Source organism: Sphingobacterium multivorum, assembly GCF_039511225.1.
GTDB lineage: Bacteria > Bacteroidota > Bacteroidia > Sphingobacteriales > Sphingobacteriaceae > Sphingobacterium.
Genome location: NZ_CP154261.1, coordinates 5245666 through 5303336, shown reverse-complemented (window position 1 = coordinate 5303336; position 57671 = coordinate 5245666). Strand labels below are relative to the sequence as shown.

At 39.8% G+C, this 57671-nt stretch carries 47 protein-coding genes (2 of these 47 only partly in view); 22 read left to right on the top strand and 25 right to left on the bottom strand.

All coding sequences use genetic code 11. The annotated features are described in order from the left end of the window. From AAH582_RS22215 to AAH582_RS22205, 3 genes are all read right to left on the bottom strand, one after another. Window positions 1-2399: the 5' portion of a glycoside hydrolase family 2 TIM barrel-domain containing protein gene (locus AAH582_RS22215; protein WP_343320655.1), read on the bottom strand. Its footprint begins 799 nt before the window's first position; only the first 2399 of its 3198 coding nucleotides appear in the window; it begins with the start codon at window positions 2397-2399; its stop codon lies beyond the left edge, outside the window. A gap of 90 nt (window positions 2400-2489) precedes the next feature. After that, entirely contained in the window at window positions 2490-4112 is a 1623-nt protein-coding gene (locus AAH582_RS22210; RefSeq protein WP_343320654.1) for a RagB/SusD family nutrient uptake outer membrane protein, read from the bottom strand. Between the two features lie 13 nt (window positions 4113-4125). Next, window positions 4126-7155, bottom strand: coding sequence for a SusC/RagA family TonB-linked outer membrane protein (locus AAH582_RS22205; protein ID WP_343320653.1), 3030 nt, complete (start codon window positions 7153-7155; stop codon window positions 4126-4128). A gap of 523 nt (window positions 7156-7678) precedes the next feature. On the opposite strand from AAH582_RS22205, the gene AAH582_RS22200 reads away from it, so the two are divergent. Both AAH582_RS22200 and AAH582_RS22195 read left to right on the top strand, forming a co-directional pair. Continuing rightward, window positions 7679-8158 (top strand): cation:proton antiporter regulatory subunit, encoded by a 480-nt coding sequence (locus tag AAH582_RS22200; RefSeq protein WP_046672804.1) that lies wholly within the window; start codon window positions 7679-7681, stop codon window positions 8156-8158. A gap of 3 nt (window positions 8159-8161) precedes the next feature. Continuing rightward, a complete protein-coding gene (locus tag AAH582_RS22195; protein WP_343320652.1) occupies window positions 8162-9427 on the top strand; it encodes a cation:proton antiporter in 1266 nt (421 codons plus the stop codon). 10 nt (window positions 9428-9437) lie between these two features. Here the strand turns inward: AAH582_RS22195 and AAH582_RS22190 are convergent, their stop codons facing one another. The 3 genes from AAH582_RS22190 to AAH582_RS22180 all read right to left on the bottom strand — a co-directional run bounded on the left by AAH582_RS22190 (window position 9438) and on the right by AAH582_RS22180 (window position 12627). Then, complete coding sequence (locus tag AAH582_RS22190) at window positions 9438-10934, bottom strand: TlpA family protein disulfide reductase (protein WP_343320651.1); 1497 nt, start codon at window positions 10932-10934, stop codon at window positions 9438-9440. A gap of 197 nt (window positions 10935-11131) precedes the next feature. Beyond that, a complete protein-coding gene (locus AAH582_RS22185; RefSeq protein WP_046672802.1) occupies window positions 11132-11461 on the bottom strand; it encodes a metal-sulfur cluster assembly factor in 330 nt (109 codons plus the stop codon). Further along, entirely contained in the window at window positions 11458-12627 is a 1170-nt protein-coding gene (locus tag AAH582_RS22180) for a glycosyltransferase family 4 protein (RefSeq protein ID WP_343320650.1), read from the bottom strand. Before AAH582_RS22180 ends, AAH582_RS22185 begins: the two co-directional genes overlap by 4 nt. Before the next feature lie 111 nt (window positions 12628-12738). Here AAH582_RS22180 and AAH582_RS22175 point away from each other — a divergent pair, with 111 nt between their 5' ends. The 3 genes from AAH582_RS22175 (at window position 12739) to AAH582_RS22165 (ending at window position 15278) form a co-directional block, all read left to right on the top strand. After that, entirely contained in the window at window positions 12739-13707 is a 969-nt protein-coding gene (locus tag AAH582_RS22175; RefSeq protein ID WP_343320649.1) for a polyprenyl synthetase family protein, read from the top strand. An 84-nt stretch (window positions 13708-13791) separates the two neighbouring features. After that, complete coding sequence (locus AAH582_RS22170) at window positions 13792-14568, top strand: amidohydrolase (RefSeq protein ID WP_046672799.1); 777 nt, start codon at window positions 13792-13794, stop codon at window positions 14566-14568. 266 nt (window positions 14569-14834) lie between these two features. Next, window positions 14835-15278, top strand: a complete 444-nt coding sequence (locus AAH582_RS22165; protein ID WP_046672798.1) for a MarR family winged helix-turn-helix transcriptional regulator — start codon at window positions 14835-14837, stop codon at window positions 15276-15278. Window positions 15279-15379: 101 nt separating this feature from the next. On the opposite strand, the gene AAH582_RS22160 is transcribed toward AAH582_RS22165, so the two are convergent. The 4 genes from AAH582_RS22160 to AAH582_RS22145 all read right to left on the bottom strand — a co-directional run bounded on the left by AAH582_RS22160 (window position 15380) and on the right by AAH582_RS22145 (window position 20770). Then, window positions 15380-16936, bottom strand: coding sequence for an FMN-binding glutamate synthase family protein (locus AAH582_RS22160; RefSeq protein WP_046672797.1), 1557 nt, complete (start codon window positions 16934-16936; stop codon window positions 15380-15382). Window positions 16937-17122: 186 nt separating this feature from the next. Further along, window positions 17123-17884 carry a Rossmann-like and DUF2520 domain-containing protein gene (locus AAH582_RS22155; protein WP_343320648.1) on the bottom strand — a complete coding sequence of 254 codons (762 nt, stop codon included), beginning with the start codon at window positions 17882-17884 and terminating at the stop codon, window positions 17123-17125. Then, window positions 17884-20343 (bottom strand): heme lyase CcmF/NrfE family subunit, encoded by a 2460-nt coding sequence (locus AAH582_RS22150; protein ID WP_343320647.1) that lies wholly within the window; start codon window positions 20341-20343, stop codon window positions 17884-17886. Before AAH582_RS22150 ends, AAH582_RS22155 begins: the two co-directional genes overlap by 1 nt. A gap of 19 nt (window positions 20344-20362) precedes the next feature. Further along, the gene (locus AAH582_RS22145) at window positions 20363-20770 is read right to left on the bottom strand and encodes a cytochrome c maturation protein CcmE (RefSeq protein ID WP_046672794.1); all 408 of its coding nucleotides are present in this window, start codon (window positions 20768-20770) and stop codon (window positions 20363-20365) included. Between the two features lie 381 nt (window positions 20771-21151). On the opposite strand from AAH582_RS22145, the gene AAH582_RS22140 reads away from it, so the two are divergent. Then, the gene (locus tag AAH582_RS22140) at window positions 21152-22111 is read left to right on the top strand and encodes a lipid A deacylase LpxR family protein (protein ID WP_343320646.1); all 960 of its coding nucleotides are present in this window, start codon (window positions 21152-21154) and stop codon (window positions 22109-22111) included. Window positions 22112-22208: 97 nt separating this feature from the next. On the opposite strand, the gene AAH582_RS22135 is transcribed toward AAH582_RS22140, so the two are convergent. Then, window positions 22209-23459, bottom strand: a complete 1251-nt coding sequence (locus AAH582_RS22135) for a dicarboxylate/amino acid:cation symporter (RefSeq protein ID WP_343320645.1) — start codon at window positions 23457-23459, stop codon at window positions 22209-22211. A gap of 10 nt (window positions 23460-23469) precedes the next feature. After that, a complete protein-coding gene (locus AAH582_RS22130; RefSeq protein WP_343320644.1) occupies window positions 23470-23592 on the bottom strand; it encodes a hypothetical protein in 123 nt (40 codons plus the stop codon). 439 nt (window positions 23593-24031) lie between these two features. Here AAH582_RS22130 and mnmD point away from each other — a divergent pair, with 439 nt between their 5' ends. Continuing rightward, window positions 24032-24697 carry a tRNA (5-methylaminomethyl-2-thiouridine)(34)-methyltransferase MnmD gene (gene mnmD, locus AAH582_RS22125; RefSeq protein ID WP_046672790.1) on the top strand — a complete coding sequence of 222 codons (666 nt, stop codon included), beginning with the start codon at window positions 24032-24034 and terminating at the stop codon, window positions 24695-24697. A gap of 71 nt (window positions 24698-24768) precedes the next feature. Here the strand turns inward: mnmD and AAH582_RS22120 are convergent, their stop codons facing one another. The 5 genes from AAH582_RS22120 to AAH582_RS22100 form a co-directional block, all read right to left on the bottom strand. Then, window positions 24769-25458 (bottom strand): SMUG2 DNA glycosylase family protein, encoded by a 690-nt coding sequence (locus AAH582_RS22120; RefSeq protein WP_343320643.1) that lies wholly within the window; start codon window positions 25456-25458, stop codon window positions 24769-24771. Between the two features lie 101 nt (window positions 25459-25559). Then, the gene (locus AAH582_RS22115) at window positions 25560-26057 is read right to left on the bottom strand and encodes an FKBP-type peptidyl-prolyl cis-trans isomerase (protein WP_046672788.1); all 498 of its coding nucleotides are present in this window, start codon (window positions 26055-26057) and stop codon (window positions 25560-25562) included. A gap of 37 nt (window positions 26058-26094) precedes the next feature. Beyond that, window positions 26095-28095, bottom strand: a complete 2001-nt coding sequence (locus AAH582_RS22110; protein ID WP_343320642.1) for a thioredoxin domain-containing protein — start codon at window positions 28093-28095, stop codon at window positions 26095-26097. 77 nt (window positions 28096-28172) lie between these two features. Beyond that, window positions 28173-28895 (bottom strand): hypothetical protein, encoded by a 723-nt coding sequence (locus AAH582_RS22105; RefSeq protein WP_343320641.1) that lies wholly within the window; start codon window positions 28893-28895, stop codon window positions 28173-28175. Window positions 28896-28994: 99 nt separating this feature from the next. Continuing rightward, window positions 28995-29825, bottom strand: a complete 831-nt coding sequence (locus AAH582_RS22100) for a hypothetical protein (RefSeq protein ID WP_343320640.1) — start codon at window positions 29823-29825, stop codon at window positions 28995-28997. 185 nt (window positions 29826-30010) lie between these two features. Here AAH582_RS22100 and AAH582_RS22095 point away from each other — a divergent pair, with 185 nt between their 5' ends. From AAH582_RS22095 to AAH582_RS22065, 7 genes are all read left to right on the top strand, one after another. Continuing rightward, window positions 30011-30625, top strand: a complete 615-nt coding sequence (locus AAH582_RS22095) for an RNA polymerase sigma-70 factor (protein WP_343320639.1) — start codon at window positions 30011-30013, stop codon at window positions 30623-30625. A gap of 2 nt (window positions 30626-30627) precedes the next feature. Beyond that, a complete protein-coding gene (locus tag AAH582_RS22090) occupies window positions 30628-31638 on the top strand; it encodes a FecR family protein (RefSeq protein ID WP_343320638.1) in 1011 nt (336 codons plus the stop codon). Between the two features lie 18 nt (window positions 31639-31656). Then, the gene (locus tag AAH582_RS22085; protein WP_343320637.1) at window positions 31657-34227 is read left to right on the top strand and encodes a TonB-dependent receptor; all 2571 of its coding nucleotides are present in this window, start codon (window positions 31657-31659) and stop codon (window positions 34225-34227) included. Between the two features lie 5 nt (window positions 34228-34232). After that, on the top strand, window positions 34233-35051 hold the full coding sequence (locus AAH582_RS22080; RefSeq protein ID WP_343320636.1) for a DUF4249 family protein: 819 nt from the start codon (window positions 34233-34235) through the stop codon (window positions 35049-35051). A 103-nt stretch (window positions 35052-35154) separates the two neighbouring features. Then, window positions 35155-35853 carry an AcvB/VirJ family lysyl-phosphatidylglycerol hydrolase gene (locus tag AAH582_RS22075; protein WP_343320635.1) on the top strand — a complete coding sequence of 233 codons (699 nt, stop codon included), beginning with the start codon at window positions 35155-35157 and terminating at the stop codon, window positions 35851-35853. A gap of 51 nt (window positions 35854-35904) precedes the next feature. Next, a complete protein-coding gene (locus AAH582_RS22070) occupies window positions 35905-38424 on the top strand; it encodes a DUF5686 and carboxypeptidase-like regulatory domain-containing protein (protein ID WP_343320634.1) in 2520 nt (839 codons plus the stop codon). A gap of 115 nt (window positions 38425-38539) precedes the next feature. Continuing rightward, window positions 38540-41110 (top strand): flippase-like domain-containing protein, encoded by a 2571-nt coding sequence (locus tag AAH582_RS22065; RefSeq protein ID WP_343320633.1) that lies wholly within the window; start codon window positions 38540-38542, stop codon window positions 41108-41110. Window positions 41111-41155: 45 nt separating this feature from the next. Here AAH582_RS22065 and AAH582_RS22060 read toward each other — a convergent pair whose 3' ends face one another. After that, on the bottom strand, window positions 41156-41647 hold the full coding sequence (locus AAH582_RS22060) for a SixA phosphatase family protein (RefSeq protein WP_046672779.1): 492 nt from the start codon (window positions 41645-41647) through the stop codon (window positions 41156-41158). A 446-nt stretch (window positions 41648-42093) separates the two neighbouring features. On the opposite strand from AAH582_RS22060, the gene AAH582_RS22055 reads away from it, so the two are divergent. From AAH582_RS22055 to AAH582_RS22020, 8 genes are all read left to right on the top strand, one after another. Further along, window positions 42094-43323, top strand: coding sequence for a hypothetical protein (locus tag AAH582_RS22055; RefSeq protein WP_046672778.1), 1230 nt, complete (start codon window positions 42094-42096; stop codon window positions 43321-43323). A gap of 73 nt (window positions 43324-43396) precedes the next feature. Continuing rightward, window positions 43397-44434, top strand: coding sequence for a glycosyltransferase family 2 protein (locus AAH582_RS22050; RefSeq protein ID WP_343320632.1), 1038 nt, complete (start codon window positions 43397-43399; stop codon window positions 44432-44434). Then, window positions 44431-45693, top strand: coding sequence for a glycosyltransferase (locus AAH582_RS22045; protein ID WP_343320630.1), 1263 nt, complete (start codon window positions 44431-44433; stop codon window positions 45691-45693). Before AAH582_RS22050 ends, AAH582_RS22045 begins: the two co-directional genes overlap by 4 nt. A gap of 120 nt (window positions 45694-45813) precedes the next feature. Beyond that, window positions 45814-46980, top strand: coding sequence for a glycosyltransferase family 4 protein (locus AAH582_RS22040; RefSeq protein WP_343320628.1), 1167 nt, complete (start codon window positions 45814-45816; stop codon window positions 46978-46980). A gap of 4 nt (window positions 46981-46984) precedes the next feature. Beyond that, the gene (locus tag AAH582_RS22035; RefSeq protein ID WP_046672776.1) at window positions 46985-47794 is read left to right on the top strand and encodes a glycosyltransferase family 2 protein; all 810 of its coding nucleotides are present in this window, start codon (window positions 46985-46987) and stop codon (window positions 47792-47794) included. A gap of 24 nt (window positions 47795-47818) precedes the next feature. Next, on the top strand, window positions 47819-48628 hold the full coding sequence (locus AAH582_RS22030; RefSeq protein WP_046672775.1) for a glycosyltransferase family 2 protein: 810 nt from the start codon (window positions 47819-47821) through the stop codon (window positions 48626-48628). Window positions 48629-48640: 12 nt separating this feature from the next. Then, window positions 48641-49309 carry a glycosyltransferase family 32 protein gene (locus AAH582_RS22025; RefSeq protein ID WP_046672774.1) on the top strand — a complete coding sequence of 223 codons (669 nt, stop codon included), beginning with the start codon at window positions 48641-48643 and terminating at the stop codon, window positions 49307-49309. Between the two features lie 61 nt (window positions 49310-49370). Then, window positions 49371-50327, top strand: coding sequence for a glycosyl transferase family 90 (locus AAH582_RS22020; protein WP_343320624.1), 957 nt, complete (start codon window positions 49371-49373; stop codon window positions 50325-50327). Here AAH582_RS22020 and AAH582_RS22015 read toward each other — a convergent pair. From AAH582_RS22015 to AAH582_RS21985, 7 genes are all read right to left on the bottom strand, one after another. After that, entirely contained in the window at window positions 50319-51437 is a 1119-nt protein-coding gene (locus AAH582_RS22015; protein ID WP_231585217.1) for a glycosyltransferase family 4 protein, read from the bottom strand. The two genes, AAH582_RS22020 and AAH582_RS22015, sit on opposite strands and share 9 nt — an antisense overlap. Window positions 51438-51449: 12 nt before the next feature. Beyond that, entirely contained in the window at window positions 51450-52664 is a 1215-nt protein-coding gene (locus tag AAH582_RS22010; RefSeq protein ID WP_084823096.1) for a glycosyltransferase family 4 protein, read from the bottom strand. Then, window positions 52661-53686: a glycosyltransferase family 9 protein gene (locus AAH582_RS22005; RefSeq protein ID WP_343320620.1), complete on the bottom strand. Its 1026-nt coding sequence runs from the start codon at window positions 53684-53686 to the stop codon at window positions 52661-52663. The genes AAH582_RS22010 and AAH582_RS22005 overlap by 4 nt, the downstream gene beginning before the upstream one ends. Window positions 53687-53689: 3 nt before the next feature. After that, window positions 53690-54295, bottom strand: coding sequence for a DUF4254 domain-containing protein (locus tag AAH582_RS22000; protein WP_046672771.1), 606 nt, complete (start codon window positions 54293-54295; stop codon window positions 53690-53692). Window positions 54296-54403: 108 nt separating this feature from the next. Beyond that, window positions 54404-55882 carry an NADH-quinone oxidoreductase subunit N gene (locus tag AAH582_RS21995; RefSeq protein ID WP_343320617.1) on the bottom strand — a complete coding sequence of 493 codons (1479 nt, stop codon included), beginning with the start codon at window positions 55880-55882 and terminating at the stop codon, window positions 54404-54406. Window positions 55883-55888: 6 nt separating this feature from the next. Next, entirely contained in the window at window positions 55889-57490 is a 1602-nt protein-coding gene (locus AAH582_RS21990) for a complex I subunit 4 family protein (RefSeq protein ID WP_046672769.1), read from the bottom strand. A 3-nt stretch (window positions 57491-57493) separates the two neighbouring features. Next, a protein-coding gene (locus AAH582_RS21985) for an NADH-quinone oxidoreductase subunit 5 family protein (protein ID WP_343320606.1) crosses the window boundary here: on the bottom strand, window positions 57494-57671 show its end. It continues 1877 nt past the right edge of the window; 178 of the gene's 2055 nt are visible here — the last part of the coding sequence; the start codon falls outside the window, past its right edge; it ends in the stop codon at window positions 57494-57496.

The following is a 57671-nucleotide window of genomic DNA, read 5'->3' as shown; positions in this document are numbered from 1 at the left end:
GGGTGATCGGCAATTAACAATACTTTTTCAGCATTTTTCAGGTGAGTCAAAGCTTCCGCAGCATCACGAGTGACGATGATGGAAGAAGTTGGAGTAACTTCACTTGGGTAGACCCATATTTCCCAGGTGTTTTTGAAGTTGTGGTCCAAGGTTTCGCCACAGAACGTATATTTTCCCGCCTCCCAGTCGGAACCGATCTGGATTTGTCCTTGGCCAATGTCAACCGGTGTAGCGAGTTGAAGTTTTTGGGTGGCAAGTTTACCTTGTGCTTTCATGGTATTATTTGGTCCGATAAGTTGCCAGTGGATTCCTTCCTTGGTAATTTCTGGAACGCTGTTGTTGATTTTAAAGGTAAACTTTAGGGGATCTCCGGGTTTATAAATCCTTTTGTTCAATTCGGCCAGTACGACAAGTTTATTACTATGCTGTCTGAAGGCTGAAGGTGTTGTAATGCCTTTACTATCATAAAAAGCATCTAGCCATCCAACAAGAGCTTCACCTTGGCCGGTGTAGTCATTCATCTGAAGGAGGTTGAACCCGGCGCTATATTTTGAACGAAATTGTCGTTCTATTTCAGACTTATACAAAAGTTGTTGGAAGGCTCCTGAGGCTTTGTGAAATAAGCTGTCTTGTTGAACAGTATGATTTTTTATCGCCAGCTGACGCGCTTTTTCCAGATTGACAAAGCGAAATGGTGTGTTGGCATATTTGTCGATTTCAGACCATAGCGGATAAACCGGGTATTGTCCAAGCTCATGGGCAATGATCGGCACTTTCGTATACACATAGGCGCTGTCATAATTTGTTATGAGCGAAAAGTCGTCGTTGTTCACCACCTGACCATGCCCGGGTACAATATGACTATCTTGAAAATCGTCGTTCGGTAATACCGCTCTGGCCGTTGTAGCAGCGTATAGGCGTCTGGGGTCATCGTTTTTGAATGTATGGATCCACTGATTAACTTTTTCTTTATTGATGTTGTCCATTTCATTGCCAAATGCAAAGAAAGCAAATGAAGGGTGGTTGCCAAATTGGGCAAGCAGTCGTTTTGTTTCCTGGTAGACGAAGGTATCGAGTGATCTGTCTGAATTTCCTAAACCCTGGGGAATACCGGTCGTTGCACTGATGGGACGTAGATCTTTTTTCGCATTGACTGAGGTCATCCAGATAAGTTCCGTCATAATGTATATACCAAGTTCATCGGCTGCTTGAAATGCCGCCTCTGGAGGAGTACTCGAATGAAAGCGCACCTGATTGAGGCCATAGTCCTTATATTTTTGAAATATTTTACGCCATGTTTCCACATCCATTGGCGGATGTCCTGTGACTGGATATCCTAATGCTTCTTGGTTTCCTCGGATAAATTCAGGAAGACCATTGATAAGAATTTTGTACGGAGTGGTACCTATTTCTCGGTTACCATAACCTATCCGACCTGAGTATTGCTCTTGTCCATCAACAAACATGTTGAGCTCCGCATAATATAAGTTGGGATGTTGTGAGCTCCACAATTCAAATTCCTTTGGAATAACAGTAAATGCTGTTGACGTGGAATCTTTTCCCAATTGTCGATCGAAATGAAATGTATTCACAAGCTTATTGTCTTGATTCCATATACGGATTTCAAAAGCTGCTTTTTGGGTTTTTGCTGTAGGGTTGGCGATTTCACATTGAAGTGTTAACGACTTTTTCTTCAGATCGGAGAACAGCCGAACGCGGTCAAAGTAGACCTTGGGTTTTCGAACCAGTTTGATTTCACCGATAATTCCATTCCAGATACTTTCTGTTTGTTCGGTATAGTTATGCCCTTTGTCACCAATAGGGTGGATCATACGGTTGTCGACACAGATACTGATGAGGTGTTTTCCAGGACTAAGTTGACCAAGATTATGACGATGCGCAGTGACCAATCCATCCGCTGGGGCAGTGGCTTCTACGCCGTCAACCCATACGCGACTTTGCCATTTAACGCGCTCAAGATAGAGTTCACTCGTGTAGTGCTCGAAACTTTTGGGGATGTCGACCAATTTTTGAAACCAGATCTTGCCAATATACTTATGTTTTCGCTGTAGATAATTGATCCAGGGGGATTGATCCGCTATGCCTATACCAATTAGATCGCTTGTATTGGGCAATGTGGTCTCGTTGTCCATAGCAGGCTCAAAATGGTATTGAACTCCGGGCTCTTTAACAAAGTTAATATTCCCGAGATACTGATCTTGGAGGTTCCCCAGGTACCACTTTTTTAATAGACCTTCATCGGCAATATCGGTTGCGTAGTACCATTTTCCAGCCAATGAAAGTTCCTGCGATTTGATGTTTTGAGCTGATAAAAAAAATGGAGCAAATAATAATGGTATTGCCGCCAGCAGTGTAAGAGAAAATGATCTGGAATTCATCTGGTGATATGCGTGATTTTTAATGGAATTTGTGCTAAAATAAAGAAAAAACCTCCATGGCCTTTGGGCTCATGAAGGTTTTTGGAAGGTTTAGTATCCCGGATTTTGTGGGAAGGCTGCACCAGTGTTACTGTCGATAACTTCTTGTGGAATAGGCCAAAGAATAAATTCTTTTTTCACCACATTTTTCGATTGTGTGTTTAACGTTTGCACGCGGCGTAAAAAGACATCCTCACCGAAACGGGCAAGAGTCATGCGACGCATTTCCTCACCAATAAGCTCGCGGGCACGTTCGTCTAGAATCAAATCCGCATTGATCGCTGCGGCATCGATTAATGACGCTTTTGCACGGGCACGCACAGCATTGATGGCGTCTTTCGCTTGTGCCGGTTTATTCGCACGCCAGTATGCTTCAGCCAATAGCAAATAAGTTTCGGCCAAACGTACTTTCACACGGTCCTTCATATTTCCTTCAAATGCAGGGTCAACAGCTGTCTTTCCGTAGAAAAATTTGGTTGTTGTCGGGAATACGTTGCCTGATTCTTTGATCGCGTCGGTAAGTACGATCTTCTTACCATAAAGTTCAGGTACGGAAGGATCGTTATAATACCAATCGCGTTTGATATTGAAAGAAGAATTTCTGACATCCTGTTTTTCATAACTATCCAGCCACCATTGATAAGGGCGTACGTGCCCAAGACCTCTTCCTCCAAGTGAGTCGGCCAAGGCAAATCCTTTTTGTTGCGAATAGAAAGGTACCCAGGCACGTTTACTCCAATCGGTGTAACGGTCACCACCGCCTTGCGTATTGTATTCTAGTTGGATGGCCCAAATTGTTTCTTGGTTACCAGAACCACGATTTTGATTGTTTTCGATAAACATATCGTGGAAATAATCGCCGGCTTTATCTTTCTCGGCACCAAAACGCTGGTCATTTAATTTAAAGAAACCACTTTGGATCACTTTGTTGGCAGCTTCAGCTGCTAAATCTGGCTGTCCAGCTTCGATATATGCCTCTGCAAGGTAGTGTAAGGCAGCCCATTTTGTCAATTTCCCCTCCTGAATGGTTCCTGGATTGTCAGGTAGATTTTCGCTCGCGTATTTAAGGTCTTCAATCATGTGCGTCAAGATTTCAGCTTTCGGTGTACGGGTGAAATCACGACGGGGTGTTTCGGATACCTTGTCCACCCAAGGCACATCGCCGTATAAGTTGACTAAGTAGCGATAGCTATAGGCGCGGAAGAAACGGGCCGTTGCTTCTACACGTTTTGGATCGTTATCCTTGTCTGTCCAGCTGATGCCATCCTTTTTTAAAGCCTCGAGGATGGTATTGGTATTACCGATAAATCCGTAGGCATATTTCCAGTAATTGCGTACATAAGACGAAGCCGGATTTAGCGTATAGTTGCTAAAGGGAGCCAATGTAGCGTCTGTACCTGTAGTTTTGATGGCAACGATATCCGTTCCGACCTGTAGCGCTTCCTGCGGGGTTGCTCCTTGGGAAAAGATACTACCGTTCCAGGTCAGGAATTCCATGCGGGCATAAGAGTATAAACCATTTAGTCCAGTTTCGAAGCCTTTCGTGTTAATATAGGTATTATCAGGTGATTGAAAGCTACTGGTGTCTTCATTTAAGAAGCTCTTGCTGCAGCCTGTGAAAAGTAAGCTTAGGCCAGCGAGCATTGTATATAAAGTTGTATTTCTTTTCTTCATGATCTTGATGTGTTTAGAATTGGACATTTACTCCCAATGAGAATGTTCTTGCAACAGGATAAGGACTAGCAATATTTGTCGTTGTTGGATTACCTGTGGTCGAACTCACGCTCAATGCCTCTACGTTGTAACCTTTGATTTTGGAGAATGTATAGAGGTTACGTGCGTTGATAAAAGCTTTAATGGAAGAGAGATTCAATCTTTTTAGAAAATCGCCGTCAAAGGTATAGCCCAAGCTAAAGTCTCTAATTCGCCAATAGGATGAATTGATATAATAAGTATGGTTATTTACTGGCGTATATCCAGGCGATGGAATATCTGTATTGGTGCGCTCTGGCGTCCAGTAAGGCATGTCGGCAAGGTAATTGGCACCGTTGTTAGGTAAGAAACGTTCGATGTTTTTGAAATCATCTATTTTCGTTCCGCCAAAGGCTCCATTCAAAAAGAGCGACAGGGAGACATTCTTGTAGGTGAAATCATTGCCAATACCAAGTGTATAAGGCGATATCTTGTTCCCCATCATCGTACGGTCACTGGCGTCGATTTTACCGTCATTGTTGAGATCTGCTAACTTGGCATCGCCAGGTTTCGCTTTAGGTTGGTATGAATTTGCGATGTCTTCGCCCTCTTGCCAAACACCAATAACTTTATAGTCGTAGAAAATACGGATAGGCTTTCCAATTAACCAGGCATTGGTCAAATCATCTTTTCCATCAGCGCGCAGTTTGGTGATTTTATTGTTGTTATAGGCAAAGGTCGTATTGACGTTCCATTGGAAATTGTCGTTTTTGACCGGTATGGCATTCAAGGTAACTTCGATCCCTTTGTTTGAGGTTTCACCGATATTGGTCAAAATAGTGTTATAACCGTTCATGACAGGAACCTGTTCACTTAATAAAAGATCCGATGTCTTAGAGGAGTAGTAGTCGACCGTTCCTGAAATTCTATTTTTGAGAATACCAAAATCCAAACCAAGGTTTAATGAAGCTGTCGTTTCCCACGTTAGATTGCTTCCACGGCCATTGAAATTCATCACAAGTCCTTTGACTGGGTCAAGGCCATAGATGTAATCGACGTTGGTCAGGCGGTCATAAGTTTGATAAGGCGATACGGCCTGATTTCCGTTTTTACCATAAGAAACACGAAGTTTTAGCAAGTCGAAATAGTCCTGCACATTTCCTTCTTTAGAAACAACCCAAGCTCCTGCAACGGATGGGAAGAAGGCATATCGGTTATTGATCGAGAATGCGCTATAACCGTCAGAACGGCCTGTTAAGGTCAATAGGTAGCGATCCTTAAAAGCGTAGTTGATTCTTCCCATGTAGGAAATCATCGCAGTATTTTGCAGGTTGGATTCGATTTTTAGATTTTTGGACGCAGAAGCCATGTTGTTATATCCGGCATCTGATACAAAATCGTCTCCATTCATTCTTGAAGTTTTTAAATTTGTTTTCTGCGAAGAATAAAGACCCACGACATTGATCTTGTGGTCGCCAAAGGTACGGTCATAGGTCAAGAGATTTTCCCAGGTCCAATCCCAGAAATGCTCATTGTAAATTGATCCGGTACCATTCACGCCACGTCCTGTAACCGTATTTGAACCGTAATAGGAGTTTTCATTAATATTTCGGTAGTTGGTTCCGAATGTGGTTTTGAAACTTAATCCTTCAATAGGGAGTTTCACATCAAGCCAAGTATTCGCATAGACTGTTCTTCTGGTCTGATCCCATTGGCCTTTTTCGTCTGCAAAAGGATGTGCCCATAGTGTTTGTGCATACATCGGGTACGTTACAGCAGTACCATCGGCATCGCGGTTTTTACTGTAAGGGGAAAGTTTTACAACACTCTCGAGGTTGGGCTGTACGCCGTCGCGGTTCCCTTGAGAAGCCTGCATGGTCATTCCTAGCTTTAACCAGGAGCTTAAACTTTGATTGAGGTTCAGATTGACATTGTATCTTTCGTATGGCGTATTTTTTACAACGCCATCTTGATTTAGGTAGCTCACAGATGCATAATAATCGGATTTATCCGTTCCGCCCGAAAAACTGAGTTGATGTTCCTGAACAGGAGCGCCGCTATTGAATACTTCATCCTGCCAATTGACTTCTTCCCCTTTTTTGTATTGTTCCAATACGTTGGCAAAAAGATAATTCTCTGGGTTAAGCTGATCGCCGGTTTTTCCTTTCGAAGCCTGGTAATCACGCATAAATTGGATGTATTGTGGGCCGTTCATCAATTTAAGACGACGTTCTACACTTTGTACCCCAAAATAACCGTTATAATTGATGCGTGCTTTTCCTGCCGCACCCTTTTTTGAGGTGATGAGGATAACGCCATTTGCGGCTCTTGAACCATAGATTGCAGTGGATGAGGCATCTTTCAATACCGAGATACTGGCAATTGTATTGGAAGAGATATCACCCAAGGAACCACTAAAAGGAATTCCATCCAAGATAATGAGGGGAGCATTTGATGCGGATATCGAGTTCTCACCGCGGATATTGATCGAAGCTGTTTCACCAGGTTTGGCTGAACCGGAATTGATCGCCAGACCAGAAATCTTACCTTGAAGTTTATCGACAACATTCGGTGAATTTATTCGTTCTAGGGATTTTGCTTCCACTGTAGCGATACTTCCTGTCAAATCGCTCTTTTTCTGTTTACCATACCCTACGACCACAACTTCATCCAAAACATCCTCGGATTTTGTCAAGGTTATTTGTGCTGCTTGTGCTGCGGGAACTTCTTTCGCCGTAAATCCGATCGAGTTAAATGTTAGGATGGCAATTTTTGAACTGACGTTCAGTGAGAAGATACCGTCTTGATTGGTTGTCGTTGCTGCCGCTTTACCTTTTTCAGAAACGGTAACACCGCTTATTGGTTTCCCCGTTTCATCGACGACCTTTCCGGAGATGACCTGCTGAAAGGGTGAAAGACTGGTTATTGCAACTAAATTACGTGGGTTCGCTACCCCGTAAATAGGTGCTGCTAATGACAAGATTGATAATGGTGTCAGAAGGATGAGATGACTCTTTTTGACCATAGGTGTGTAATTTAGATTCAGTAAGTGTTTAATGCGGCAATTATAAAGAAATAAAACTTTGGCAATTCTATGGCTTCTTGGAACAAACGATTGCATGAACTACGAAAACGTTATAGAAATGGGGCTTTGTAATGAAAATTGGAGCTAATTAAAGCTAATTTGTGCTGCTAAGAATTCCCATCGTTAATAACATGTGTACTTCGGGCGCTTCTATTGTTGTTCAGCTGTGTCATCACGAAGCCATACGTCGAAAAAAGGGATGAAATCGGTTAAAAGAGTCGTTTTTCTGCTCTTTTTTTAGTATTTTGGGGTAATTTGCTCTTTGTGGCCCATCCCGTTAGCTACCTGCGGATTCGTTTAAGATTGATTTTTTGGGTAAATTTGTGTTTTAGTAGCTAAGGGTTGATGCTGTTTTTTCTGAAAGTCTTTGTTTTTGTAGTAAGAACCTTCAGCTTTGCTTTCGTAATTGTTGGATACAACGTTATGAAGCTTATATTATTAGTATTTATTTAAATAGAAGATTATGTCTATTGTAAGAGAGTCCGATCTGATTGGAATTGGAAAAAAATTTCAAATTGAAACCGATGCGGGAGACAATATGGTTGTTGTTATCCATGACGATGGCAGACGGGAACTTTATCGCTATGATGACGAGGAACATGAGTCACGCTGTGTCATGACACTCAATGACGATGAATCTCGGCAGATTGCAGGTATCATCGGTGGCTTGTCCTACAAGCCTAAAGCGTTGGAGACAATTGAAGTTGCTTTGGACGATTTACGCATTGAATGGTACAAAGTGGAAGGCAAAAATGAGGGTGCTGGTAAGACAATTGGAGAGCTGGAAGTTCGTCAACGTACAGGTGCATCGATTATTGCTGGGATACGGGATGATGATACGGTTATCAATCCGGGACCGTCTTATTTGATTAGCCCAGGTACCACACTTGTCATTGCTGGAAAGAAGAATAATATTAAACTTTTGAAGGAAATTTTACTGTAATTTATGCTATCACATACCTTAATTCTGGAAATTGGAATCGCTGTAGGACTTGTTGCCATTGTTGGCCTCATCGCCAATAAGCTTAAGTTTTCTGTTATTCCATTTTTCATTATTATAGGAATGGTTTTGGGACAGCACGCTCCGCAGGTTGGTCTGGTGGATTTAACATTTACAGAGAGTAAACCTTTTATCGATTTCATGGGACGGTTGGGCGTATTGTTCCTGTTGTTCTACCTTGGTCTTGAGTTTTCGGTCAATCGACTGATTAAATCCGGTAAAGCAATTGTCACAGGCGGAACAATTTACGTCTTATTGAACTTTACCTCAGGGTTGTTGATTGGTTGGTTGATGGATATGCCATTTAAGGAGATGATGGTGTTATGTGGTATCATGACGAGTTCATCCACGGCGATTGTTGCAAAGGTTCTTACAGATCTTAAACGCACGGCCAACCCGGAGACGGAGGTCATTATGGGGATGATTATGTTCGATGACCTGTTTATAGCGATGCATATTTCTTTCCTTTCGGGCCTGATACTGACAGGAAGTAGCTCATTTTGGACGGTAGCTGGAACTTCCTTACTGGCTTTGGGATTTATATTGGCCTTTTTGGTTTTAGGCAGAAAATTGGTGCCCGCGATCGATCGCTTATTGAAGGAGAAAACTTCTGAATTATTTATATTGATCATCTTTGCCTTACTTTTTATTGTGGCAGGTTTCTCCGAGACCATCCATGTTGCGGAGGCTATCGGGGCATTGATGGCCGGCTTGGTGTTGGCGGATTCGCAATACATCAAAAAGATTGAATCGATGGTACTGCCCTATAAGGACTTTTTTGGGGCCATGTTTTTCTTTAGTTTCGGATTGTCTATTGACATTATGTCCCTTGGAGGAGCTGTCTTTTGGGCTTCGATTGCAGCGCTGGTGACGGTGATGGGGAATCTTGCTTCGGGCTATTTTGCTGCTAAATTTTCGGGTATGAAACCTAAAACTTCCTTTGATATTGGTTTCACCTTGTCTGCGCGGGGAGAATTTTCCATTATCATGGCAAATATTGGTAAAGCAGGGGCTTTATTACCCGTTATTCAATCCTTTGTGGTCGTATATGTGCTCATTCTTTCCATTGTATCCCCACTATTGACCAAAGAGTCACGTAAGCTTTGGAAATTACTTTTCGGTGCGGATGCCAATAGCGCCAAGCCTTTGAAAAAGTTGAGTGATTTGGAAAATAATAGTAGTGCTGTTCAAAAAATAGAGCAAGATTTTTAGATCAAGTTCATCAGTGGTATGACATGGCTTCTTCCAGCTGTTTGATCAACAGCTCTCTTTCCATTGGATAACCTGCTTTCGAAAGTTCATATGTCCCATCCTTTTTAATAATAAAATAAGTCGGGAAGCTATCACTACCTGTTTTGTTCATTGCGTCTTCTGAAAGCTCCCGGCTTGCTAAAACATGACTTCCTTCCATACTATAATAGCGGATGAGTTTTTTCCAATTGAGTTGATTTTTTAAGTCAAAGTTTGAGATATAAAGGAATTGCAGATCCTTATTTTTAAAGTGTGTTTTCAATGCATGTGCATTTTTCTCAATTTCTTGATGACAGGGGCTACACCAAGTTCCCCACATATCAACCAAAACAGTTCTTCCTTTGAATAGGTTGATTACATCATCCAGCTTTTTCAATCGGCCACTGCTATCTAAAAAGACCATTTTTTCATTCAACGGTCGCTTCTCGTTTATTCGTGCTTCAGTGATCATTGGTTCGTAAAGAGAACGGTATAAACTGGTCGGATATTTAGCCTTAAAACGGTCGAAGATGACTGTAGCATTGGTTTTTTTTGACCTGCTCATCATTTGTAAGAGGTAAGCATATAGATATTCGTTGATTTGACCTGTAAATTCCTTATTGATGATCTTTTCCTGCAATAAGTTCTCCGGATCACCGGAGTATGCTTGTGCTCTTTGGTTTGAAGGAAATTCCGAATAATAGGTCGAAAGGAAATCGCTTGACTGAGCAGTAGCCCAAAGTTCTTCTTTCCTTTTTAAAAGATAATTTCCGATCAGCATTTTATATATTGGACTGATCAATGCTTCGGCATTATTCAAGGGGTATACAGCCAGTAGACTATCCCTTTTCTGTTTCCAGATTGCCGTCAATTTTTCACTATCATCTCGTGATTCTAAATAAAACTTATGGTTACCGTAAAAATTGAGAAACAATTCTGCAGGAGCATAAGCCAGATTGTATTGTAGAACTTTTTCGAAGGTTGCCGTTGGTTTGTTTTGCGTAATATATCTCTTGGTTTCCTGGCTTAAGCTATCCATATTTTTTTGTATCGCCACAAGTAACCTATCTGGAAGCGAATCCTCCCGAAGTTCCTCAAAATAAATGTTGTCGGGGAAATTGAACGGCTGATTGTTCTCACTACCTTTACCTGTTATTGTAATCTGATCTTTACCGTCTTTTGAATCTACCCGAACATGAATATGATCTCCGGGGGAAATGTACAATGGTTGACTCCAATTGGAATTACTGACACCCGTCACATAGAGTTTGGTGATGTGGGGAATCGTAAAAGTCTTATTAAACCGATTATTGATGAGTTTATAAGTTGATGACCCATCGGATGCGATTGTATTGACCCCAATAGCATCCAGCTGTATGGTGTTCTCTTGTGGAGAGGAAACATCTATGGTGAGCGTTGCTTCCTGTGTAGGAGATTGATTGATAAATACAAGGAATAGTCCAAAGGAGAGAAGCAGCGGTTTTTTCATATATTGGTTATTTCATCTAAATATATGAAAAATTAAACTTCAAAACCTATTTAAGTAGCGCTAAAAAAGGCCCAAATTGGAGACAATTGGACCTTTTTTAGTTATGCGTGTTTTAAACTGTCCTCCACATTTAATGCTTATGTGAAATCACAGGTTGTATTTTTTGATAAAGAATTTTGAGTTGCATTCGGATTTCGTTATAAAAAACCTAACTCCAGTTTTGCTTCTTCCGACATCATGTCTTTAGTCCAGGGTGGATCAAATGTCAATTCGACCAATGCTTCTTTGACACCTGCTACGGCAGCAACTTTTTCTTGAACTTCATTCATGATTTCGCCTGCCACGGGGCAACCAGGAGCAGTCAGCGTCATTACAATCTTTGCAATACCCTCTTCCTTCGTAATGATTTCATATACAAGCCCCAAATCCACAATATTTGCGGGTTTCAGTTCAGGATCATAAATTGTTTCCAGTACAGCTTGGATTTGTGGCGCTAGACCCAGTTTATCTAATACAATGATACTCATTTATTCCGTTTTTTATCGTGAATAGCGTCCTGATAGATCGCTAATAATTTCGCTTCATTTATTTCAGGAGTAAAATTACTAAAATAGTAAGCAATACAGGTCTTTCTTATCTCATCTTTTTCATTTGTTGTTTTTGTGCTCCACTCCGTCAAACATTGGATGATAGCGTTTTTGTTGTGGGGATCGAACGTTTGTCCTGTTTTGCCAGGGATAATCAGTTCGGGGAGCGGGCCTAAATTGGAGCAAAGCACAGCTGTTCCGACTGAATAGGCTTCAAGAATCGTAATCGGCATTCCTTCAAAACAAATCGATGGTACAATTAAAGCCTGTGCTTTGGCTATCAAGGGAAGTATTTCTGATCTCTTTTTAAAACCGAGGTAGGAAATATTCGCCTGGTCTTTAATGCTTCTCAAAACCTCATTTTCGAGCGGACCGCCGCCAATAATTGCCAGTTGAAAATCTGTGCCGATGAAAGCATCGATCAGCTGTAGTATCCCCTTTTCATCTGAAAGACGGCCGACATATACAAAGTGAGCCTGCGGACCCTCTGGTGCTATTGTCGTAGGAAAGACAAAGTTCGGTTTTATCGCGAATTGAGCAGACGGAAGGTGTAATGTCGATTCAACGAATATGTTCTTTGCAAAGGAGCTTAAATTGATGTAGCGATTTACTTTTGCCCAAGTTCCAATTTTGCGGTGAAACCAGTAATTCAGTGCGAGAAGAAATGTTTTTACTATCGAGTTGTTAAATGCTTTTTGTCGCACGGCTGTCCACGGAAACTCCTCTTGGAGTGAGTCCAGAAAGAGACGGTTGTGGTGGTACAGCGTCGCCGAAGGGCATAGTAAACGAAAGTTATGCAAGGTCATGACCTGGGGGATGCCAAGTTTGGCAATCGTACGCACGATAATTGGACCTGCTGCATAATGGGTGTTGTGAACGTGAACGATGTCAGGTTTAAATGTCCGAATTATTTTTTTGACACGTTGAGCAGCATAAATATTCCAAAAAGATCCGATGGTCTGTAGAGCACCCTGCCAGCCCTTTTTATTTTGAAAGGTAAGCGTTTGGACTTCATGTCCTTGCGCGAGGAGGGAAGATTCCTGCTGAAACACAGTGTCTTCACCACCAGGATCTTGATAAAATGTATGGATAATCAGTATGCGCATAATAAAAGACTTATACAAATGTACAATTTTGAGGTGACTTCCTTTAAGGGGACAAAATTGCCATTTCTATATGATTATTGCTATATTCGCAAGATTCGATCGTAAAGATATATGCAACATTTACAACAACTCGTGATAGAGGCGATAGAGACAAGTCAATTTCCTGAAACACCATCAAATTTATATGATCCGATACGGTATATATTGACTTTGGGCGGAAAGAGGGTTCGACCTGTGCTGACATTGATGGCTGCCGAATTATTCGGCATGCAAGAGATGGATGAAATTATCCCTGCTGCCAAAGCAGTGGAGTTTTTTCATAACTTTTCACTGATCCACGATGATCTGATGGATAAGGCTCCTTTAAGAAGAGGTAAAACGACGGTTCACGAAAAGTGGGATGCTAATATTGCCATATTGTCGGGAGACGGCTTGTTGGTCAAAGCGTATGAGGAAATTTCAAAGTGTAATCCTATTTACTTGCCTGCAACTTTGAAAATTTTGAGTAAAGTGGCTATGGAGGTATGTGAAGGCCAGCAATTAGATATGGATTATGAGAGCCGGGATTCGCTGACAATGCCTGAATATCTTGAGATGATCCGTCTTAAAACTTCGGTGTTATTGGGCGGAGCATTACAGTTGGGGGCTATTCTGTCGGGAGCAGATGAACAGCAACAGCAGCTGATCTACGATTTTGGAGAGAACGTAGGCTTAGCATTTCAATTACAGGACGATATCTTGGATGCATATGGAGATCCAGATACCTTTGGAAAGATTGTTGGTGGTGATATCATGATCAATAAAAAAACTTTTTTATTGGTGAAGTTGATGGCGGTAATTTCGGAGGATGATAAGACGGTTTTACAAGCCCTATTAAATGCCACGATAGAGACTGCTCCATCAAAAGTAGCGGATATGCTTGCCTTATACGACAAGTATGCGATTAAAACTGCGGCCGACGAGTTGAAAGATAGCTATACGCAACGGGCATTTGAAAAAATGGAAGCATTGAATGTACCAAATGATCGCAAAGAAGCGTTATTAGTGTTAGCAAATAACCTTTTGGTAAGACAGCAATAAGTATAAATTCTATTAAAATTCGTATCTTGCCATTAAATGTTTTTTTTGTAAGAAAATAATTAAATAAATTTTTAGATTACGTTCATGGAGCCTTTAAAAATCACCGTATTTCAAGCATATTTATTCTGGGAAAATATTGAGAAGAATCTAAATAATCTGGCCTTGAGACTTTCCTCATTGCGTGAGAAAACGGATGTTATTATTCTCCCCGAAATGTTTAATACAGGCTTCACGAATAATGTCGAGAAATGTGCAGAACCTGCAAATGGACCTACGACAAGATGGCTATTTGAAATGGCAAGCTCACTTAACTGTGTTGTTGCCGGTTCTTTGATTATCGAAGAAGGTGGGAAATACTATAATCGCTTTGTATGGATGTTTCCAGACGGTAAATATGTAAAATATGATAAACGTCATCTTTTCGGATTATCCAAAGAAAGCGAGTACTTTGAGCCAGGAAATGAACGTATCCTGGTCGATATCAAAGGATGGAAAATCTGCCCGATGATCTGTTATGACCTGAGATTCCCAGTCTGGTCTAAAAATCAAAACGGAGCATATGATATTTTAGTGTATACCGCCAGCTGGCCAGACAAGCGCTCAGCACATTGGAGAGCCCTTATTCCGGCACGTGCAATAGAAAACCAAGCTTATGTTGTTGGGGTAAACCGTGTTGGGCACGACGGTAATGATATTTACTATTCTGGCGGTTCTATGTGTATATCGCCCCTTGGTGACGTGGTATATTATAAACCGGAAGATGAGGACTTGTATACCTTTACCTTAAATCCGAACGACCTGTTGGAAGCACGTGAGAAATTTCCTTTCTTAAAAGATTCCGATTCTTTTACTATCGGATAACATCCTCTAAATTAGGTACAATTGCAAGCATTTATTTTGTTTGTATCCTTTTTATTTATTAAATTCAGTCTAGTATAAATCAAATTGTTATGATTTATCAACATCTGCTTATGATATGTTGATAAAATTTTGTTTGAGACAGCTATATTAAAGCGTAATTTAGGCTAACTATTAGCCAAAATACGTTTAGCTTTTTCTCAAATTGAATGAAAGACGACGTTTTATTATTAAAATAAGTTGCGTAAACAACCATAACCATTATTCATATGTTAGACCAAGATTTAGTATCACAAGAGTATTTTTATAATTTCTTAACAGGGAAATACTCAATTGCAGTTATGCGGAGATTACAACGTAATCTCAAGGAGGCAGGGTTAAACATTACTTCTGAACAATGGAGTATCATGTATAACCTGTGGGTAGAAGAGGGGCTTACCCAGCAGGAGCTTGCTGTGCGCACATTTCGAGATAAACCCAGTGTTACTCGATTAATTAATAACCTAGAACGGGTAAATCTGGTTATCCGTGTTAATGATAAAAACGACAGACGGTCCAATCTGATCTATTTAACAAAAATCGGGCGGAAGATGAAGGATGAAGGAATGAAGCAGGCAAAAAATACAATTGAACAGGCCTTAGGGGGATTGGCCGACGATCAAATTACTTTATCAAATACGATTCTGCACCGCGTATTGTTTAATTTGAAATAAAGATAATTAGTGGGTTTTATTCTGTAAGGGAACTATCAAGGTATAAAAAAGGCCCCCTATGTTGAATACATGGGGGACCTTTTTTTATGAATTGCTAGCGATTAATCTTCGAAAAGTTTGCTTTCGAAATCGGTGTGGCTATTGACCAATTTGCCTTCAGTACCGAAATAGATTTCCTGAAAACTTAGTGTCCGGATAGCATCGACCTTACGATAGAATTTGTCTGCCGATACATCCGAAAGAGTTTTGAAACCACAAGCTTCCATAATTTCGACTGTAGCACGTAATGTGTTGCGGTGGAATTGCGCGACGCGTACATATTTATCGTTTACATCGAGTCCTTTGTATAAATGCGGCTGTTGTGTGGCGACCCCAACTGGACAGACGTCTTCATTACATTTAAGTGCTTGAATACACCCTAAAGCGAACATCATACCGCGAGCACTATAACATGCGTCTGCACCTAAGGCAATGACTTTCAAGATATCGAAACCTGTTACAATACGGCTTGATACAATTACTTTAATGTGCTTTTTTAAACCAAAAGCAATTAAGGTTTTCGTTACAAATGCCAATGCATCGTATAGTGGCATCCCTAGGTTATCTGTAAACTCCAGTGGAGCAGCTCCTGTACCACCTTCAGATCCATCCACGGAGATGAAATCAGGGAAGATCTGCGTGTTTTGCATAGCATGACAGATGTCGATAAACTCATGTTTATCGCCGATACAAATTTTGAAGCCAATAGGCTTTCCACCGGATAGCTCGCGCAGCTGTTGTATGAAGTGCATCATTTCAGTAGGTGAGGAGAAAGCACTATGTGCTGGTGGCGACATTACGTCTGTTCCAGGAATGACGTGACGGATAGCAGCGACTTCTGGGGTGTTTTTTGCCGCCGGAAGTATACCGCCATGACCAGGTTTAGCGCCTTGCGAGAGTTTCAATTCGACCATCTTCACGTTTTCACGGTTGGATTTTTCTCTGAAAAGTTCGGGGTCAAATTTTCCCTCCTTATTACGGCATCCAAAATAACCTGTACCGACCTGCCAGATTAAATCACCTCCATTGTTGTGGTAATCGCTGATCCCCCCTTCGCCGGTATTGTGTGCAAAGTTTTGAAGGGCAGCACCTTTATTTAGCGCCGTTATAGCTGTTTTACTCAAGGCACCATAACTCATAGCCGAGATGTTGAACACACTTAAGCTATAGGGTTTCTTACAGGCTGCATTTCCTACGGTGGTACGCAGATCGTGGTTTTCGATATGGCAAGGGAAAACAGAGTGCGCAGCCCATTCGTTCCCGACAGCCTGTGGATCTGTCTGCATACCAAATGCTACAGTTTCACGCTGGTTTTTTGCACGTTGGTATACGATCGAACGTTGTCTTCTGTTAAAAGGACGTCCATCCATATCTGATTCCCAAAAATATTGTCTCAACTCAGGACGAATAGATTCGAAGATATAACGGAAATATCCAACTAAAGGATAATTGCGTAGAATGGCATGTTTGGTCTGGAAACTATGATATAACGCGATCAATAGCAAGGGAAATGGGATGATAAGCAGCCAAAACCAGCTTGATGTAAATATAAATCCAAATGATACAATGATTAAATTAATCACAATCATTATTGAAAGAATGAGTTTTCTAACTTCCATAGAAAATACGATTGTTTAGTTTTAATTCGCTATTTTAATGTTTAGCCCAACTGATTATTTTATTACTCAATTAGCATTCCAAAATGCGCTTTTGGACGAAGCAAATGTACTAAAGTTCCTGAAGTAAATGGATATATTTACCCCCTGTAGGTAAGTTTTGATAAGTTTATAACCGTTTCTAACAAACTATTTTCTTTTAGTAATCTCCTGCGACAAAAGTTGATAGATTTGCTGTAAATCTGGTTTATTGCTAATAAATTGCAAATGTTTTTGCATTGTTGTGCTGTCCTGTCGGATCGCCGGACCTGTCTGAACTGTTATTGGAATATGATTTTGCACCTTTTCTGCCGTCTCCAGGATAATTGGTTTGATTAAATCAAAGGATAAGTTGTTTTCTTCCAATAACTCATAAGCCATCTGATAGAGGATATTGGAGAAATTATTGACCATGACCGAGGCCAGGTGAATGGCTAAGCGTTGCGGTGAGTTACAATAGATACTTTGCGGTGCAAATGTCTGTGCAAGCTGAAGTAGCGCGGCACTATTTTCATCTGTGTTACCTTCAATGCAAAGTGGAACCGTCGAGAAATCCACTGCTTTATTTTTGGATAACGATTGTGGTGGATAGATTACGCCTGCGTTTTTAAATCCAGCCAGGGCAGCAAGATCGGTTGCTCCTGAACAGTGGACAACAATGCCTGTTAAATCCTTTGGTAATGCTTCCACCAGCGGCAAAATGGCTTGATCCGAAACAGCAACAAGGTAGAGATCGGCATGGAGGTCGAGTTCAGACAGTAGGTCAGTTGCCGTGCAATGAAGCGCAAAAGCCAATGCGTCTGCATTGGCTTTTGTTTTACTGTAGATCTGAACGATATGCTGTCCTGTTTTTTGAAACTGTTGTCCAAAATGCGTCGCGGCATTACCGCTTCCTAAGATCACAATGTTCATTATTTAAGTGCTTTTCGTTTCTCCTCTTTATTTCTTCTCACAATGGACATGATAAAACCGATGGTCATGACAATTGTTCCACACCAGAAAAAGTTGATGTATGGGAATTTAATGGCTTTAAATACCACCCATTTCTTTTCTGGAAGTGGCTTCTGATAAACCATGATTTCCAGTTTATCCTTGTCAGGTTTAATTCCCGTAAATCTGAATTTGAGTCCTTGCTCGGCAACATCCTTGTTGAAGTCGTAAACACCACCGTCTTTAATTAAGTAAATCGGCTGTACCTCATACTGTTTGTTGTCGGCCGAAAATACTTTTATTTTCAATCCAACCATGACATCACTGGGCCCCTTTGGAATTTTCTCCAGGTGGGCCTCTTTGTTTAAGCCTTCAATGACGTAATATCCATTGCGGTAGCGTAAGGTATCGCCAATATTTACCTGATATGTTGCCGGCTCCTCGTAGTCCTCGAAACCAGTTTTATCTTCAGCAGGAACTTTGGCGTGTGTTGCTTGACTTTCAGCTGCGGCAGCTGTAATCAGTGTATATACATCATGCGTAACATAATGTTTGGTCGCTGGAGTACCTATCAAACCACCCATTTTCGCGTTGTTTTGTGCAAAAGGTTGCAGCACAAAATGCTCCTTCACTTTGCCTGTTTCTTCGTCGATCCGCTCGTATTTTATTTTATAGAACGTATTTGGAGCAACAATACTATCGCCGATATAGGTAATTTTGTATTCACCCATTTGTACAGGTTCACCCTCGGTCAGGAATAAGTTGTCGCCAGGCTTTTCTACTTTGTCGAATCCCGATACAGCGATGTAACCCGTGTTGTTGACAGAGATGACTTCGTTGGTTGCCGCGGCCACCATGGCACCGATAAGTAATAAACCAAAACCGATATGGGCTACCGAAGAGCCAGCCAGTTTCCATTTACCTTTGACAGCGTCACCCAATACGCGGATATTTGCCAGAATACAGAAAATACTTGCGAAGGTTATCAAAATGTAGATCAGGTTGGTATACGTCTTCGTAAAATAGACGACAGCAGCCGTTAGGATTAAAGACACAACCAACGATGCTACAGTGGAAGCCAAAAACTTGCGGCTATCAGTACGTTTGTATTTTAAGAATTGCGTAAATCCGGTTAAGATCATCACGATGACGGCAAAACCCGATTGCCATTTGTTATAATGTTGGATCGGATCCAAAGGTGGAGCTACCTTGGTGCCAAAGATCTTGTTGAACACTGGAATTGATGTTGAAGCAATGATCTGTGCACAGGCAACAGTCAATACCAAGGCGCCAATAAACATCCAGAATTCTCTTGAATAGATATCCTCATCCTTTTCTGTGATGGGCATCTCTTTCTTTTTGACGGTAAGAAAGACCACCATGATAACCAAAAAGACAACATTGAATAAGATCAATTGTCCGCTCATGCCCAGGTCGGTAAAGGAGTGTACCGAAGTCTCTCCGAGGACGCCACTACGTGTCAGGTAAGATGCGTAGATCACAAGCACAAAGCTGATCATCGCCAAAAAAGTAGCGGTGAAGTAGGAGTGGCCTGAATTCTTGTAAGCAATCATGACGTGAACAGCGGCAATCAAGGTAAACCAAGGAATAATAGATGCATTTTCTACCGGATCCCATGCCCAGAATCCACCGAAGTTAAGTGCTTCGTAAGCCCAGAATGAGCCCATAATAATACCTGCGCCTAAAATCATCACGGCAAATAAAGCCCAAGGAAGTGCTGCATTGATCCATTCTTTGTAACGTTTGGTCCAAAGAGCACCTGTTGCATAAGCAAAAGGAACAATCATCGACGCAAAGCCAAGGAATAGTGTCGGTGGGTGAATAACCATCCAGTAATTTTGAAGTAAAGGGTTCAAACCATTACCGTCGGTGATAAGTGAAAGATAATTTGCTTCTCTAAAGATTGGAATATCCATTGCTTCACGCAATAGGATAAAAGGCGAGCTACCGATCCGCAGGCCGAAGATTTCCACACCAATAATCATGGATGCTAAAAATGCTTGACATAACATGACGAAAGTCATGACAGACGATTCCCAGCTTTTTGCTTTGAAGAGCAAAACAGCGCCTAATACCGTTTGCCAGAACATCCAGAGCCAAAAACTACCCTCCTGACCTTCCCAAAAACTGGAGATGATGTAGTAGGTAGGGAGTGTCTTGGACGAGTGCGCCCAAGCATAATTATATTCAAAAAGATGATTGTATATAATATAAAATAAAGTTGCACCAATCGCTACGACGGAGACCGCATTAACCCAAAAGGCAATACGAGCAATTTTTTTCCATGAATGCTCTTCAGGGTATTTTGTTGCAAAAAAGTAACTGATACAAGATAGAAGTGCAGCACCAAAAGAAAGTACAATGAAAAATTGTCCAATCTGCCCTGGCAGCAGGTGCTCACCAACGTAATTAACGTCCATTGAAAATTGATTTTACGAATTAATTATTGAAAGCAGTAGCATTGATCTCGGTGACGACCGATTTATCGTTATATTTTGACGGACATTTCATCAATATCTTACTCGCCCTAAACACATTCCCGTCCATTTTTCCTGTCAATACAATCTGCTCTGAACGTTCAATATCTTGAGGTTTGGCCCCTCTAAAAATCACTTCACATTCTGTACCATCGTTGTCGCGCATGAAAAACGAAAATTTGTTGGCGTCAGTCTTGGGATCATAATGAAGTGCTTTGTCTTTATTCAATTGACCTACCACATATAGTTCGGTTTTCTTTTCTTTAGCTTCGGTAAATGTCGAATACGTACTTGAATCGGTATAGATAACAAGTATCATGGCAATTGCGACAGCAATGATAGCGATTAGAATAATTGAACTTTTTTTCATTTGTATTTACTTATTTATAAGTGTCCGACCTCATCGTATCAATGAGCTCGTTTCACTCGGTTTGTTTTTTACCAGTTAATGGCTGTTCCGATCTGTCCGATATCTTTCTGTTTTTTTCGAAAGATTATTACCCAAACCTGACAACGTTATGCGCGCTAAAATCCCAAATTGTTTACATTTGACACCTAATCGAATGCAAAATTACAAATAGATTCGCTAAGAAAGGAATAATGCAACTTTTCCATATTATTTATATCTATTCTAAATAGTTTGAATTAATTGGAAAAATAAGCTAGATTCAAATGCTTTTGAATAATTTGAAGTGAAATTTGCTATTTTGGATCTAATGATATCGCATGAATTTTACAATTGCCTGTTAATATGAGTGTTGCTTTGCGATTTTTAGGCCTCTTTTGGGCTGTTATATTTCCCTGTTTTTTTGTTTTTGGACAGGTAAAATTCCGTAATCAGGAAATTGCTGTCCAAAATGACAATGACGTCTATCTCCTGACCGGTCAGGACCGCTATTATACCAATGGTATCAATATAAACTATAGGATTGCGTTGCCGAGGAAACTGGATAAACAGTCTTCAAATACGGTATTGGATTTTGAAATAGGCCAGCGTATTTATAACGGTATCAGTATTATTGACTATAGACGGAAGGAAAAAAAATACGATAGACCGTTTGCAGGTTACCTTTATTTTAGTGCTGGGGTAACGCGATTTTTACCGCAGGATCAGGTCATTGAATTCAAGACCGAATTGGCGCAGATCGGTCCTAAATCCTACGGTGAAGAAGCCCAGAAGTTTATCCATCATCTATTTGGTATGTATGAGGCAACAGGTTGGGATACGCAGCTTGGAAATTCCTTCGGTATTGATTTAAGTGCAACCTATACAAAAGGACTATATCGCAGTCAAAACCAGCAATTTGATGTGGGAATTATAGGTGAAGGGACTATTGGACTAAATAATACCAATCTGGGGATTGCGGCTCCACTTCGTTTGGGGAAGCTGAAATCCTATCAGGCATCCACCTTTACACATGGGCATTTGACACAAGGAAGGGCGGACACTGATAAAGAATGGTATTTTGTCTATCAGCCAAGCGTATCCCGTATTTTTTACAGTGCAACCGTAGAAGGAGGGAGAGGTCAAAATGATCCCATAGGCAAGCTATACACTATTCAGCCTTGGATGCTTAGTCACCGCATAGGTTTCAACTGGTCGAATCACAAGATCAATTACGGTATCAATTATATATTCAATTCGAAAGAGCTCAAATCAGTTTTTCATCGGCATCAATATGGCGAGCTGTTTTTTGCCTACCGTTTTTGATCTGCCAGCCATAGATATGACCCATATTGATCCGCTGCGCATTGGTAGAGTCTCCGTTGATCCGCTATCCTTGAAATGCTTGCCGTTTGTAGCCTGTTTAACCTGGATTTTCGGGAATAGGATCGGCCAGTTTTTGCCCGATCAATCTGCTGGTGAGCATAGCGGCTACGGTGTCTCCGGTGGCATTGAGCATTGTTGCGAGGGGATCGACCAAGGTTGCGATAATCATAATGGATGGGATTACCTCGGTTGGCATCTGATAAACCGATATAATCAGCATTTCTCCGATATAGCCACCATTAGGAATGCCGCCGGCCACAATACTGACCAATAAAGTAATTCCTACCGCCATAATCAAATTCGACGGATCAAAAAATTCCTTTCCACTTAATAAAAGTGCGATATAGATTTTAAAGATACAGGCGATTGCAGAACCATGCTTGTGCAGTGTGGTGCCTAACGGAATGACGACACTAGCAACGCTGTCAGGGATGCCAATTTGTTTGGCCGCAAGTAAGTTGGCTGGCATGGTGGCGAGGCTGCTGCAGCTGCTCAATGCAGTTAAGGAAGGTAATATGTTGTTTTGCCAATACCGTTTGACCCCCTTAAGCCCGAATGCTAAAAAAGCGAATAGACTGAATACCGTAAAAAAATACAAGATTCCAAAAAAGTAGTATAGACCGATAGGTTTGGCATAAAAACCAAAGAGCTGCGGGCCCAATGTTCCAACCTGATAGGCAAAATATGCACCCAAACCAATGGGAGCTAGGTTCATGACCATCACGAGCAGATTTCCCATCACAACGTTGCCTGCGTTTATAAATTTGCGGAAAGTCTCTGCAGATGTTCCCGATTTGCGTGTAGCAATGCCAACGAGGAACGAAAAGATGACAAAGGCCAGCATATTTTGACGTGATAATAAACTTGAAAATTCGCTAACAGTTAAAAAGCGGACCATTTTTTCACCCCAAGAATCATGAGCAACCGTTTCGACGATCTCAGTTGCTTGCTCGATAGGTAATGGAGCATCTACTGGAAAGAGGTAAAGGAAGCAGATGCTTGACAGTCCAGCGACGACAATACCCAACACAAATACGAACGACATCATACCGATGATTCTTCCCAGTACACTGTCGCCATCGATATTGGCAACAGATGAGGATATGGCAAAAAATACCAAGGGTATGACGCTGACAAAGAGTAGGTTTAGGAAAATGTTGCCGATCGGTTTAAGATTGTTGACGATAGGAGGAAAAAAGATGCCGATCAAACTTCCAATACTGATTCCAAGGAGTAGAAGTAAGATACTGCCGTAGTTCTGTACAAAAGTTTTTGTAGCGTATTTCATAGGTGTATGATTAGTTATTTAAAAGGAGTTCATTCGCATGGAAGAACTGCTTATATTGTTTTTGTAATTTGGTCATATTGAGAATATCCAATTCTCCGGCGTTATATGTGCGTGTAAGGTCTGGATATTTCATTAGGTTTTGTGAATATTTCGTGTTTAGATTGCTAAAATACTGTTTTTCTCGAATAGCGCTATTAAAATGAGCTGAATTTATGCGTGTTTGTTCATTTTTGTTTTCCCTTGCTGAAAAAATCCGCTTTTTGTCGGCTGGGCTGTTTTTATTGAAAGCATTTTTTTTTAGCGGTACCCATGCCTACTATAGGTTCGGTATTGATATATTTTCATTTGGAAGTCGATGTACTGGTCAATTGCTCGACATTACCTTCAATCTACGCTTATGGATGGTCGTGCCTCCTAAACCATGAGGATTTTGATACGGGCATTGGCTTTTTTATCTTTGGAAAGTAACCGTGAACAGCGTCATGTGGAGGGAGTAGGCCATTTGTTTTGGCAACAACTTCCTTGATTGAACTTCATGTGTGAAAATTAGAACGTAACGTATTTGTATAAAAATGGAATTTGTAACGACAGGAGATGGTTCGAAAACTTTGTTTAATGCTGAAATAGGTGAATGTTATCATTCGAAACACGGCGCGGTACAGGAAAGCAGGCATGTTTTTATAAAAACAGGGCTTGACCACTATGTACAAACGACAGGAGCCGCCGACGTTGGTATCTTGGAGGTTGGCTTTGGTACCGGTTTGAATTTTCTACAAACAGCCGACTTTCTTAGGGATAAATCTTTTCAGGTGGAATACGTCGGAATTGAAGGATTTCCCCTGCCTTTGTCTACTATTGCTGCAACGGGCTATGATGCGACGGTACACCCAACTGTTTGGACAAGCTATTTGAATGCATACGAGCTGGCTTTGACGGGAAACGTGCAGATTAACGAACAATTAAAACTTCATATTGATCATACCCTGTTGATGAATTTTCAATCGGACCGCTTATTTGACGTCGTTTATTTTGATGCCTTTGCTGCTGTGCATCAGCCTGAGATGTGGAATGATGCTGCCTTGGGGCATATTGCACAGTTTGTTAAACCGGGTGGCGTCTTTGTGACTTATGCGATTACCGGGAACCTCAAACGCAGTATGAAAGCATTGGGATTTACCATAGAAAAGGCACCTGGCGCACCAGGCAAGCGAGAAATGCTGCGTGCCACAAAATTGTAGCGGATGATTCTTTTATAATAGCATCGGAAAAAGTTAATCATACGTTGTTTAGAGTTTACATGTGCGATAAGCTAGTCTGTGCTCAGCACGCTGATGTAATTATCGATGTAGTGCAGTTTGTCTTTGGATTTATATTGTTGTATATAGCGCGGGTGGTCTAGAACGGTCATTTTTCCAAACAACTTTTCTTCTTTGTTGATCTTAGCGAGAAAAGCTGCATTTTTCTTTCCGAGCACAAAGACCTCCTCCGTCGCTAGGCCCATAGCGATGTGTTGTTTCAATGAATCAAGCATAAAAGGGCTGACCATGTCGAAGAGTGTTTTATCATCATAGTAGTTTGCATTGATCCAGTTGTTGGGTTTCGTTTCTCGGACAATCGCCAGGGGAAAGGGTGAATTGATATAAAATTGTTTGTAGAAAATATCGGGGCCACCATAGGCTTCGATCATATCGTACATGAACACCGAAGATATTTCATGGGTATATGCAGAATGCATTTGTATGCCACATGCGCTAGCTAGTCTTTTGGTATCCGTAAAAGGAACTCCCGTTACACCTGCCCCGTGTCTGCTCGGATTAATGCCAATAATGAATTTTCTTGTTAGGTTATCATTGTAGTATTTGTGGTAGAACTGTTCCATCACGACCAATGTCTCGGGGTTATCAAGATAGGGGTTAATTACATTGAATGCTTGGGGAAGACTTCCCTGATAATGTAGATGTTTATTGAATAAAACTACTTTTTCCGCAAATGTTAGCATCTTTCGTCTGTTTAAAACAAGATACGATTTTTAAAGAAGTAAAAAACAAAGCCGGGTGTCAATTAACACCCGGCTTTGTTTTTTAGTATTCTGGGTCCGTATTAGTGACCTTGCGTACCGTCTACACCATGCGAGTGTCCGTGAGACAACTCTTCTTCAGTAGCAGGACGTACAGTTAAGATTTCAATATCGAAATTTAATGTTTTACCAGCCATTGGGTGGTTTAAGTCAGCAACAACTACTTCTGGAGTAACCTCAGCTACTACAGCGCGGAATTGGTTTCCTTGGTTGTCTTGTAGAGGCAATACTTCTCCTACTGGAGGTAAACCTGTTTCTTTGAACATATCTACTGGCAATTGTGCGAATGCTCTGTCGTCTTTTTGACCGTAAGCATCATCCGGTGCCAATTCAAATGAAATTTTATCACCAACGTTTAAGTCTGCGATGTTTTCTTCAAATTTTGGTAACATCATACCTACACCATATAAGAAATCTAAAGGTTGTTCTGCAGTTGTTTCTTCAACGAAAACTTTTTCACCGTTTTCTACTGTGTGAAGTCTGTACGTCAATGCTACGACGTCGTTTGCTTTTATAGCCATCTGATTTTGATTTTTGGAAGCCCGAGGCTACCGTTTATTAAATATAATTTATTAACGCTTCTATGGAGTCCTGTGGTAGACTGCAGGTCCTGTTTTTACAAAGATATGCTTTTGTCTCCTTTCCGACTCTATGTTCTAGCAATGGAAGATTTTCTTCCGTACCGCCAAGAACAATTTTGTTAGGAATATAATATTTGCCGAGTTCATTTTTGAAAGCCATCGCTTTATCCCCCGTCAATGCAATTTCATTGATTCCATATATTTCTTCTAGCAATAATATTGCCCAATTTGAATAGGCCGAACCATAAGTCTTGATTTGCGGGAATACATTCGCCAGCAATTGGTCTGTAATGGCGATGTAATTTTCATCGTCAAAAAGTAAACCTAATCGTTTCAATTGGCGAACCATTGTCGACGAAGAGGAAGGGATTACGTTATCCATAATTTCGCTTTTCCGTGCAATAAGTTCCTCTGCCTCCGACGATGTGTAGTAGAATGTTTTTTGTGATCCATCGTAAAACAATGCAATGGCACTATCAGCGAGCTGTCTTGCTTTTGTGAGCCAATTGAGGTCAAATGTGGCCTCATATAAGGCTATAAAGGCTTCAATAGTGAATGCATAGTCGTCTAGGAAACCTGCGATCGCTCTGTTGTTATCTTTTGGTTGGTGCAATAACTGAAGATTGTCTTGAATAAGATGCGTACAGATAAAGTGGGCATTGTTTAAAGCGAGTTCAAGAAAATGGCTGTTCCCAAGACTGTGATAGGCATCTAGGAGTCCTTTTAGAAATAAAGCATTCCAGGTGGTCAGCTGCTTATGGTCGAGTCCCGGACGGATCCGTTGTTCACGATAGTTGTATAATTTTTTCTTTGAAATTTTTAGAAAATCTGCCCATTCGTCAGCTGACATATTGACCTTTACGGCTAACTGGTCTGCATTAATGGCGCAAATTGGGATGTTAGTTTTCTCTTCCGTCCAGTTCCCTGCTTCGGTGATGTTAAAATATTGGCCAAGGAGGGCAGCATCATCGCCCAATACCTCGTTAAATTCAGCCTTAGTGAATGAATAATATTTTCCTTCAATCCCTTCGCTATCTGCATCTAAAGCGCTATAGAAACCATGGTTCGGCGCAAGCATTTCGCGCTCGGCCCAGTCAATCGTTTCCTCGATAATCCGCTTATAGAATGGATCTCGATTTTGTTGATAAGCTTCGGCATAAAGGGATAGTAATTGCCCGTTGTCGTAAAGCATTTTTTCGAAGTGGGGAATATGCCAATAATGGTCAACCGAATAACGCGCAAAGCCACCACCGATCTGGTCGTAGATACCTCCTGATCCGATCTTTTTCAACGTCAAATGAACATGATCCAGGAGTTCCTGATTGTCGGCAAGCACCGCATATTTTAGCAAGAATAACCAATTGTTTGGTAACGGAAATTTGGGTGTTTTTTGATAACCGCCTTCATTTTTATCGAACATCTCGGTCCAAGGGGCAACAATTTCATTTAAGTCGTCGATCGTGTATTGATCGGGGATGGGGTGAATGGGCAGTTGCTCGGCGCGTCGGATGCCGTTGTTTAGTTTTTCAGCATAGTCAAACGCGACTTCGGGTTTCTCCGCCCACATTTGTGCAATTTGCAATAAAATATTCTGCCAGTCGTGCGGTTTGAAATAGGTGCCACCATAAATTGGTCTTCCATCGGGTAGGCAGATACAATTCAATGGCCAGCCGCCAGCATTGGTCATCAGCTGCACAGCAAGCATATAAACTTGATCGATATCGGGGCGTTCTTCACGATCGATTTTGATCGATACGAAAAACGTATTCATGGTTTGGGCGATGGCTGAGTTTTCAAAACTTTCACGCTCCATCACATGACACCAGTGGCAAGCCGAGTAGCCAATGCTTACAATGATGAGTTTATTTTCGTCTTTTGCTTTTTTTAAAGCTTCCGGTCCCCAGGGCATCCAATCTACTGGATTGTGTGCGTGCTGTTTAAGGTACGGTGAATTTTCAAATTGCAATTGATTCGCCATAAGACGAAGGTAGTGAAAATCTGCATCAACTAGCATTGCCTTGCAAAACAATGCTAGTTGATGCAGATTCTTCTACATTAAAAGTGTTTAAATTGGCTGACTAATCGTACATAACCATCTTTGATACGATATTTTTTATTCTTTTCCGTATACCCATTAAGTTCAAACTCGGCTTCCAGTAAATAAAATCCCCTGTCGAGCTTTTCAAACTTCAAAATCGTAAACGTAGCGTCATCCTGGATATTGTTATTCAATTGGACCGGTTTTGTCATGGATCGATTGGGAATGTACGAAAACATAGCTTCTTCCGTTTGAGGAGAAATACTTAGAAATACACCTGAAGTTTTATTTTCACGTGCATAGTCTGTGATAAATTGTTGCGGTCCTGTTGCCAATTGAAATCCATTGATAGGTTGATACACTGTTGCTCCTTCTTGCAATTTCGCTATATTGTATTTTTTAGTAAAACCAATTGTCACATTTGCTTCGCCTGAAAATGCATAATTATATTCAACGAGCAAAGAATCTTTTTCGCCATACCACCAAGTATTACCGGTGTTATAAGCAAAATGTCTATTGGGCAATTCCTGATTATAGGGTTTGATGTTAATTTGCTTATTACTGTAGCCATTCGCATATCGATCATTAGAAGCATATTTTACGCCGTCAATTGTATATGAAATACTGTCGCTCAACATGAGTTTTGCTTTTGTATTGTCATCAGGATTAACTTCAGGTTGATCTTTTTTGCAAGAAATAAAGAAAAGACCTATTACAGTGAATAAAAAAAATGATTTCATGATTGTAAAATAAATTTGAGGCTTTTATGAAAACTATAAAAATAGCAGTTAAAATTAGCGTGTAAACATTCTTTTGTTTCTCTAATATTAAAACATGTTTTAATATTTAGGCTCTCCGATAATCCTATAATGTTCAATATTATCTTTTGGATAACCTATCAGGGCGACAGCGGTAGATCGGTTTTCCCAGATTGCTACTGTAGTGGCGTTAAACTTATTTTTGAAAAGTAAATTATACTTATTATCTAGTTCAGCTTGGCCATTATTCCCTGCAGAGAGCGAAGGGCTACTATAGGTTTTACTTGCCGCTTCCAGTAAATATTCTTTTTCTTTTTCTGGTGTTAATTGTGCGGATTTATTTTCATAATAAAAATCTATGCTACTATAGGGATATTGTTTTTTTACATAAGTTTGATCAACGCGATAACCTTTGTAGGAGTACGATTGCCCTACAATGCTGCTGCTCGGTGGATTTCCCCAATCGATATTAAAAAAATCTTTTCCGGGAACGGCTCTGATCATAAGCTCAGCTTTTTTGACCACCTTATTGTCTTTGTAAACTAGTAAGTTAAATTTGTATTCCCCAGGTTTGTAAAATGTGACACCTGTCATGGAACGAAAAGGATTAACGCCTGAACTGTAGTGTAAAATATCATCAATATGCCATACAATAGAATCGACAGCCTCTTTATCCAATTGGAAAGTAGTGTAATGATCCGTATGGTCCTCTTTATCATAAATACGGATTTTACCTTCTTCAAATATATTAATCACCCTATTGTCAGTCCAAACATCCATATTTTTGGTCATTCTTGTTGTAAGAGATTCCTCTTCTGGTTTTATTACCGCTGGGTTTTCAGGATAATTTTCTTTGGTACATGAAATGAAAATAAATAAAATTAAACTTATAAAAAAGTGATTTTTTAACATGTTTTGTGATTTTTTGTAAAAATAGAAAATTTATTTAAAATTCACTTAATTGAGTCGCGTTATTGTTTGTTTTTACGTTAAACAGTTTTGGTGACTCATTGAGTTGTAAATTAACTAGATGCATAAAATCTCCATGGAATTTGATTATTTTTACATACGTTTATTATTAGCTTTACCGAAGTCCTATGTCAAATGACGTTGACCTGCTTAAGAAGATAGTCCAAAAAGATCGTGATGCTTTTGAAGCTATTTATAAGAGCCATTTCCGTAAATTGTATAGCTTATCTTTTCGGTACGTGCGTGAGGAGGCCATCGCTGAGGAGCTCACTAATGACGTATTTATGATGTTATGGGAAAATGCAGGCAAGTTGGCCATTAGTCAATCACTGGGAGCTTACCTATCTCGCAGCGTTATCAACCTTTCGCTTACCTACCTCAAAAAGAATCAACGTTTTTTGAAACGGAATAACGATTATAGCAAGGAATTGGATCTGACCGATGATGAAGATGAAACTGATCGTGCCGCACTTTACGAATCCAAGTTGTTGATGATCGAAAGTATACTGGAAGGACTGCCGCCGCAGTGTCGAAAAATCGTTCTTATGAGTAAGTACGAGAAGATGAAACAACAGGAAATCGCGGATCAATTGGGAATCTCCATAAAAACGGTTAAAAATCATCTGACCATTGCTTACGATAAAATTCGGGTCGCTTTGGCCAAGCAAAAAACATTTCTGTTGCTTCTCATTGGCTTTTTATTTTTTTCATTAGGACTTTTTGTCCAGTTTATTATCTTATAGTTATGGAAGAAAACAATACTTCAAGATTTATTCCTTATGACTTGATTCAGAAAGAGCTGGATGGGACTATTTCCGAAAGGGAAGGAGTGTTGCTTGGGCGTTGGATTTCGGAGGATGTGGAAAACCACGATCTATACCACGAAGTTAGAAGTATAGCTGACGACCTTATAGTACTGGAATGCTATAAAAAAGTAGATACTGGTAGCCAATGGGAAAAATTTAAAAATCAGTTGGATAAAACAGGGGATCATCAAAAACCGGAGATCGCGACAGCGGTACGAACAATCTGGAAACCCTGGATGAAATTTGTGGCTGCAGCCGTATTGTTCGTGGTCGGTTTTGCCGGTTACCTGAACTTCGACCGTTGGATGGGCAATGAAATCCGATTATATGGATCAGTAGCTCAGCAGCCTACCCTACTTCCCGATGGTTCGATCATCACACTACAGGCCGGAGCTGAAGCGATGTTCAACAAAAGGACATTTCCACAGCAAAGAACTGTCGAGCTCAAAAAGGGAAAAGCGCTATTCGATGTCAAACATCAAACAGGAAGCTCCTTTGTGGTTGATCTTGAACATAATTATGTACGTGATATCGGCACTACCTTTGAGGTCAATTTACTGAAAGATGATGTCGAAGTATTTGTGAAAGAGGGGGTAGTAGCCTTAAGTAGTGGAAAGGGTGATCATGCAAAAGAGCTTGTTTTACAGAAAAATCAAAAGGGCCTTTATAAAAGACAAACAGCGTCTTTATCTAAAATTGATCTGTCGGTAGACAATGATACTGACGTAGCGCAAAAGCTGAGCTACTCAAATGTTCGGTTGGATAGTATCTGCTCAGATTTGGAAAAGCACTTTCGGGCGAATATAACTGTCGTTGGAGATAGTTTAAAAGCACGGAAGCTCAGCATGTATTTTGATGGGCAGACGCTCAATGAGATCGTTCAGATTCTTTCCAAAACCTTAAATGTGAAATGGAAAACTGGTAAAAAGGGATATAGTATCTACGAATAGACTCTTCGCGTTGCTGATATGAAAGATAGGATACTGTATCGTCTGCTCTTTTTCTGCTGGTTAGTTATGGTTGTATGTTCGAAAGCCATCGGACAGAACTCCCCTGCTGAATTACGGATTTCAATTGACACGCACAACAAACAGATCATTCAGATACTTACCGAAATTCATAAAACATACGATATATCCATGTCCTATGATGAGCAGATTTTTAACAAGGACATCATCTATAGTCGTTCGTTTGACAAATCCAATTTGGAAGAAGTTCTTAATTATTTGCTGAAAGATTCCAATGTTGGATTTACAATTATCAATAGGGCGCTGATCTTCTATGAGGAAGATAAAACTTTTACCATAAAAGGACGTGTTGTGGACAGTCTGAGTGGTGAAAACCTGATTGGTGCCACTTTGTTGATCGCGGAGAAAGGTAAAAGTAGTTTAAGTAATAAATATGGGTTTTACTCACTGACATTACCACGGGGCGAATACAGTTGTTATGTAAGTTATCTGGGCTATAAAACAAGGGTGGTCTCATTAAATGCTGCGTTAGAAAATAATTACCTGGTCATTAAGCTCGCTCCGGTAGATTTCAACTTGAGTGAGGTGGTGGTCAATGTGGATTCTTCCTTGACTGCGCAGCACATGGGAAGTTTCACCGATAAGATCAATTGGACCCAAACACGAAGAAATGCTTTTTATAAAGGCGAGGCTGATATCATGAAGGTATTACAGATGCAAAATGGGATTAACGGATTAACAGAAGGTGGCAGTAATCTTTTTGTAAGGGGAAGCGGTAAAGACCAGAATCTTATTTTGCTCGATGAAGCTGTTGTTTATAATCCATCGCATCTATTCGGTTTAACCTCGGTGTTTAATTCGGATATTTTGAAGAATACCCAGCTTTATAAGGATGCTATCCCTGCAAATTTAGGGGGACGTCTTTCTTCCATTATGGATATGAGTACCAGAGATGGCGATGCCAATGCTTTTCATGTTTTTGGTGGATCAAGTCTATTGATTGCTCGGGTTGGTGCTGAGGGACCATTTATAAAAAAAGGAAAAGGTGCTTTCATTGCCACTGCACGGGGAAGTATATTAAATGCTTTTAACACAGATTATCGGCTGTTTAATGTCAAAGGTAAGTACAGTGACTATAACGTGAAGTTCAACTATACATTTGACGAGAAAAATCGGGTTTATCTTTCGGGTTACTATGGGCAAGATAAAGTTATTTCACCGAATAAGAATACCAATCGTTGGGGTAATTGGACCTCTACTTTGCGGTGGAACCATGTGCATAGTGACCGATTATTTATGAACCTTTCGGCTATATTCAGTGATTATCATAATAAATTGGATGTCAGTAAACCCGAATCGAGTGACAATCAGATCTGGTTGACACGGATACGCGACTTTAGTTTGAAATCCGATTTTACGTATTTTATGGGATTGGACCGCACCTTGGATTTTGGTCTCCAGGGTACCTTACATCGTTTTAATCCCGGGGAGATATCACCGGTAAATTCAAATACGGAGGATAATATCTTTAGGGCCCAGGCCTATGATTATACGGGTTATATTTCTTTTAACTGGAAGATTGATTCAGCCTTCCGGATTGTTGCGGGAATGCGGGCAAATGCCTTTTTTAATGCCTCCTTTGGACGCTATTATTTATTGGATGGCAGCTCGTATAAGCCGTTGTCAAACGATGCTGACAAGAAAAAATCGTATTATGGTTTAGAGCCACGCCTGTCTTTGCAATATAAAATGAGCAATGATTATGCTTTCCGACTGGCTTATAATCGGAGTTATCAATATTTGCAGTTATTACAGAACGATGAACTTGCTTTTTCCTCGTTGGAAGCGTGGGTACCGGCGGGATTAAATATTAAACCACAATATGTTGATGCGATTTCTTTTCGTATCAACAGATTATTGTATCGTGGAAATATCGGACTGGAAGGGTATTGGAAGAGAATGGGCAATCAGGTCGAATTGATCGATCATGCGCAGTTAATACTCAACCCATTTATCGAAACACAGCTGCGCCAAGGAAAGGGGCGTGCCTATGGACTAGAATTATCCGTCAATCAGCGTATCGGTGAGTTTTCGGGCAGTATTTTCTATAGCTGGTCCAGATCGTTTCGGAAGATCAACGGCATCAATAAAGGAAAAGAGTATGCAGCCAATTTCGATATTCCACATGTGCTTAAGAGCAACTTGTCCTACGATTTGGGGAGGTCGGTGCATCTCAATGCTTTTTATACGATTCATACGGGAAGGCCTTTAACCTATCCAATAGGATTTATGGAATATGAGGGGATATATGTTCCAGTGTATTCAAGCCGTAATTCCCATCGGATGCCTACGTTTAGTCGTTTTGATCTAAATTGCTCGGTAGATTTGGAAACCATAAGGCAGCGAGAGCGAGGAAGAAGACACACCTTGAATTTTGGATTATATAATATATTTGATCAGCGCAATCCACTTTATTATAGTTTCTCCGAAGATAGCAATGGGAATTTGGCAATTCAGAAAACATCCTTTTCTGGGCGGGTTCCCTCGATTAGTTACACCATGAGATTTTGATTGATATGAGATTCTTATTGATTATAGTTGCTTGTTTTTTAGTGGTTTCTTGTCAGAAGTCAGCTGTAGACGAGGGGCAATCGTACGATATGATTGTTGAAGGCGGGATTAATACCATGTACAAAGAGCAGTATATCCAATTAAAGAAATTGGATGGGCTAAAGTCTAATTCAGGGACTATTGGGATTAGCGGAGCCACCGTCCGCGTAACCAATGGTCCCAATACGATTGAATTCAATGATTTGGGTGAAGGGCTTTACTATGGGGAGCTGTTCAACCTCAAGGACACCGTAGGAAATGTATTTCAGCTTACGATTACTTTGAATGGGAAATCATATGAAGCACAGGATCAATTGATACCCGTGGTACCGATTGAAAATGCCTTTCTGCCGGTAGAAAAAAATAACTTGAATGGCAAATGGGGGGTAAAAGTCAGTAAACATCTGTTCGGGATGCGAACCTCTAATAAATGGCTTATTATGCCGCAAAAGGATTTTTCCGAAGACGATATCTCTTCTTTTCGATCTCCTTTTAGTTATAGTTATCGTTTGGGCGCGCCCAACGTACTGAACAACTTACTTGGGAAGACATATAATTATGAAGTATCGTTGAAGGACAGTTTAATCGTCTCTAAGTTTTCTGAATCGCCACGTTACTCCCGTTTTATTTATAATCTATTTCAGGAGACAGAATGGAAAGGTTTATTGTCTGCAGTACCTGCTAATGTCGAAGGTAACATTTCAAACAATGCTCTTGGCTTTTTTTATGTGATGGACGGTGTTCGTAAATCTATTCCAATAAAGGACATTAGAACCGGTAAATAGTGTCAGAGGAAAGGATTTCACGGCGTATTTATTAATGAATCATCCCAGGTGGTCACAGGCATTGTTATTATTCAAAGCAAATATTTACACATATTATATACACATGAACACTGCACATTATAAAGCAGATAGATTATTGCTATTGCTATTTTTTTGGCTAAGTCTTGCCCTAAAACCATTACACGCAGAAGTACTGCCAAGTTATGTCATTCCACTTAAAGATGCCAATAACAAACAAAAAACAATGCTTGTATTTATTACGGGTGATGGTGGTTATAATGACTTTAGTAAAAACCTGTTAGCTTATTTCTCACTCGATGGATATCCTCGTTTGGTCATCGATGCAAAAAAATATTTCTGGAAAAAGAAAACGCCGCAAGAAGCGGGCAGGGAATTCGAACGATATATTGACCATTTCAGAAAAGAATGGGACTGCAATCAGATTTATTTGATAGGACATTCATTTTCTGCGGGAGTGTTGCCCTTTGTCCTGAATAATTTTTCGGATTCATTGAAAAAGTCAATCCGACATGTTACCTATTTGTCGCCCGATCAGTATGCGAGTTTCGAGGTGACCGTATCAACTATGCTCAACTGGAAACAGAAAGCCAATGGCTATGAGGTACTTTCTGAAGTGCTGAAGCTGAGGCAATTCCCTTCAACTTACGTTTTTTGTAAAGAGGGCGAAGAAGATCTCGTGAAAATGTTTCGTAATGCGGGATTAAAGGTCGATGTATTGGCTGGACCGCATAATTATAATCGTGATTTTAAGACGATTTATAATACTGTTCGATTAAGATAGCAATCGCACTAGGACTTTTTCATAAAAACCTTGTCATCCTACTGAATTTAGATGCAAGTTTTTTTTATGCAATATCGTTTCTTATTGGTTTTACTGTTCTTTACTTCTCGACTATTTGGACAAGGAACTTCATTAACAGGGATTGTCCTCGATGCCTCAACGGCAAAACCCATTCAAGGTGTTACTGTAAAACTTTCCAATACGGCCAAATCTGTAGCAACAAATAAAGAGGGGCATTTTCAGCTACCATCCGTGCCTGACAACTGGGAATTATTATTTAGTGCCGTTGGCTATAAAAAACAGGTATTCCCGATGAGTGTCGCACAGGGCAAGAAGGTTCTTATTATCCGTTTGGAAGATGAACAACAAAGTCTTGATGAAGTTGTCGTGAATGCGCCTAAAAAGAGGAAATACACGAATAAACATAATCCAACAGTCGATTTAATCCGTAAAGTAATTGAAAAAAGAGACGAAAATAATGCCCTAAATGGGGCCGCAGGGAGCTATCAGGAATATGAGAAGCTATCGATGTCCCTGTCTATCCAAAATCAAAAGGTGGATAAATCCCGCTTACTCAAACGTTTCGGATTCTTGAAACAGGGGATGGATACGCTAAGGTATCCCGGGAGGTCGCTGGTACCCATATTCATGGATGAAAAAATCGGTCAGCGAAAATTGGATGCCGTTAAAGGTAATAGCTTTGTTTTACTGGGGGAGAATCAATCGCGCGTAGATCAGTACCTGGATGAAGACGGTATTGATGAGTATCTGGACAAAATTTATGGCGAAACAAATATCTATGATACGGATGTCTCTATTGGGAATAGACGTTTTTTGAGCCCTATCGCGACGTTGGGACCTTCGTTTTATAAATATTACCTGGTTGACACTTTGAAGGATAGTAAACCTTGGCATGCCAAAATACGCGTAGAGCCACGCAATAGGGAGGATGCACTTTTTTCAGGCTTCATCTATATCCGCTTAGATGGGAGTTATGCCTTAGATCAAGCGGAGCTGACCATCAACGAAGCGACCAATATCAATTGGGTGAAGGGGTTAAATATTGTTTTGAATTATTCGGAAAATCAAGCACATCGTTTTTTTCTGAGTAGGGGAGTCCTGACGATAGACATGGGAATCTTTAAGGATGGTATGGGTTTGTTTGGGGAGAAAGTAACCAGCAGATCACCTTCCAGTGAAACACAACTCGCTGTTAATGGTAAAGCATTGACACGAACAGGACCACAGAATCCGAATGGAATTGACTGGAATCTTGCGAGACCTGAGAAACTGAGTAAGCTGGAGGCGCAGGCCTTTACGAATATCGATAGTTTAAAACAATCAAAATCTTTCAAAAATCTGATGGCATTGGGCTCCTTTATCATGTCGGGCTATTATGGCCGCGGTGTTATCGAAATAGGGCCAGTACCTTCATTCTATAGTTTTAACCCTGTCGAAGGAAGCCGATTTAAATTTGGGGGCAACACGACGGATATTTTTAGCAAGACATTGGTCCTGGATGGTTATGGTGCCTATGGTACGAAAGATAGGCAATGGAAATATAATATGGGGGCTACTTACTCCCTTAACGGTGAATCGGTATACAAATTTCCGGTAAAGTTAGTCTCCGCTAAGGTTAGTAAAGAGGTGCAGGTGCCGGGGCAGGATCTCAATTTTATTGACAATGACAATTTTTTGCTTTCATTCAGAAGAGGGGAAAATGACAAAATGTTTTATCTACAGCGGAGGCAGATCGAATATTGGCAGGAGTTTGAAAACCATTTATCCTTTAAAGTGGGGTTCTTCAATCAAATCCTTAGCCCGGCTGGTATCTTAACGTATGACCGTCGCGCTTTTAGAAGAAGTAACGGCAATGAGCTGTGGACTTCTGCTTTCACCGGAGAGATTCGCTGGGCTCCACATGAGAAATTATACCAGGGAAAACGTTATCGACGTATCATCAATACGGGCCAACCTATTTTTACCTTAGCCGCACAGGTTGGTGTGAAAGGTTTATTGGGTGGAGATTATAACTACCAACGTTTCATATTAAATGCCAATAAGCGATTTTTTGCGTCCCAATTTGGTTTTGCCGATATCGTATTTGAATCGGGTATCCAATTTGGAAAGGTTCCTTATCCGCTGATGATTATTCATCGGGCAAATCAAACGTATTCATACCAGCTCAACTCCTATAATTTGATGAATTCGATGGAATTTATGAGCGATAAATATACATCACTATTGCTTCAACATTCATTTAATGGTTTTTTTCTGAATAAAGTTCCGCTTTTGAAAAAACTGGATCTCCGGGAGATTGCCTCTGTAAAGATGTTGTATGGCGCTGTTGATGCCTCCAACAGATACACAAAAAATTTTGATGAATTGCCCAAGGATCCGCGCGAACCGCAGCTGTTCTCGCTTAATAATGGGGCCTATATAGAAGGTAGTGTTGGGCTGAGTAATATCTTTAAAATTTTACGGGTCGATCTGGTTCGCCGTTTTACGTACCTGGATAATCCGGGGGTATCTCCATGGGGTGTGCGGGCAAAGATCGGTATTGATTTTTGATGCTTGAAAAAAGACAAATTGGATTGGGACTATTTTGAGGAAATGATGTCATTAGTAAAAGTGGTTTAGAAAAACGAAATAATTGGGTTTGTCAATTCGAGAGGTAATTATGCTGATGAAAAACACGATGTTGATCTGGAAAACCTTATTGGGCCTATTGGTCATTTTGGGTGCTGTATATTTTTTTGCAAATCAAAGACAGGAGCTGGCATCGTCGGTAGGGCTTATCCAGTCAAGCTCGTTGTTTTGGGTGGCAATCGGGATCGTGGTTTCTTTGGCTTATATCGCCATGCAAGGTTTGGTCTATGTCTATAGTTTTAGGTCTTTGCAACAGAAACTATCACTGGGTGGGGCTACTCGCCTATTTCTAAAGAGAAACTTTATCAGTGTTTTTCTTCCAGTAGGTGGATTTACCTCCCTGGCTTTCTTTAAGAAAGAGGTCAATCAGGAGGGAATTGATGATACAAACACCAATCTTTCTTCGGTTATCTACGCAGTTATTAGTTTAGTATCTTTATTTATCCTCTGTCTTTTTGTTTTTCTGTTTGTTGGAATCGCAGGTCTTGATATGCAGATCATTGGGATTATGCTTGTTTTTAGCGTCCTACTGCTGGGATTTGGTTGGTACTGCAGCTCATTTTACCGTGGTGGTGGAGCCTACAATTTTACCGTACGTCATTTCCCTTCCGTTGCTAATACCTGGAATGAACTCCATAAAAAAGGCGTAGATTTTTGGGCTGTATTGCAAAGTCTCCTTTGGGCGACAGTCATTGAGCTCGTCGGGATTTTGCATATCTATATTGCTATGCTTGCTTTAGGCTTTGAAACATCGTTATTGGCCTGTACAGTAACCTATGCTGTCGGAACCTTGGTCTATTGTTTTTCACCGTTGATGAAGGGGGTTGGACTTATCGAGTTGTCGATGGTTGTCATTCTGTGTAAGTTTGGCTACAGCGAAGAACAGGCGATTTCGATATCCTTGTTATATCGTTTATTTGAGTTTTGGGGACCGTTGGCATTGGGTGGAATTAGTTTCTTTGTGAATAAGAACAACATCTTTGTTCGGATACTTCCATCTGTTTTTATTTTTGTGATGGGCCTTATTAATATCATCTCTGTCTTAACGCCGGCTATCCATAGCCGTATAACGGCATTAAAGCAATTTATATCTTATGATGCATTAAATTTTTCAAATGCAGCGGTACTTTTCTTCGGTATATTGCTGGTGATGTGTTCGGGCTTTTTGTTGAAGGGACTACGTATGGCTTGGTATGTTGCGGTTGCGTTATGTTCACTTTCTATTGTTGCCAATCTTTCCAAAGGGTTGGATTTTGAAGAAGCCTGGTTTGCTTTTTTGGTGTTGCTGATGTTACTCTATTCATCGAAACATTACTTTGTGCAAAGTAACAGAAGGCTCAGCTCTTTAAATCTCAGCTTGGTTTTGTGGCTTGTTGGGGTTGTACTTCTGTATGGTATTACGGGCTTTTATTTCTTGAATGCGAAGCATTTTAATACAGACTTTACTATTGTAAATGCGGTGAGCAATACATTGCACGGTTTTATACTGCTCAATGGTGATGTTGCAGAGCCGCAGACTGCCATAGGACAGTACTTTTTATATTCTATCAATTTTTTTAGTGTGATCAGTCTTTCAGCATTATTCTACTGGATGGTCAACCCATGTCAGTTGGCGGACGAAGAAGTTGAGGGACAGATAGAAATCGCGCAGCACATTTTGGAGCGTTATGGTAAATCACCTGTCGATTACTTTAAGACCTATGGCGATAAAGATCTTTTCTTTAACAAGGAGCTGACGGGGTTTATTGCGTATAGAAAATGTTATGGCTTTGCGATAGTGCTCGAAGGTCCCGTTTGTGAAGATACTGAAGATGCCATGAAAGAACTGATAAATGCATTTGAACACTATTGCCGCAAATCGAGTTTAAAAACAGCTTATTACCGCGTTGACGGTAGACATTTGGGGGTTTTTAAGCAGTTGGGCAAAAAATCTTTTCTGATTGGAGAAGAGGCCATTGTCAATGTCGATAATTTTTCGCTGGAAGGAAAGAAACGCAAATCACTCCGGAATGCGGTGAATAGCATTGAAAAGAAAGGCTTTGTTTCGAATTTATATCGGGCGCCGTTATCCAATGGTTTGCTTCAGAAATTACAGGTTGTGTCGGATCATTGGTTAAGAGACATGAAGCGTTCAGAACGTGTTTTTTCTCAGGGCATGTTTGACGTTGGTAAGATTAAAAATAGCCATGTAATTACTTTGGAGGATAACGAAGGGCGCATTTTGGCCTTTTTGAATATCATTCCCAATTATGCTCCGGACGAGGCGACGTATGATCTTATACGGAAATTGCAAGATGCACCAGGTGGAAATATGGATGTATTGATTATCCGTTTTTTAGAATATTGCAAAGAGGAAGGTTATTCTTTTCTCAATATGGGACTGGCTCCTTTTTCGGGATTTGACAAGAAAAAAGGGCTTGTTGAACGTTTGATCAGTTTTCTATATGAAAATAATCCTTACTTCCGTCAGCCAAAGGGCTTAAAAGAATTTAAGGAAAAATTTGATCCCTGCTGGGTCGAGAAATTTGTGGTGTATTCACATGATTTGGATTTGATTTCAGTGCCTTTGGTGATTGATAAGGCAATGAAATCAAATGCGGGTAAGTGATCAGCAGATATTAGCTGAAAATAAGTTTGTTCTTTGAATAGAATTTTAATCAATTATTTGCACAAGATCGGCACAATTGCCGCTGAGCATATGAAAGGTGAAGCCACCATCAAGTCTTATCTCTGCACAGGATGAGGTGCGTAAGTAGGCTGCTTTTCGGGTCAGGTATTCCACTAGATCAGTCAACGTGGGATTGTGCCCAAAGAGCAGGACATGATTGACATGATCGGGGATTGCATTGATGATGGACAGCATATGCTTGTACGTGCATTCATAAATTGTTTCTTCAATTTGAATATCAAAAGAAGAGGAACCCATGACGTCTAGAAAAATACGCGTTGTTTGGAGTGCGCGATTGGCTGGCGAACTGATCACCATACTGTTTTCATCTAGGGTCAATTTTGCGGATAGCTTAGCCGCAACTTGTTTGGCGTGTTGTATACCGTCGGATGTAAGCGCACGATCAAAGTCGTTGATGCCCGGAATAGTTTCGGCTTTGGCATGTCGGATGATATAAAGTTTTTTACTGTTGTCCATGATTAAAATTTTTGATTCTTAATACCAATATAGATAATAACGCTTGATGTTCCTGTTCATTGTGTTTGCACAATGAGCAGGCTTGCGTATGAATACAAATAATAATACAGTAAGTTTTAAAAAGTAGATTACGTTATGAATAGTTTTTTTACCTCAAGTGATACGTTTAATGTCGTGTCAAAGCTAAAGCACTGTGGTTTTTTTAGTGCCTATAACGGCAAAATGAAAGTCTTGATAACGAATTTTTTAGATTGATTTTGGGTCTTTGTTGTCTTGGTGATTTAAAAAACAAAATCGTTGTTTTACTTTGATAAAATTATGCTAATTTCGCAGCGAAAAACAATAATTTGTTTTATCCAGCTATTTGCCGTCAGCTTATTTTATTTATTGAAAAACATCGTTAGCGAAGTTGCATTTTTTTTGTTTCTACCGTTTGATATTTACTTATGATTCGTAATTTTTTGATACTTCTTTATGGAAGTATTATCCTCGTGGCTTGCCACCGTCCAGAGGACTTTTTTGCGCAGGATGTTGAAGCTCCTATTTGGACTGTTGAACCCATTGATTCAGTTACTTTTGATAGTGATGAAGGTTTGGTCAATATACATACTGTTGCTGACGCTAATTTTAAAGGCCTAAAAAATGCCAATGATTTTATAGATATCTCGGGTGCAAATGCCAGTTATTGTCATCCAGATGTTCTCTATTTTCCAAATAAGCTGAATGGATATAAGTATTGGATGGTTTTTACGCCTTATTTTGGCGCAGTTGGAACGAATCAAAATTCAAAGAAATTTGAAAATCCAAGTGTTGTTGTATCCAATGATGGTCTTGATTGGGTAAATCCTCCGGGATTGAGCAATCCAATTATCAATGCTCCCTTTCCGACAGAAAGTTTCGGTGAAAACAAGGTTGATCCGATTCAAGGTTTCTGGTCAGATGTCGATTGGATATACTTAAATAATCAGTTTTATCTTTACTATAGGGGTAGTTTTATCACTGCGCAGGCTTTGAAAGGCAAATGTGTGTTAAGTAATACCAATTTTGATCGATTGAAGCAAAATGCACATCGCACCATTGTACAACAAACCTCTACAGATGGTATAAAGTGGTCGAATTTGAATGTCGCCTTTACCAGTAATCCTCCGTTTACGCCCAAAGATGATCATCTATTGTCTCCCTCCTTTATCCATGACGGGAAGGAGTTTTTGAGTTATGAAATTGAGCTGAATTTTAATTCGAAAAATTTTAAAGGTAAAGACCCTTCTTATGTTGTTCGTAGAACATCTACCGATGGCATTAATTTTACAGGATTTAAAGAAAGCAAAATCATAAATTTTCTAAATAGACCCTGGTTAAAAGAGGGACGAGTAAATTCACCATGGCATATTCAGGCCACATTTGCCGATGGTTATTATTTTCTCTGTATTGCAGTGGGAGATGTGAAACGATATACTGCGGAACTGTTATACATTGGGTATTCTAAAGATGGATTAAATTTCAAAGTATTACCGAAGCCGCTGTTGAAAAATAATGCGTATCGAAGTTCAATTTTTCCAATGGGCAGCAACGAGTCTTTAATTAAGATGGGAGCAATGATCGGTAATAAATCTGGGGAGTTCAGATACCGGGAATTTACGTTAAACAAAGACAATATTGAGAAGTCACTAAAATGATTTCAGCCTTTAATATATCATTTCTGTTACTATTTTTGTATATTAAAGATTAATGATGGTAAAAAATGGTTGTATGGATTGTCCTCGTCCGGTTGCTGTTTCGGTAGTTATACCGGTATACAATGTCGAAAAATATTTAGACGAGACGATCCAAAGTGTGCTTGATCAGGAATTACAAGATTTCGAAATCATACTCGTTAATGATGGTAGCAGTGATTCTTCGGCTGAAATCTGTCGGAAGTATGCATCATTGGATGCTCGCATTTATTTTTTTGACCAGGAAAATTCGGGCGTTTCTGTCGCTCGAAATAACGGCCTCATTCATGCGAGCGGAGAATATGTCTATTTTTTAGATTCTGATGATACTATTGAACGCACCTTTTTGTCAGCTTCTTTAGCGATTGCTAAACAGCAAAATTTTGATTTGCTGATTTTGGGGGAGCCTTATTGTTCCCGTGCGCCACGTTTGACTGCTGTACCGACATGCGGTTTGCTGACCAAAAAGACCTTATTGGACACTTATCCCCATATCCGTTTTCCTGAAGGAATTCAGCCCTGCGAGGATGGCTTGTTTTCACATCGTCTCTTTTTGATGACCGATAAGATCGGATTCAATCCGGCGGCAGTATATTTTTATAGACAGCACGAGAATCAAAATCATACGCAAATTAATCGGCAGACGGATCGCTTATTGAAACAGATCCCAATATGGTTAGAACTGTTGAAGGAGTTTTATAAGGAACATGATCTTTTTGCTTCAAAAGCCTTAAAACTAGCGCTATTTATCGAACATGAACCTTTTGAGTTTCGCTATTTAAAAATGGCATTTAATGATCTTGAGAAGGAAGAGCTGTTTAAGTTATTGCAAAATTTTATGCAAGAATATGTAAGCCCACATCTTACCAAAGCCGATAAAGAAATATTAACGGTGCCTTTTAGCTATTTTGTAGAAGCTCGAGATCATAGGGATTTTGATACGTTTTACGTAGATTATTGTAAAAGGAGAGCTGAAAAATTGAAGCGAGGCTTATTTTGGGTGAGGTTTATTCCAATTGCTGGCCTAAGAAGAAAAGTCCGTCAAAGGATCAGAAATAAGTATCTCGACGTATGAAGATTTTACTAATACAACATTTGTATTTTTTAAATGGAATAGGAGGCACGGAAAAGATATGTTCTACGTTAGCGAACATACTGAGTACAAATGGATATTTAGTGGAGATTGCAACCAATGAAAACATAAAAGGCTCCCCAGTTTTTCCGCTGCATAAGTCGGTGAAAGTGACGAATATCTTTGACGCTAATTTGGAGCAGAAGCTCGAGCTTCCTATTTATAACTATAAGGGGACGAATCCACTTTTATGGTTGAAATACAAGGCCCGCAAAAAATACAGCAAGTGGTATAACCGCCGATTGAAGCAACGGATGGGGGGGGAAGCTAAATTATTTCAATTTAATCTGCGAAAGCGGGCGATTTTATGGAAAGATTATATCGACGGACTAAAGCCGGATTTGATTATTACCATGTCCATTGGCTCACTTCTGGAGATTACTTATGGAAATACACTGTCAATCCCCATTATAGATTCGGTCAATGGAAGACCTGATTACGATTATACCAATGTTCTGGGCGGGAGAAAAGCCTATATGGTTGATTTGTTAACGGCTAGTTTCGATCATCTAGATGGTGTTCAGATCTTATTTGATAGCTATCGGGATTTTCTACCGTCTAATTTTTCGGGACAATGCGACGTTATTGCCAATCCAATCCAGCAGGTAGATCCTCACGATTTAGTTATCCATGACCGTATCAAAGAAAGATATAAGATTATTCATGTTGGGCGTTTGGATACAGAATGTAAGCAGCAGCATGTTGCCATTGCAATTTTTGCTGACCTGGCAAACAAATATCCCAATTGGGATTTGGAGTTTTGGGGGATAGGTCCAGACTTTGATCGATTGAATACACAAATTTGTGATCTTGGATTGGCTGAAAGGGTCTTTCTTCGTGGATTCACCGACGATCCCTTGATAAAGATGCGGGATGCGGATATTTTTATTTTCCCCAGCAAATATGAGGGGTTTGGACTGGCCTTGGCAGAAGCCATGTCAATAGGCCTGCCGAGTATCGGCTTTTCTACTTGTTCCGGGGTAAATGAATTGATCAAACACAGTCAAAATGGTTTTTTAGCATTGGATGAACAGCAGATGGCGCTGTACCTCGAACAATTGATCATGGACCCTTCGCTACGTTCGAGACTTGGCGTTCAAAGCAATTTGGCAATGAAGGCGTACAGTTTTGAAAATATGGCTAAAGGGTGGTTAAATTTAGTGGAAACTGTTACAAGAAGTTTGGGGGTGAAGGCGAGATGATTCATAGATCTTAATACTCCTGCAAAAGAAAAATCAAGGAGAATGTGGCATTTTCCGAGAATAATTCGTATTATTTATTATAAAAGCAATTGCTGCTTTTTACCTATTCAATAAGAATAAATGCAAACAATAAAGAAAAAGAGAATATTATACTTTATGCCTGAAAATCCTAACAGTTCGAAAGCAGGCAATTTGACTAGGTGTAAGCAATTGTTAACTTATTTTAATACGCTAAATGCAAATTTTGAGATCGATTTTGTATCCTCAATTAATTGGAGAACAGGTGATGAAGCTATTTTTCAATCCGAATTTCCAAATATTAACCTGATTATTTTACCTTTTAAATCTTCCAAAAAAAATAGGATTAGTTATTTCTTTCGTGATAAATTACAAAAAGAGATTAAAAATATATTCCACTCCAATTTGATTGATCGTGTTTCGCCATCATTTCAAAGAAGATTTGAAGAGGTTTTAAGCGATCATAAGTATGATTACGTTATTATTAGTTATGTTGAATTTGGTAGTTTGGTAAAGAATTTGATAGGACCTTATACAATTTTAGATTCGCATGATTTTCTGACGCTGCAAAATAAGACAAAGGAAAAGGAAAACTTTTCAATGCGTCAATTGGGTAAAATGTTTGGAGCTGAGTTGTCTATGATGACCTCTTTTAATGAGATATGGACATTTTCAATTGAGGAAAAATATATTTTTGAACAGTTTGCTGATAAATTTGTTCGGTTAATTCCAGTTTCAATGCCATCGCCAGTTATTCAAGAACGCGAAAAAAAGATTGACTTAATTTATGTAGCCAGTGACAATCCCCATAATGTGACAAGCATAACGTGGTTTTTAGAAAAAGTATTTCCACTACTTACGAATGTTGAACTGCATGTGATTGGCAAGATTTGTGCACATATTCCAACTGTGAAAAATGTTATAAAACATGGATTGGTGGATGATCTTACAGCATATTATGAGCAAGCTAAAGTTGCTATCTGTCCAATGCTTTCAGGGACAGGAATCAAAATAAAGGTTTTGGAAGCATTATCTTTTGGCATTCCGGTTGTAACCAACCAACGTGGTGTCGATGGATTGTTTAATAAATCAGATAACGGATGTCTTATAGCACTAAATGAACAGGCTTTCGCTTCTCATATAATTGAATTGCTCCGGGAGGGTGAATTTCATGAAAGGAAATCGAATCAGGCTATTGCATATATGAGAAGTAATCATACCGTAAAGAAAGAGTATGAGGTCTTGGATGCTGTTTTTAACAATAGATGAATAAATGAAAATCTCTCTAATAATATCTACTTATAACTGGCCGGAGGCGTTGGCATTATGCTTAGAAAGTGTATTGCATCAGAAGGATCTTCCTGATGAAATCCTTATCGCTGATGACGGGTCTGGAAAGGAGACAGAGCGAATTGTAGCAGAATATAAAAGTAAGTTTAATATTCCTTTTATTCATGTATGGCATGAAGATGAAGGTTTCCAGTTGGCGAAAATCAGAAATAAAGCAATCGCTAAAGCCTCATCTGACTATATTGTTCAAATTGATGGTGATTTAATTTTGCACCCCTATTTTATTCGGGACCATCGGAAATTCGCGCAAAGAGGATCCGTAGTACGGGCCAGCCGTATTTATCTTGATCGGGAATTTTCCGAGAAAAAATTGACTAAGCGTGATACAAAGGTGAATAGATTCGATAAAGGAGTTTCGAACCTATTCAGTGCTTTTCGTTTTCAGTTGTTATGGAAATATTTTGAATTTAATTATAAAAACAAAGGCAACGAGCGTTGGGAGATTCATGGTGCCAATATGGCCTATTGGAGAGAAGATGCCATTCGTGTGAATGGCTATAATGAAGACTTTAAGGGCTGGGGGCCGGAAGATAAAGAATTTGTCGCTAGACTTCTAAATATCAACATCAAAAAACGATTCTTAAAATTCGGCGGCATTGTGTTTCATATTTGGCATGCGATAAATGCAAAAGAAAATTTAGGCAACAACAATTGTTTGTTTGCAAAGACAAAAAAGCTAAATTTGACCTATTGTGATAATGGTATTGATAAATACCTGAAATCATCTGATTAGCACTTACGGTTTTATAGCTATTTTTTGGAAACTTCAATAATTATTACAACGTATAATAGGCCCGATGCATTGGAATTGGTGCTATTGTCTGCATTCAATCAAACAGTTTTGCCGAGTCAAATTATTGTTGCTGATGACGGTTCTGACGATAGAACAAGACTGCTGGTCCACCGTTATAAGCAAGTTTCTGAAATTCCTATCTGCCATGTTTGGCAGGAAGACTGTGGCTTTCGAGTTGCGCGTATTCGAAATCAAGCACTAGCTCAAGTGAAGTCACCCTATGTAATACTCGTGGACGGTGATATTCTCATGGCACCAAATTTTATTGAAGACCACCTAAAACTTGCCAAAGACGGACATTTTATTCAAGGAGGAAGGGTTTTACTGGATCAAGCATTAACAGCTAAATTGTTAACCGAGTCGAATCAACTAAAGTATCCAAATATGTTTCAGGCGGGATTCGAATCTGGTCGATTTGAAAAGAGAATAAGTAGTTTTCGTAATCTTCTTTTAGCACGATGGACTGCGAAAAACCTAGCACATAAAAGAAGCAAAGTACGCTCTTGTAATATGTCCTTCTACATGCGCGATGTTCGTGCAGTGAATGGTTTTAATAATCTTTTTGAAGGCTGGGGCCGGGAAGACAGTGAATTTGTGGAACGTTTATTCAATTATGGACTCAAAGGGCAACTAATCAAGTTTGCTGCAATTGGGTATCACTTATATCATAAAGAAGCGTCTAGAAAAGCTCTTCCACAAAACGATCATTTATTAGAAAAGACAAAATTAGAAAAGCTGAAATCTTGTGCTGACGGACTTTCTAGTTTCCTGTAGTTATTCATTATCATGGGAATTCCGAAAAATATATTTCAAACATTTAAGGATAATAAGATTCCTTGGCTTACGAAGCTCTATATTCGCTCGTTCTTGAAAAAGAACAAGGGTTATTCATATGAGTTCTATGATGATCAACGGGTGAGTGACTTCTTTGCTGAACATTTTGATGAGCGCATAAATAAAGCTTATCATCGTCTTCAGATAGGGGCCGCCAAAGCAGATTTTTTTCGTTATGCTGTTTTATATATATACGGTGGCATTTATATAGATTTAGATAGTGATTTGTTAGTTTCCCTCGATAAATATCTAAATAGCGATGACGTTGCGGTAATAACGCATGAGAACAATAGGAGCCTGTATGCACAATGGGCACTGATCTTTGATAAAGGACATCCTTTTTTAAAAAGAACGATGGAACTGATTGTGGATAATATTGAACAGAATCGATTTCCACATGATGTGCATGCGATGACCGGCCCAACAGTTTATACATTAGCGATTAATGAAGTTCTGAAAGAGAATCCGAGTGTAGCGTATCGCTGCATAGAAGATGATTATAAAGGATTACTGAAATTTAAGTATAAATTAGGCAAACTCATGATTTATAAAGACAAGTCTAACCATTGGAAGAAACTGCAACTGCGTATTCCTGTTGTAAAGCCTGATACAGACTTTTAGGTTTGTTTATTTTAAGGGAGAGTTATTTTTACTTATTTTTGAGGAAAAGTATTGCACATCGATGAATTTCAAAAGAATCTTTTTGCGAAATAAGAATAATAAGATTTACTATTATATTAAAGCAATTCTTAGGGAGCTAGTTCCTGATAGTCTTTCTCAAGCCCAACTGACAAAGCTTTTAAATAGCACTTATTATCGCAAAAATGCCACATATATTGATGATAGGGTACATTATTACAATAAGTTGGAACGGCTTGAGCCTTTAGATCAGGACGCTATTGAAATAGGCAAATATCGCATACCAGAACGCATACGCGTTTATTATTTCGACAGTAAGGAATATTTAAGGTTTTTTAACCGCAAATTGCGGTTCAGTATTTTGCCAGGTGATATCATTCATATTCCCTCACATCCGACTTTACTCAAGAGCCGACCTATTCATGGTAATAATAGCAATGCAGTAGTCTTAAATTTGGATAAAGCAAGACATTTTAATTTTCTTCAGGACGACGTGTCTTTTGATAAAAAAATAGATATGTTGGTCGGAAGGAGTGGTTTTGGACAAGTGCATCGTAGCAGATTCTACCAATTGTATTGTGATCATCCATTGTGCAACATCAAAAAGGCTAATCGATCTTCCGATAAGGATTATTTATCCATCGCAGGGCACCTTGATTATAAATTTATTTTGGCGCTTGAGGGAAACGATGTTGCGACAAACTTGAAGTGGATTATGTCCTCAAATTCTATTGCCGTCATGCCTATGCCGAAATATGAGACTTGGTTTATGGAGGGACGCCTAATTCCAGATGTCCATTTTATTTGTATTAAAGATGACTATTCTGATTTGGAGGAAAAATTGCGCTATTTTATGGCAGATGATCATGCGGCTAGGGTGATTGTAAAAAATGCGAACGCATATATAGCTCAGTTTAAAAATAAAAAAATAGAGGATATAATCGCATTAAAAGTCTTGGATAAATATTTTACGCATACCGTTCAGCCTAAATTACAATAAGGACTGATAACAGTTTATGAGTTCTGATGCAATTTTTTCATCATTAAATTTTTGCACATAGTGACGTCCTTGCGCAATCATACTAGCGCTGGCTTGGGAATCGCCGAGAATATGTTTGATCGCTAGATTTATTTCCTCTACATTTGAAGGGTCGACATAACAAGACGATGGTCCACCAGCTTCTGGAAATACGCCCGAATTGGTTGTAATGACAGGAGTACCAGCATATAAGGCTTCGATGATAGGGATACCAAAGCCTTCAAAGATAGAAGGGTATATAAAAATTGATGCCATCGAATAAATAGTCGATAGTTCTTCAATAGTAAACCCTTGTTTTATAATGACTTTGCTTTCCAATTTGTTGGCTACGATATATCTGTTAATCTCCTCAAGATAGGGTGTTTTCTTACCAATTATTAATAATGGGATATCGATATCCTGAATAGCTTTTACAATTTGTAAAACATTTTTTCGTTTTTCAATTGAACCAACATTTAACAGGAAGTCTTTGGGTAAATTATATTTTAACCTTAATTTGTCCTGCTCGTCGTCGCTTTTTGGAACCTTGAAAGCCGGATGGCAACCCTGATAGATAACCTCGATCTTATGTTCGGGAATTGCATAGTAATCGATGATATCTGATTTAGTCTGTTCACTAATTGCAATAATTTTATCAGCGTGATTAACCGCTAATTGGAATTTCTTGTTGTATATCCAACGATCGATGGGTTTATAGAGTTCGGGATAGCGTAAGAAGATTAAATCATGTATCGTGACAACAGATTTAATTCCTCGGGCTTTTAAGCCCCTTGGTATCTCTCCTGTAAGCCCATGAAAGAGTTCTACACCGTCATTAAGCAGGTCAGATGCTATTCCAAAGCTTCGCCAAAGTGCGGGAAAAGCACGGTCAAAAGCATTTTTGGGTAAACGAATTTTTTGATCAAGGATAGCTTGATCCGAAAGATGGTCGTCCGCTAATCTTGGTGTATACTTCAAATAAGTATTATCCGGATAATATTGTTCCAGTATACGGACAAGGTCCCGACTATAATTGCCTAAGCCTGTTCGATTGAGAAAATATCGTTTAGCGTCAAATCCAATTGTTATCATGCTTGACCCGGTTTAGCTTTCTTTAAAAATGTGTTCAAATTTACTTAATACCAAATCCCAATTATAATATTTAGAAACATATTCTTTAGCTTTTGCCTCAATGATGTTCTTATCGGTATTTGGATCTTGCAAATATGTGATAATTGAACTTAGGGACTGGAAGGAATCATAACAGAAAACAGCCCCACTTTTGCGTTCATGTTCGACCATGACATCACACTTTTTGTTACCAATGACCGGTTTCCCCAAGTGGAGCGCTTCCAATGTCAATAGTGATAAACTTTCGGCGAGTGAAGGATTAATAATGGCAAAGCTTTGTTGCATTAGCGCTTTTTTTTCTTCCTCACTTACAAAACCAGTATAGATGATATCCGGATCTTGCTCAACATTCATGGTATTTTCTCCTGTAAGTACAAGTTGCAAGTCGATCTGTTTTTCTGATTTTAATTTCAGAAAATAGGTCATAAAATTGTTGATTTTTACAGACGTTATGCGACCACAATAAAGTAGGTATGGTGATTTGATCTGATATTTGGCACTGATGGCTGCTGCAGCTGGTAAATCATCTATTTGATTGACGCCTATGCCAACAATTGTATTTTTTGCCAGCGAATTTCTGAAAATTTCTAAACACATTTCTTTTTCACTTTCTGTATTAAAGGCAATATGATTGACTTTTGAGAATAAAAGTGTGTTGATACTTCTAAATAACATACTTTCCATATGTGCAGTGGGAATCAGAATAGACTTCTGTGGTACAAGGAGAGATCCCAATATGGTTAGCGGGTTTTCGTAAGTAAAAAAAATGAATTTGTCGAAATCGTGTTGGAATTCCCTAATATAGTTAAGTAATGAAGACGAATAAAATGGATGTCCTTCCAAATAGGTTGATTCATCATCAACTTTGAATTTCCAAATGGGAAATAAGGAGAAAATAGGCTTTGCTAACCCCCAGCGATAGATCAATCGGCGTATCTTCCGGGCGATTTTACTTTTCTTTTCGGAACGCGAATTTTTATCGGTCACGAACCTCATCACAGGTATTCCCTGTATAATTTCTAGGCCCGGAGTGAAATCTTCCGATGGTTTATTTAAAAACTTGATATTGGTGGTTAATACAGTCACGTCATGCTTTGCTGATAATCGTTCAGCTAGCATTCTACAATGGAATTCGGCTCCACCGGTGATATCCAATCCGTATCGAATGGTTATTAACCCTATCTTCATCCTATTGCTTTTATTTTTTCAATCACCATTTCCGGTGTAATTAAATCGATTGCTTCTATCCCATCACAATCACAGGGCTTGTTGCCGTACACTGAACTCGGTCTGTTGGGGTGTTCAACATGGATGCAGTCTGTTAGCTGCTGCCCATAACCGATGAATCCAGCGTAAGGATGCGTGGCTCCCCACAAAGAAAGACACCTTACGCCCATCAACGATGCCATATGCAGTCCCGAAGAGTCCATACTGATCATGAAATCTAAATTTGAAATCAAATCCAGTTCTTCTCGTAGCGAAAGCTTGCCTATGGTATTATAGGTATTGGGAAATCGCTCCGTCCAGTTTTGCGCAATCTGGAATTCCTGTTCACCACCACCAAACAACAAAACATCATAGCCATTGTGCGTAAGTTCGTCTATTACATGTTCCATCTTGGTTTGCGGAAAAATCTTATAACGATGTTGTGCAAATGGGGCAATGCCAATTTTCTTTCGATCGAAATTCGCGAACATACTAAATGCCGCTTTGGGCACATCCTGCAAATTAAGAACCAATTTATTGCTGAGTTCAAATTTGAAACCTAATGCGCGAAATACATCTGCATAACGCTCGACCGTTAGCTTTAAAGGAACCTTAATTTTGTTGTTTTCGCGGGTTAAAGCTTTTTTTTCCGCCCTGCCTTTGTCAAGTTGTTTTACTTTTACACCCGATAAGGAAAATAAAAGATCGACTACGCGGGAGCGTAAATTGAAATGTAAGTCAGCTACAGCATCTGCGCCGTATTGAGCCAGTTCTTTTTTTAGCCTGACTAAGCCAAAAAAACCTTTATGAATTGTTTTGGGTTCAATCGCGTGAAACCGTACACCTTTTATTCCATCAAAAAATGGAGCAAAGAATTTCCGGCTGACCATTATGATTTCTACATCAGGGTATTGAATACAGAATTCTTTCAATACTGAGGCGACCATGGCAACATCGCCCATAGCTGAAAATCGGGTTACTATGATCCGCTGCGGTAAGGACATGTTTTATTTTCCTGATGAATATAGGACAGGGTTCAATGCCGGATCGTTATACATTTTCATCTGTTTATAGACTTTCATGTATTTATCGCCAGATGCGATGGCGGTCATCAATTCATCAATACTTTGGGATAAATCTTTCCTTTGTTCCAATAAAACGTTTAGTTTTTCCTGGCAGGAAATGATATGTGTCTCGGAAGCATCTGTGCGCAATGTTTCCTGTTCCATGTGGTAGATTTTTAGAGCCAGAATGGAAAGTCTATCAATAGCCCATGCCGGACTTTCAGTATTGATTGTCGCTGTAGAACTCGCCTGTATATCTTGAAATTTTTGCAGAAAATAACTATCAATGTACTCTACTGTATCTGTGCGATACTGATTGGATTCATCAATACGTCTTTTCCAGTATAAGCCTTCTTGAGGTTCAATAGCGGGATTACGCACAACATCTTCCATATGCCATTGTACAGTGTCAATCCAGCATTTTAAATAGAGGAGATGTTCCAGGGATTGTTTGTCATACGGGTTTTGGATTGGATGATCAATCTGATCGTATACGTGGTAATCCTGGATAGCACGCTGAAAAATTGGATTTGCTATTGCACTAATCATGTTACAAATATAAAATATATTATGGAGTTATTCTTACTATTCACTTCAGACATTAAGCGAATGAATTGGACGATAGACTTATTTAAAATGAAAGGAGTTTCCTGTTTTCTAGAATGCCGAAAGTAATAAATCGGGAAAGATACCTAAGATCAACACCGCGACGGTACATAAGATTCCAATACACAAGAGTAGCACATTGAATTTAACAGCTGGAGATCCTGTATTTTCTCTTAAAAACGCATTCAGCGGTATCTTAAAATAATAAAATAGGGAGATGACAGATGTCAATGCGCCAACTAGGAGTAATGCCAACAAACTGAAGGATTGGAAGTTTTGGTATTGTTCGAACACTTTGGAAAAGACCAAAAGTTTTCCAACAAAACCTGCAGTAGGAGGTAGGCCGACCAAAGCGATTAAAACAATCGAAAAGGAGGTGAACAACAGGGGGAATTGCTTTCCTAAGCCACGATAAGATTCAATTGTGGTATTTCCTAAACTAGCTTCCAAGGCATCAATAAAGATAAAGACCGCAATGTTCATCAGGGCGTATATGGAAAGGTAAAATAAGAGCACATTTGACTCCTTATTTTGATAAACCAATACAGCCATAAGGAGTATACCCGTATGCCCGATGGAAGAGTAGGCCATCATCCTTTTGGCATCCTGTTGACGCAAAGCGGCTAAATTACCAATCAGCATAGTTGCAATGGCGATCGCAATAATCACATAAGTCAGAAAATCACTGAAATAAAAAGAAACATTGAGCCATGCGGAGAATATCTTGGACAAAAGAACAACGACCGCAATTTTGGGTACTGTAGCAAGATAGGTGGTAATCACTGTTGGGGCACCTTGATAAACATCCGGGCTCCAAACATGAAAGGGAAAAAAACTCAGTTTGAAACCAATACCTGTCAGCAAAAATAATAAAGCAATGCTGATCATGATCTGGGGTGCTTCCATCAAGCCGGCAATGTGGCTTGGAGCGTCAAAATTCAGGTTTCCCGTGAAACCGTATAGTAAAGACAAGCCATAGAGCATAACGGCGGCACAGATGGATCCGAACAGGACATATTTTAAAGCAGCTTCCGATTGAACCTTTGTGGAAGAAAAATAGCCAACCATAATATAGGAGCTGATCGAAACAGTCTCCACAGCGATAAAGATCATCAGCCAGTTACTCGTCATCGTCAGCAGGTTCAGGCCAAGGGTTGCGGTCAGTAGCACAGCGTATAGGTCGCCTAAGGGACGGTCTTGCTGGCGTTGTTGGATAAAGATACAGATGAGGATTGTCGACAACAGCATAATCAAACGTGCAGCTACAGCAAATGCATCAATATGGATCATATCAAAGAAGCCTGTTACCTCGATCTTACTGAGTCCCTGTCCCACAAGGTAACAACCACTGAGCAATAACCCAATGAGGGTAATGGCAAAAGAGGTATTCTTCCAGTGTCTGTCAATAAACAGGCTAGCGAGGATAGTACCAATAAAAGTGACGATCAATGTCAGTTCGGGCTTAAAATAAGGAACGCTTACGATAATCTGATCGATGAAAGAACTGATATATGGACTGAATGCGGGCATGCTGAATTAGATAAATTGTTGGATAAAACTCACGAGATTCAGAACACTGGCGTTTAGGTTGTTAAACACTAATGCCGGCATAATTCCAAGTAATAGGGCGAGCGCTAGGGTAGGAAATAAGATCACTTGTTCGCGTAAATTGACGTCTGTCAGTGCATTACTCCAGGAGTCCCCACCTTTTAAGCGAATTTGCCCAAAGAACATGCGTTGCAGTGTCCAAAGTAGATAGGCCGCACTTAATAAGATACCTATGGAGCCCGCTAGTGCCATCCAACGCGGTAATCCAGTTCCTATACTCGCCGAATTGAAGGAGCCGATAATGACAAAGGCTTCGCCAATAAAGGCTGAAAAGCCGGGCAGGCCTAGGGACGCAAAAAATGCGACAGCGACATAACCTGTGTATTTGGGCATAATTTGAGCTAGGCCACGGAAACTATAGATATTTCTGTCGTGTACACGGTCATAAACCACACCAACAAGGAAAAAGAGTGCCGCGGATAAAAATCCATGCGAAATCATCTGAAACATGGCGCCAGAAATACCTTCTGCAGTCAGCGATGCAATTCCAAGCAGCACAAAACCCATATGTGAAACCGATGAATAAGCAATCATTCGTTTCAGGTCTTTTTGGGATAAGGCATTCAAAGCACCATAAATAATGGAAACAACACCAATTAACCCCAGCCACCAATTGGATAAGGCAGCCATATCGGGAAAGATGCTGTAACAGATACGGATGATACCGTAACCACCTATTTTCAAAAGGATACCGGCAAGAATAATAGATACTGGTGTCGGCGCTTCAACGTGCGCATCCGGTAGCCAAGTATGTAGCGGAACAATGGGTACTTTAATAGCAAAGGCAAAAAAGAGCACAATGAAACCGACCAGACGAGCGGAAATGCCCAAAATCTCCTGATAACCTTCCCAGCCGAAAATAGAACCCTCAAGATAATTCTGTGGATTCATCATATAGATCATGTTGAAGGTATGTGCTCCAGTCAAGGGGTTGATTACTGAAAAATACAATCCGACGATAATCAACAACATAAATACAGACCCGAATAGGGTATATAAAAAGAATTTTATAGCTGCATATTCGCGTCTTGCGCCACCCCAGATACCGATCAAGAAGTAGAGTGGCAGTAACATGACTTCATAAAACAAATAGAATAGGAAGAAATCCAATGCGCAGAAAATCCCCATAACAGCCATATTAAGTACCATGAGCAAGGCAAAGTATCCCTTTGGACTTTTCTGAATATTCCAGGAGGCACCTATAGCCATCAGCATAACGAAGGCACTCAGCAATAACAAGGGCATGGAGATACCATCAATACCAATAAGATAATCAATCTCTAATTTTCCTATAGATCCTAAATCTAACCGGATCCAGGAAAGCTGTTCAACAAATTGATAGCCCGCCAGATCTTGGACTCCTGTTTTGCTTGCATCAAATTGTACATAACATATTCCGGCCAGTACAAACTGTATTGCTGTGAATGCTAAAGCAATATATTTGTAACTCGATTTATAGCGTGTTGGTAAGGCGAGAATGAGCGCCGTAGCCAATAGCGGTAAAAATATCAATAAGGATAGAATAGGCATTTCCTAAAAGAATATAAGATAAATTAAACCAAGTAAAACTAATAAAAAGACGGAATACAATGCTGTCTGTATCTTTCCGTTTTGGACCAGGCGAACTTGATTGCCTGTCCAATAGGCTACAGTAGCAACCGTATTAACAAAACCATCTACAATATATTTGTCTATCCACACACTTAGCTGA

Bases quoted from the DNA above. Each gene is read 5' to 3' on its own strand.
- AAH582_RS22210 (WP_343320654.1), bottom strand. From the start codon at position 4,112: ATGAAGAAAAGAAATACAACTTTATATACAATGCTCGCTGGCCTAAGC.
- AAH582_RS22205 (WP_343320653.1), bottom strand. From the start codon at position 7,155: ATGGTCAAAAAGAGTCATCTCATCCTTCTGACACCATTATCAATCTTG.
- AAH582_RS22200 (WP_046672804.1), top strand. From the start codon at position 7,679: ATGTCTATTGTAAGAGAGTCCGATCTGATTGGAATTGGAAAAAAATTT.
- AAH582_RS22195 (WP_343320652.1), top strand. From the start codon at position 8,162: ATGCTATCACATACCTTAATTCTGGAAATTGGAATCGCTGTAGGACTT.
- AAH582_RS22190 (WP_343320651.1), bottom strand. From the start codon at position 10,934: ATGAAAAAACCGCTGCTTCTCTCCTTTGGACTATTCCTTGTATTTATC.
- AAH582_RS22185 (WP_046672802.1), bottom strand. From the start codon at position 11,461: ATGAGTATCATTGTATTAGATAAACTGGGTCTAGCGCCACAAATCCAA.
- AAH582_RS22180 (WP_343320650.1), bottom strand. From the start codon at position 12,627: ATGCGCATACTGATTATCCATACATTTTATCAAGATCCTGGTGGTGAA.
- AAH582_RS22175 (WP_343320649.1), top strand. From the start codon at position 12,739: ATGCAACATTTACAACAACTCGTGATAGAGGCGATAGAGACAAGTCAA.
- AAH582_RS22170 (WP_046672799.1), top strand. From the start codon at position 13,792: ATGGAGCCTTTAAAAATCACCGTATTTCAAGCATATTTATTCTGGGAA.
- AAH582_RS22165 (WP_046672798.1), top strand. From the start codon at position 14,835: ATGTTAGACCAAGATTTAGTATCACAAGAGTATTTTTATAATTTCTTA.
- AAH582_RS22160 (WP_046672797.1), bottom strand. From the start codon at position 16,936: ATGGAAGTTAGAAAACTCATTCTTTCAATAATGATTGTGATTAATTTA.
- AAH582_RS22155 (WP_343320648.1), bottom strand. From the start codon at position 17,884: ATGAACATTGTGATCTTAGGAAGCGGTAATGCCGCGACGCATTTTGGA.
- AAH582_RS22150 (WP_343320647.1), bottom strand. From the start codon at position 20,343: ATGGACGTTAATTACGTTGGTGAGCACCTGCTGCCAGGGCAGATTGGA.
- AAH582_RS22145 (WP_046672794.1), bottom strand. From the start codon at position 20,770: ATGAAAAAAAGTTCAATTATTCTAATCGCTATCATTGCTGTCGCAATT.
- AAH582_RS22140 (WP_343320646.1), top strand. From the start codon at position 21,152: ATGAGTGTTGCTTTGCGATTTTTAGGCCTCTTTTGGGCTGTTATATTT.
- AAH582_RS22135 (WP_343320645.1), bottom strand. From the start codon at position 23,459: ATGAAATACGCTACAAAAACTTTTGTACAGAACTACGGCAGTATCTTA.
- AAH582_RS22130 (WP_343320644.1), bottom strand. From the start codon at position 23,592: ATGAAATATCCAGACCTTACACGCACATATAACGCCGGAGAATTGGAT.
- mnmD (WP_046672790.1), top strand. From the start codon at position 24,032: ATGGAATTTGTAACGACAGGAGATGGTTCGAAAACTTTGTTTAATGCT.
- AAH582_RS22120 (WP_343320643.1), bottom strand. From the start codon at position 25,458: ATGCTAACATTTGCGGAAAAAGTAGTTTTATTCAATAAACATCTACAT.
- AAH582_RS22115 (WP_046672788.1), bottom strand. From the start codon at position 26,057: ATGGCTATAAAAGCAAACGACGTCGTAGCATTGACGTACAGACTTCAC.
- AAH582_RS22110 (WP_343320642.1), bottom strand. From the start codon at position 28,095: ATGGCGAATCAATTGCAATTTGAAAATTCACCGTACCTTAAACAGCAC.
- AAH582_RS22105 (WP_343320641.1), bottom strand. From the start codon at position 28,895: ATGAAATCATTTTTTTTATTCACTGTAATAGGTCTTTTCTTTATTTCT.
- AAH582_RS22100 (WP_343320640.1), bottom strand. From the start codon at position 29,825: ATGTTAAAAAATCACTTTTTTATAAGTTTAATTTTATTTATTTTCATT.
- AAH582_RS22095 (WP_343320639.1), top strand. From the start codon at position 30,011: ATGTCAAATGACGTTGACCTGCTTAAGAAGATAGTCCAAAAAGATCGT.
- AAH582_RS22090 (WP_343320638.1), top strand. From the start codon at position 30,628: ATGGAAGAAAACAATACTTCAAGATTTATTCCTTATGACTTGATTCAG.
- AAH582_RS22085 (WP_343320637.1), top strand. From the start codon at position 31,657: ATGAAAGATAGGATACTGTATCGTCTGCTCTTTTTCTGCTGGTTAGTT.
- AAH582_RS22080 (WP_343320636.1), top strand. From the start codon at position 34,233: ATGAGATTCTTATTGATTATAGTTGCTTGTTTTTTAGTGGTTTCTTGT.
- AAH582_RS22075 (WP_343320635.1), top strand. From the start codon at position 35,155: ATGAACACTGCACATTATAAAGCAGATAGATTATTGCTATTGCTATTT.
- AAH582_RS22070 (WP_343320634.1), top strand. From the start codon at position 35,905: ATGCAAGTTTTTTTTATGCAATATCGTTTCTTATTGGTTTTACTGTTC.
- AAH582_RS22065 (WP_343320633.1), top strand. From the start codon at position 38,540: ATGAAAAACACGATGTTGATCTGGAAAACCTTATTGGGCCTATTGGTC.
- AAH582_RS22060 (WP_046672779.1), bottom strand. From the start codon at position 41,647: ATGGACAACAGTAAAAAACTTTATATCATCCGACATGCCAAAGCCGAA.
- AAH582_RS22055 (WP_046672778.1), top strand. From the start codon at position 42,094: ATGATTCGTAATTTTTTGATACTTCTTTATGGAAGTATTATCCTCGTG.
- AAH582_RS22050 (WP_343320632.1), top strand. From the start codon at position 43,397: ATGGATTGTCCTCGTCCGGTTGCTGTTTCGGTAGTTATACCGGTATAC.
- AAH582_RS22045 (WP_343320630.1), top strand. From the start codon at position 44,431: ATGAAGATTTTACTAATACAACATTTGTATTTTTTAAATGGAATAGGA.
- AAH582_RS22040 (WP_343320628.1), top strand. From the start codon at position 45,814: ATGCAAACAATAAAGAAAAAGAGAATATTATACTTTATGCCTGAAAAT.
- AAH582_RS22035 (WP_046672776.1), top strand. From the start codon at position 46,985: ATGAAAATCTCTCTAATAATATCTACTTATAACTGGCCGGAGGCGTTG.
- AAH582_RS22025 (WP_046672774.1), top strand. From the start codon at position 48,641: ATGGGAATTCCGAAAAATATATTTCAAACATTTAAGGATAATAAGATT.
- AAH582_RS22020 (WP_343320624.1), top strand. From the start codon at position 49,371: ATGAATTTCAAAAGAATCTTTTTGCGAAATAAGAATAATAAGATTTAC.
- AAH582_RS22015 (WP_231585217.1), bottom strand. From the start codon at position 51,437: ATGATAACAATTGGATTTGACGCTAAACGATATTTTCTCAATCGAACA.
- AAH582_RS22010 (WP_084823096.1), bottom strand. From the start codon at position 52,664: ATGAAGATAGGGTTAATAACCATTCGATACGGATTGGATATCACCGGT.
- AAH582_RS22005 (WP_343320620.1), bottom strand. From the start codon at position 53,686: ATGTCCTTACCGCAGCGGATCATAGTAACCCGATTTTCAGCTATGGGC.
- AAH582_RS22000 (WP_046672771.1), bottom strand. From the start codon at position 54,295: ATGATTAGTGCAATAGCAAATCCAATTTTTCAGCGTGCTATCCAGGAT.
- AAH582_RS21995 (WP_343320617.1), bottom strand. From the start codon at position 55,882: ATGCCCGCATTCAGTCCATATATCAGTTCTTTCATCGATCAGATTATC.
- AAH582_RS21990 (WP_046672769.1), bottom strand. From the start codon at position 57,490: ATGCCTATTCTATCCTTATTGATATTTTTACCGCTATTGGCTACGGCG.